Source organism: Devosia sp. 919, from assembly GCF_013185965.1.
Taxonomy (GTDB): domain Bacteria; phylum Pseudomonadota; class Alphaproteobacteria; order Rhizobiales; family Devosiaceae; genus Devosia.
In genome coordinates, this window is sequence record NZ_JABAOL010000005.1 from 1 (window position 1) to 56,313 (window position 56,313).

The window sequence follows — 56,313 nt, forward strand, 5'->3', positions numbered from 1 at the left end:
CTAAGTCTTAAGGCTTGGGAGAGTAGGTCGCTGCCAGGTCTGCCAAAAACGGATGTCTCAATACAATCTCGAAAACAAAAGCCCCGCACTCAGAAATGAGGCGGGGCTTTTTCGCGTTCATGGCAATGAAGCAGGGGGGAGGGAAGAGGCCATATCCTTGCCGTGGTGTGGGCCCAGTATGCTACCACCATTCTCCCGCTCCCAAACTTCCGGGCCCCATCCTTCATGATCCTTGCGCGTATTCTTTTGATCTTGTGCATGCTCGCACCGGCGCTAACGGGCGGTGCGCTCGCTCAGGTGCCTCTTCTTCCATCCGCAGACCAGCCGGCTACGGCTAGCGATAGCGAGGTCCAGGACGATCAAAGCGTCAGGCAGTTGATTGAGATCCTCGAGAACGATGCCGCCCGGCAGGCGCTCATTGAGCGCCTGGAAGGGGCTGCAGGCCAGGATGCCAGCGCAACAATAGAGGAGCCGGCCCCGACGCTGAGCGTCGCCCGTCAACTGGCAGAACATACAAGGGCTCTGTCCAAAACCGCCGGGCGCGCCGCCGATGCGTTTGTTCACGTCGTGCAGGACTTCCGCGGTAGCATCAACGCGGCCCTCAGTACCGACTTTGCCCAGGTGCGTACCGCAGCCTGGAACCTCGCGCTCGTTGCTGCGGGCCTCTTCGGCAGCCTGATGGCCCTGCGCATCGTCGTCATTTGGCTGCAGCAGCGTTTAGCCGGCCGGGTGGCGGCGCGCGGATGGCGCGTACGGACAGGGGCCGTCGTTGCGGCGGCGCTGATCGACGGCGCCTCGGTGTTGATGTCCTGGGGGATTGGTTTTGCTACCGCGCTGACTTTGGCCAGAGACAGTGGCGGGCAGGTGGGAGTCAACGAGTCGCTGTTGCTCAACGCGTTCCTATTGGTGGAACTCAGCAAGCTCCTGGTCCATACGGTTTTTTCCCCGCGTTCGGCGGCATTACGCTGGATTCCTCTCTCGAACAGCGACGCGGCTTATTGGTCGTTCTGCACCGGCCGGCTGATATCGCTGCTCGGTTATACGTTTTTTTTCGTCGCTCCCGTGCTTTCAAGTAGTGTTTCGCGTGACGCGGCCGCCGCCGTCCAAGTTATCGCCATGACCGCATCGGTGGCATTGGCCATCATCGTGGTGCTGCAGTGCAAGGAAGGGGCACGAGCCCGGCTCACCGAGGTTGCCGCGGAGCGCGGCAATGACGGGGTCGGTCAGGCGCTGCTTCTTGTGGGCCGCTATTGGCACGTTGTGGCCATCGCCTACCTCCTCACACTGCTGGTCGCCTGGTTTGCCAATCCGGACGGGGCGCTCCCGTTCATGTTGGGCGCAACCTTCCAGACTGCCATCGCGGTCTTGGCCGGAATGGCTATTTCGGGCGCCATCTCTCGGGTGATCCGCTTCGGTTTGAGTTTGCCTGAGGATGTGCGCCAGAACTTGCCTCTCCTCGAAACGCGGCTGCAAGCCTTTGTGCCCCGGGTCATGCAGATCATCCGTCTTGTGGTCGTTGCGGGTGTTGTCCTCGCCGTCGTGCAGGCCTGGGGGATGTTCGATGCACTCGGCTGGTTGGGTTCGGAACGGGGCCAGGAGATCGTGGGCTCCCTCATCGCCGCAGCGTTTATCGTTCTGGCCTGCGTGGTGCTTTATATTGTCGTGGCGTCGTGGATCGAGTTTCGGCTCAGCGCCAGAGCCGGCAAGATGCCGACAGCGCGCGAGAAAACTCTGCTGAGCCTGTTCAAGAATGCTTTCACGATCGCACTGGTGGTGTTTGGCGTGATGCTGGCCTTGGCACAGATCGGCGTCAATATCGCGCCGCTGCTGGCAGGGGCTGGTGTGCTGGGTCTGGCTATCGGTTTTGGATCCCAGAAGCTCGTGCAAGACATCATCACCGGCATTTTTATCCAGTTCGAAAACGTCATGAACGAGGGGGATGTGGTGGAGGCCGGTGGGAAGTCCGGGGTGGTGGAGAAACTCACCATCCGGTCGGTCAGCATTCGCGATCAGACCGGAACCCTGCACCTGATCCCGTTCTCGTCGGTGGATCTGGTTTCCAATATGGTGAAGGGTTTCTCCTTCCATGTGGCTGAAATCAGTGTCGCCTACGAGTCCGATATCAGCGTCGTCAAGCAGGCGCTGCGGGACGCCTTTGAGCGTTTGCTGGAAACCGAGCACAAGAACGAGATTATTGACGAGCTCGACATGCAGGGGATCATTGCGTTCGGCGATTCCGCCGTGGTGGTGCGGGTGCGCATCAAGACCCTGCCCGGCAAGCACTGGGGCACGGGTCGGACCTATAGCGAGATCGTCAAGACGGTGTTCGAAGAGCGCGGAATCGAGATTCCCTATCCGCACATCACCTATGTACGGGCCAAGGGCGCAGCTGACGCAAGCGTGCCCTTTGGTGGCGATGACAACCAACGCGCCCTCGCGTGAGCGGCAATGACGTCGACGTGATCTGCTTGAACCGGAGCCTTAAGGCGATCTTAATCCGGATAGTTAAGTTTGTGGTAGCGGTGGCGAGACAACCGCCATCGCGCAGACCGGCTTTAGCCGCCTCGCTTAAGCCTTTTCGCACTCTCCGGAGGCTCACTTGATGTTGCACCCGTCACTCACAAGGTCGCGCTACTCGATTGTAGCGCTTTGTTTTGCCGCTTTGCTGAACTTCGGAAGCGCGCCTGCGCTTGCCAGTAGCGCCGATTTCGTTCGTGGGCTCTGGCCACAAGCGGAAGCAAGGGGAGTGAGCCGGAAGGCCTTCGAAGCTTCGTTTGCTGGGTATAGTCCTATCCCTCAAGTCATGGAGCTCACGCGCAAGCAGCCGGAGTTTGCCTCATTGGCGTCAGACTATGTCACCAAGCGAGTGACGGACGCGCAAGCGGCAAAGGGCCGAGCAATGCGCGCCGAGTGGAACCAGACGCTTTCCGCGGCGGCGCAGCGCTATGGTGTGCAGCCCGAGGTCGTGCTGGCGATTTGGGGCATGGAGACCAATTTCGGTGGCTTCATGGGTGGGAACAACACCATCCATGCCTTGGCGACGCTGACGGAAGGTGGCTATCGAGCGGATTTCTTCCGCGATGAACTGCTCAACGCCCTGCGCATCGTTTCGGATGGCCATGTAAGCCCCCGTAACATGGTGGGATCCTGGGCGGGCGCCATGGGGCACACCCAGTTCATGCCCTCCAGCTTCATGCGCTACGCTGTTGATTTCAACGGTGATGGTCGCAAGGACATCTGGAATTCAGTGCCTGATGCCTTGGGCTCTACCGCCAACTATCTCAAGTCATTCAACTGGCGCCCGGGCGAGACCTGGGGCTATGAAGTTCGCCTCCCACAAGGGTTCAATTTCGCTGCCGCGCGGCAGATGGAGCGCGCCTCAGTCAGCCAGTGGCAGGCCATGGGTATCAGCCGAGCTTCCGGCAAGCCATTCCCTCGCTCCAGCGATACAGCCCGGCTCTACTTGCCAACAGGTGCCTCGGGGCCCGCCTTTCTTTTGCTGCCAAATTTCGAAGTGATCAAACGCTACAACAACTCAGACAGTTACGCTCTGGCCGTTGGACATCTGGCCGACCGGATCATCGGCGGCGGTCCCTTTGTTGTCCCCTGGCCCCGGGACTATGCACTGAACAAGAGCCAACGCGCAGAGCTCCAAAGCCTGTTAGCCCGCGCCGGATTTGATATTGGCTCTCCAGACGGTGTGCTCGGCCCCAAGACCCGGGCTGCTGTCCTAGCCTACCAGGCCAAGGCCGGATTGCCGGCTGACGGCTATATCTCCGGGCGCCTGCTGGACTCCCTGAAGCGCTAGTCTCGAGAGTTCATCCGCCGTCACAATATGCCCGGCTTGGCCGGGCATCTTCGTTATCCCGCACTTCGATTGCTTTGCCCCATGATGAAACTTGTCTCGGTTAGATCGCTGCGCGGAGCCATTATGGCCGTTCTGCTGGCTTCCTCACTCCAAGCCAGCCCGGCCCTGGCCGTGTCAGTGATGGACCCGTTCAACCTTCCTGCGTCAATGGACAGCGGTACCGCCAAGGTGGCCGATGGGCTAGCCTATGCCGACGGACCCCGGCACAAGCTGGACATCTACGCCCCCGAGCAGCGTGGCGCCGCTGCACCGGTCGTCTTCTTTATCTATGGGGGCGGCTGGAATCGCGGCGAGCGGAGCGACTACCAGTTCGCGGGCCGCGCGCTCGCCGCCCGCGGATTTGTCACGGTGATCGCTGATTACCGCCATGTACCCGAAGTGCGATTCCCTGGGTTTCTTGAGGACAGTGCCAATGCACTCCGGTGGGTGCAGGACAACATCGCCGACTATGGCGGCGATCCTAATCGCTTGTTCCTGGCCGGGCATTCGGCCGGCGCCTACAACGCCGTAATGCTGGCGCTGGAGCCGTCATTCTTGCGCGAATATGGGGTGACGCTGTCGATCCGGGGCGTCGCGGCGCTCTCGGGGCCTTACGATTTCTACCCGTTCGAATATGGTGAGGTACGCGAAGCCTTTGGCTCGGCGCCGAACCCCGAAGGCACGCAGCCAATCAATCTTGTTGGCCCGGATGCGCCACCCATGTATCTGGCCACCGGCACCACCGACCCTATTGTGCGTATGCAGAACACCCAGCACTTCGCTGAGGTGCTGAAGGCCAATGGCGTTTGGGTCACCACCAAATATTATGAAGGCTTTGGTCACATGGAGCCGGTGATTGCCATGGGCTCGCTCTGGCGTTGGCGCATGCCGGTGCTCGACGACATGGTGTCGTTCTTCCAGATGTTTGGTGCGTTCCCGAGCGGGGTGCCTTACGCGGCAGTGGCGCCCGAAGCGCCCGAGCAGCTGCCAGAGGCGATTGCCCCGATGGACCAGATCGCAGAGCAGCTCAATTCAATGTTTCAGCCCATCGCGCAGTGACGATCAACTGCGCCTTCAGCTTTGGTCAGTTTCAGTGATCGGCCGAAGCTCCACCGATTCAGCCGAGCGTGCTGCGGGGCCGTGGAACACCGCTTCGATGTTGTTGTTGTCGGGGTCGAGCACAAAGCAGGCGTAATAGCCCGGGTGGTAGGAACGCTCCCCCGGCGCGCCATTATCCTTGCCGCCAGCGGCAAGAGCTGCCTGGTAGAACTTGTCCACCGTTTCGCGATCGCGAGCCTGGAAGGCCAGATGGATGTGCGTTGGCGCAGAGGCGGCGTCGGCAGCGTCGACGAACAACTCGTCCACCTGAAACCAGCCTTGGCCGCCTTGCTCAATGGGGCGGCCAAGGGTTGAGAGTGCGGCTCCGTAGAAGCGCCGGGTGGCCTCGAAGTCACGGGCACGAAGATGAACATGGTCGATCAGTCGTCCAACATGCCAGATCATCTTGCGCCTCTTAAGCCGTTATTCAGCCTCGTCCGCTGGAGCGGCGTTGAGCTGACCGTAGCGCTCCTCGCCAATCTTGGCCAACAAGTCCAGCTGGGTTTCAAGGAAGTCGATGTGACCTTCCTCATCGGCGAGCAGTTCATCGAAGAGCTGCTTGGAAACATGATCGTGCAGCTGTGAGCAGAGCTCGCGGCTGGTGCGATAGGCTTCACGCGCCTCGTATTCGCCGGCCAGATCGGCCTCGAGCACTTCCTTGATGGTCTGCCCAATACGCAGTGGCGCAACGCGCTGCAGATTCGGATGGCCTTCAAGGAAAATGATGCGTTCGATCAAGCGATCGGCATGGTGCATTTCTTCGATCGACTCGGCGCGCTCCTTGGCGGCGAGCTTGCGATAGCCCCAGTCGTCGAGCAGCCTGTAGTGCACCCAGTATTGGTTGACTGCACCGAGTTCAAGAAAGAGGGCCTCGTTAAGCCGCTCTATGACCTGTGGTTCGCCCTTCACGCGGTACTCCGTTCCGTTTCTGCTTAAGCTTTTCCAAGCGGGCCTGTACATCGACAAGTTCGCCCGGGCTTCGTGCCTGCTGCAGGTGGAAGCTCTCCGTCACGCGGACGATGATGTCCACCACATTAGGTACACAGCCGCCGCATTTAGCACGGCGTTCCAGTTCGCGGTAGACCTTTGCGGGCACGACCAACTGCCACGGATCTTGTTCGAGCAGTTCAAGGACGATGTCCTCGATCTGCTTGGAGGTAATCATGTTGCATTGGCAGACGAGCATAGCGTGCCAGAACTTCTCGTGGGTGGATGGGAGTGCAGTAGCGTTCGTCATTGCTGATTGTCAATGTCACAAAATGGTGTCGGTTAATCAGCAGCAGGCGCAGCGTCTGCAGGACGGAGCTATTGCCGTTGTCCCTTCTGGCGCCTGGCGGCAATGAGGGCAGCCGACGCCGCGGTGCGGTGCGCCGTCGAGAAGAATTCCCGATAAGCCAGTACCAGGACGGTGCAAAGGCAGACCGCCACGGCCAACCATTCGGACACGAACCAGGCAACCGTGGCGACAGAGAAGTAGTAGGCGCGGATGCCACTGTTGAAGTTGCGCGCTCCCAGGGCGTTCATATGAGCAATCGCGTCGATTTCCTCGGGCGTGGCTCGGGTTTCGTGATCGAGTGCACCCAGCATGATGCAGAAATGATTGAACTGGCGCAGCGAGAGCGTGAAGGCAAAAAAGGCCAGCACGAACATGGCAAGCATGACAACGAGATGCATCTGCACTTCAACGATGGAATAGGTGCGATCCAGTGACAGGGACTCCAGAGCGTCCATCAGCGCGGGCAATTGGCCAAAAACCGCGAACACTGCCAAGACCAGCAGTACGGCGGTGGAGGCAAGAAAGCTGACGGACTGCATGATGTTGCCCGAAAGGATGGCGTCAAACGGGCTTTCGCGCCGTGCCGCATTCGCCACCCAGCGCCGCCGCTGCATGTTCATGATCACCGACAATGAAGGACGGCGCCGCTCCACCATCGGCACGATGATGTTGTAGGCGAAGTAGCAGAGCAGCGGAAAGACAGTGGTAAGCAGGGTCATCGCAGCCCGTTGGAATGGTTGTGGTGACCGAGCTTACTGCGCCAATGCGGCAAATGGGAATGCGCCCGATCAGATCGGGCGCGGATAGCGGCGGTGAATGGCCTCGATGCCGGCCAGAACGTCGGGCGACAGCACGCAATCGGCAGCACCCAGCGCAGTGGCCAGCTGTTCGGTGCTGGTTGCTCCAACAATGACCGAGGTCAAGAACGGACGGGTGAGGCAGAACGCGAGTGCCATTTGCACCGGATCCAATCCATGCTCGCGCGCCAGGGCAATATAGGCTTGGGTGGCGGCCTCGGAATGCTCGTTCAGTCGCCACATGCCGCCTTGATAGTCAGCTCGGCTGCCTGGGGGAACGGTGCCATCCGCATACTTGCCCGTCAAAATACCGGCGGCGAGCGGGGAATAGGCAAGGAGCCCGACATCCTCGTGGTGGCTCAGCTCAGCAAGATCGAGATCGAAGTGGCGACGCAGCAGACTATATTCGTTCTGCACGGACACAAGGCGGGGCAGCCCCTTGGCCTCGGCGATGCGCAGCCATTGTGTTATCCCCCAAGTGGTCTCGTTGGAGACGCCGATATGCCGTATCTTGCCCTGCCGGACCAGCGCGCCCAGGGTTTCGAGCATGTCCTCGATATTGCCCAGCACGTCCGCTGTCTGCTGCTTGTGGGGCGCGTAGGTCCACGAGTTATCGAAATTGTAGTGGCCGCGCGAGGGCCAATGAATTTGGTAAAGGTCGAGGTAGTCGGTCCGCAGCCGGCTCAGGCTTTGCTCCACCGCCAGTCGGATCGATTCGCCATCTGGTCGTCGCCCGTCGCGGATATGTTTGGAGCCGCCACCGGCAATCTTGGAAGCCAGAATCCACTTGTCGCGCTTGCCGGAACTGGCAAACCAGCTGCCGATGATTTCTTCGGTACGCCCGGAGGTCTGCTGGCTGCCGGGCACGGCATAAAGCTCGGCGGTATCCATGAAATTGAGACCGGCTTCCAGCGCCATGTCGATTTGCCGATGACCTTCGGCTTCGGTGTTCTGGCTGCCCCAGGTCATGGTGCCAAGGCACAGTTCGGTTACGTGGATGTCGGTACGGCCAAGACGTCTGGTGTTCATGAATCGATTCCGGTTTGCGGCGGCACACTAAGCAGGGCTGGCGTGTGCGGTAAAGCGAGCTTGGCCGCGCCGAGCAGACGCGTTCTCCCCAAGAAAGCGTTTTTGTCGTCGTTTAGGGGTTGAGCTATCCCGAACCAGCTCGTATATACCCGTCACGTTCGGCGCTAGCCAAACGGTTGACGCGGGATGGAGCAGCCCGGTAGCTCGTCAGGCTCATAACCTGAAGGTCGCAGGTTCAAATCCTGCTCCCGCAACCAAAATAAAAAAGCGCCCGCAAGGGCGCTTTTTTATTAGCCGCAGGGAGGAGGGCCGATTTCAGGTTGCCGGCGCGCCCGCAGCGCGCGTTGCGTGAACCGGCCCACTATCCCCCCACACCAGATCGACATGGATGGCCCTCACTCGGCGCCTTTCGCCCCGGCATGAAGTTGCCCGTCATGTTGGCGATAAGTGGCTGGATAACCGGCAGGCAGCCTCATCACCAGTCATTGCAATCTGCACGACACGTGCGTTGCCTGGCGCCTCGCCATGAGGAGCCGCTACACTATCCCCGCCGGCACCCGCACAGCCGACGCAAAAAAGCCGATTAACCTACTTGAGTTAACTTAAAGTGCGCCGCAGTCTTCCCTTACCGTCACCAGCCTGCAGGAGGCAGGCGTGACAGCTAAGGAGAGGCTGTTCCATGACCCGACTCACCCGCAGAACCTTTATCGCGTCCGTTCCCCCCTTGCTGGCGACTACGCAAATTCCAGCTTGGGCGGCCCCGGCATCAGATCTCGACCTGATCGCAGCGCAAAAAGGCGAGCCGGCCCTCGTCAAACTTTATCGCCAGCTCGAACGGCTAACCTCGACCGTGACACTGATGACCACGGGGGCGCATCCCGACGATGAGCCCAGCGGCATGCTGGCGGCACTTCGGCATGCCTACGGCATTCGCCCGGTGCTTTACTGCATCACGCGCGGCGAGGGCGGCCAGAACGCCATTGGTCCGGAACTCGGATCCGTGCTGGGCGTGTTGCGGACGCGCGAAATGACGGAGGCGTCGCGGGCGCTGGACGCCTCGCTGGCCTTCGGTAGCCAGGGGCACCACGACCACATGCACGATTTCGGGTTCTCCAAGGATCCCAATGCAACAATCGACCGCTGGGGTCGTGATCGCGTGATCGAGCGGATGACTTGGGCCGTACGCCAATACAAGCCCGATGTGATCATGAATTGCTTCCTGGATGTTGGCGGACAGCATGGTCACCATCGCGCTGCCAATGTCGCGACCTTTATCGTGGCCGATCTTTCCGGCAATGAGGCGGAATTCCCCGAACAGATCGCGGCCGGCCTAAAGCCCTGGACCGTGCCCAAGATCTATCAACCCGCCTGGGGTGGGGGCGGGGGCGTTTATGACGACGAAACCCCGCCGCCGCCAACGACGCTGGTGATCAAGGCGCCTGAACGAGACCCGATCTCTGGGGCCACCTTCCCGCAAATGGGCGAATGGTCGCGCTCCTGCCATTTGACGCAAGGGATGGGCCGCTGGCGCCCAGACCCGCAGACCGAATGGCCGCTCAACCTCAGCTGGGCCTCGGTCACCGAAACGGGCAAGGAAGAAGCGGATATCCGCGAGGGTCTTATCGCCACTGTTGGACACATCGCCGAGCTCGATGGAATGCCCACTGGAGCCGCCGAGGCCTTGCGCAATGCCCAGGGGCTGATCGAAGAAGCGGTGGATGATTACGGCGACCCGGTCGTTGTCACCGCCAAGCTGGTGGAAATCGGCAAGGCTCTCAAGGAAGCGCAAAGCGCAGTTCCGCCGGAATTGCAGGACCAGGTCGCCCATCGCCTTGAGCGCAAAACCCGGGAAACCGATCTGGCGCTGGCCACTGCCGCCGGCATGCAGATCCGGGCCTATACCGATGGTGCCGATCTTCGTCCCGGTGAAGAAATCATCCTCAAGACCGTTGTCGATGCACCCGGTCAGGTGGCGGTCACATCGATCACGGTCAAGTCGCGCGATGGTATCGGCGCGGGGGAAAATGACGTGGAAGGCGTAGGCGTCAACATCGCGCCTGACGCGGCCTTGACCAATCCACTGACCGAACAGTTCGATCCGCTTGGTGGCAATGGTGATGCCTTTGTGCAGCTGACGGCCGAGATCTCGGGCTATGAGGCAGTGCTCGACATCGATCTGGAGGACGCCTTGCGCGTCCTGCCCGAGGCGTCGCTCGAACTCAAGCCCGATGCCGTGCTGTTCAACACCGAAGCCCAGATTTCCCCGGTTGAGATGACTGCGGTGGTTTCGGGCGCCACCACCGCCGATCTGGACTTCGATCTGCCCGAAGGCTGGGCTGCAACAGCAAAGGGAAAAACCGGCACCGAGGCTGGCACTTTCGAGCTGGTTCCCCCCGCAGAACTGGGCACAGAGCGCATCACCATCGCACCCAAACTGCTCAACAAGCCTGCCTATGCCATCAACGTCTTCAGCTATCCCCATATCGGGCGCTCGGTGGTGCCGACGGAAATAGCGATCCCTGTGCAGGCGGTAGGTGCGGCGCTACCGGAAGGCCGGATCGGCTATATCGGTGGGGGTAATGACAATGTCGGCACCTGGCTGTCCCGGATGGGGGTTGATCTGAAAGAGCTGACGGCTGCCGATATGGAAGCAGGGGCCTATCGCGATCTCGATACCCTGGTGGTCGGCATCTTCTCCTTCGGGCGCCGCGACGATCTGGTGGCAGCGCTCGCGGGCATTCATGAATGGGTGCGCAATGGCGGGCACCTAGTGACGCTTTATCACCGGCCGTCCGATGGCTGGGATCCAGAAATGGTGCCACTGGCTTACCTCCAGATCGGATCACCCTCGATCCGCTACCGGGTCACCGACGCCGAAGCTGCCGTTGAGGTGCTCGAGCCCGATCATCCCCTGCTCAATTATCCCAACAAGATCGGGGAAGCCGATTGGGCCAATTGGGACAAGGAACGGGGGCTGTATTTCGCGTCGGAGTGGGACGAAGCCTATCGCCCGCTCCTGGCAATGAACGATCCCGGCGAGGAGCCGCTGACCGGCTCGCTGCTAACCGCTGAGATCGGGGAGGGGCGGCACACCCATACCAGTCTCATCCTGCACCACCAAATGGACAAGCTAACTCCTGGGGCCTTCCGCCTGATGGCCAATCTGATTCAGCCAGCCAAGCGCGCTAGCTAGATCCTATTCGGTCCGCTCGGCCTCCCACGAGCGAGCCGTCTCGCGGCCGCAGTTGCGGCGGCCGCCCCCGGTCCTTCAGGGCCGGGGGTGTTTGCATATGAAGTACAGGAAGCCTAGCGCACGCGCGATGGCCTGGGACGGTCCAGGCGCGACGTAAGCAGCAGGGCGCCCATAATGATGGCGATGCCGGCGATGGTGGTCCAGGCCGGAACTTCGTTAAAGGCCAGAAAACCGGCAAGGCTCGCCAGCACAATCGACAGGTAGCCGAATGGCGCTAGGAGATTGGCTGGCGTGCTTTGATAAGCGCGCAAATAGCAGTACTGCCCGATCTGGGCGAGCACGCCGATCCCAAGTAGCAAGGGCCAGTCGGCCACGGCGACCGGCTGCCAGGCGATAAGGGCCGGAAGTGCCGTGAACACCGAAAGACCAACCGTATAGAAGACCATAAGTACCGTGGTGTTCTCGGCAGCCAGCGCGCGGGTCTGCACCGTAGCAAGCGAGCCAAAGAGCACTGTGGCAAGGGCGGCGATCAAACCAAGGTTCCAGTGCATCTCGCTGGGGCCAACCATGACGAGGACGCCCGCAAATCCAATCACGGCGCCAACCCAGCGCCAAGGTCCGGAGCGCTCCCCCAACAGCCAGGTGGCCAAAGCCAGGACCACGAGCGGGCGCATGAAGCCGATAGCATTGACGAGGGCGAGAGGAAGGGCGGTCAGCGCAGCAAAATTGGCATTCAGCGCCAGTGTGTTGCAGAGCACGCGGAAGCTGTGGCGTCCCCATTGGCGAGTTTGGCTGAGGGCCTGGCGGTGCCGCCAGGCGAGTGGAAGAACGCCAACCAGGCCGATCAACGAGCGAATGAACACCATCTGAACGGCTGGATAGGTGGCGCCGCCGAGCTTGACCAGCACTGTCATCATAGTGACCAGCAGCATGTCACTCATGAGCCAGGCGATGCCCGCCCCTGAGGGCCTTGTTGACTCCATCTCAGGCCGCTTGGAGCAGGTTCGCCATCACCCGAAAGGCGCCGGGCACCAGACGATCAAGCTGATGATGGAGTACCAGGCTGGTATGGGTGTGGCGCCCCGCGCCGATCGAGGCGGACAGCAGTGAGCCGGTGAGTGGCGCTTCGCCGGCATCGCTCATGGCCAGCAGCGGCTGGTAGGCCTCGTCCCAGCTTGAAGCGAAATAAAGCCCGCGCTCCTTGTCCCACCCCGCGAAGTCGGCGGTGGTGATCTGGTTGGGTCCACTAAAGAGCGGGTGGTTTGGCGCCAGCAAGGTGACTTCCGCCGCAGGATTGGTGACCCGCCAGCGCAGCGACGGGCTGCCGATGGTGAGCGGCAGTGGTGGGGTGGCTTGCGGGTTCCAGCCATCGCTGGGCCGGTGGTAGAGGGTGACAAGGTGCCCGCCACTCTTTACCCAGTCGTGCAGCTTATTCGTTGCGGCCGCAAGATCCGGGCGGGTTCCAAAGGCAAAGATGCCGACGACGATCGTATCAAGGCCCGAGAGATCGCCGGCGAGGGCATCGGCATCCAGATCGTTGACCTGCGCACCCATGCGCTCAAGCCAGAGGCCGACCCGGTCAGCGCCACCGCCGATATAGCCCACGCGGGTGCTTGGCAGCGCCAGATCGAGCGCCAGGATGTCAAGGTTGAGCGGCCGCACGAAGCGGGCGCGGCCAATATGCGGATAGGCGAATGCGGCAACGCTGTGGGCCTGGAGACCATCGACCAGGACGGGCAGGGTATGACGGCCGCGCGGAAGGTCTGCTGCAGGGGTGACAGTCAAACTGTTCCCGTGGGTGGCGACGGTCAGGCCCGGCACCGGCGCGATGGTGATCTCCGCTATTTTTTCCGCTTTTGCATTGATCGTGCGGGGAGCCTGGTCGCCTTGGGGCAGGATCAATGCGTCGGGCACAATGGCGAGGCTATGCGCCGGGGCGATCTGCACGGGCTCTTCAGTGTCGATGGCAAAGGTGATCTCCTCTCCCCCGACCTTTGCCTGGGCCTTGAGCCAAATCCTGCCGTTTCCGCCCAGGCTGCTCCACTGCGGCAGGAAGGCGTTGGCTATATCGGCACCTTGTCGTGCCCGTAACGTCAGCACGGCTTTGTCGTCGGACAGATGCAGCCTTTCAGAGGGTTCGAAGGCGGAGGACGCGACCGGCGTTATCGCGATCGCTTCGGCAGTGCCGGGCTCGGCCTCAATAAAGAGATCGACGCAGCCACCAGGCGTTACGCTGTCTGAAGCAAGCGCGGCAGAAATCTCTAAGCCCGCAGCCAGCGCCATGGCCGTGTCCACCTCGCGCAGCTTGCGTTGCAGCCGATGGGTGTGTTCTGGCGCAACATGGGCGGTGGCACCACCGAGAGCCTGCCGCGCCTGCGCTAGTGCTGCGACGACGGCGGTGCCGTCGGGAAATTGCGCCAGCGCCTCCTCGATAGCAGCATCCGCTTGGGCAAGCTGAGACGAGGGACCGAGATCGGCGAGATGGGAAGGCAGACCAGCGAGAATGCTGTCCTCCGCGGTGCCGCCAACGCGATGCAGCCCCCATTGCGTCTGGGCGGGGTGCTGCCAGTGGCCCATGTTCTGGCTGGCGTGAAAGGCACGTGATGCCTCCCCCAGCCGGTCAAAGCTCATGCCGCTGGCTTCATCCACGCCCTGCGCCTCGATCCAGGTCGTCGCTGCAGGCGGGGGCACTTCGTCGTCATAGGTGCCGCCGCCGCCCGACCAGGCCGGCAGGTAGAACTTGGCCACCCGCCAGGGGGCAAGCTCGTCCGTGCGATAGGTGGGGTCAGCCGCAAGAGCCAGCGCTCTTTTGGCCGCCTGGGTCATCGCCCGATGATGGCCGTGCTGGCCTCCGACATCGAGGAAGGTGGGGATGACGATATCAGGGCGATATTGCCGGTAGGCGCGCACCAGGCGCTCAATGATCAAGTCCTCGCCCCAGCGAGCCAGCGTGTCCGGACCAGATTTGGAGAAACCGAAGTCATGAACCGCATCATCCGGGCCATGGCCGAGCCAGGCGATATCCGCATCGATGACGCGGGCGGCTTCTTCCATTTCACGCGAGCGCAGAACGCCCAGCGCACCCGATCGCTCCGGTCCAAGCGTGTTCTGCCCCCCTTCGCCGCGGGTGGAACAGGCGACCACGATGCGCATGCCATATTGGTGCCGTAGCAAGGCCAGCATGCCATTGTGCTCGTCGTCTGGATGGGCTCCGGTATTCATCACCGTTACCGTTGAACGCAAGCGAGAAAGCGCGCGATACAGGCGCACGAGACGGGGCGATGCGGCACGACGGTGCAAGCGCTGGCGATCATCGAGCATGAAAGTGGTCCAGAGTTTAAGAGTTAGCCGGTGGGGTCGGCGATGCTCAGATGGGGAGAAACCGTGTCGAGCAGCGGCAGGGCGGCTGCGCCGAGCGCGGCGGTGAGCTGACCGGTTTGTCCCCGCATGACGCGGGGCAGCGGCCGCTGGTGGCGCGTCGCAACCGAGACAGGAAGTGGATCGAGGGCGGCGATAACAGCTTCGAGCACTGAGTCCGGAAGGCCGCCGCCGAAGATGACCGTTTCTGGGTCAAAGATGTTTTCGAGCATGGCAACTGTGGGTGCGAGATAGTCAGCGGCCATGTCGATCCACTCCACGAGGGTATGGTTTTGATCATCGTGGAGCTTTTGGATATCTTGGACGGTGGCGACATATATTCCCGCCATCGCCAAGCGTTCGCGTAAGGCAAAGACCGACACAAAGCGTTCCAATGCGCCAGCAGGGCCATAGCGGGCGGTTCCTTTGCGCGGGACAAGGCTGAGATGACCAATTTCACCGGCGTTACCGAAAGCACCGCGCAGCGGACGGCCATCCTGGATCACCCCAAGTCCGAGACCGACCCCGAAATACAAAAAGCAGAAGCTGCCGAGCTGGCGCCCCGCACCGTAAAGCCGCTCGGCGACCACTGCCGCGGTGGCATCGTTTTCCACCACGACATGTTGCCCGGTTGCCCTAGAGAAGAGCGCGGCCGGATCAACACCTGTCCAGCCAGGCAGGGTCGCCGGGCCAACCGAGCTCATCCCCTCCACTTCAAATGGGCCGGGCATAACGACACCGATGCCCAGCAGCTTGTTCTGGTCGGCATTGAGGGAGGTTTGCAGTCGCTCAACCTCTTGAGCGACTTGACCAGGAACAGTGTCGGGCCCGGTTGCGGAGAGGGAAATGATCGATTGTGCCCGCACGCCTCCCGACAGGTCGACAAGGGCGGTGACCATGTGGTCGGCCGCAATTTCGACCCCTGCCGTAAGGGGCCCGTCGGGATTAACAGCAAACTGGATGGGTGGTTGGCCACGCCCCGAGCGCAGGCGGCCCAGTTCGATCAGCAGGCCTTCCTCGAGCAGTTCATAAACGATGTTGGCCACGGCTTGAGGCGTGAGGTGGGCGCGGCGGGCGATTTCGGTGCGGCCGAGGTGATCGTGCATGCGAATCACCTCCAGTACGACACGGCGGTTGTGCGCCCGGTTCCGCTCCGGGTTAGACCCGATCGCCACCCGCTGGCGCAATTCGCTCTTGCTGCGGCCGTTCACGTTCTCGCCCCCTCACCAAGCCCATCTCCTCTGACGAGAGCTTAGAACGGAAGGGTAATAACTCAAGTAGATTATTTTATTGACAAGGGAGCGTCACATATCTGACGCTAGTGGCGCTTGGCGGCTGGTCCGCCTCACACTGGTGGAGGGGCCGGAGGACGAGCGGCGGCCCTATTGGAGGACTGAGAAATGCTTACCAAAACAACTTTGGCCGGCCTGGCGGCTGGTGTCAGCCTGCTGGCAGTGGGTTCGGCCCAAGCCGTGGAAATTGAGTACTGGCAGTATGTGTTCGACAGCCGTGTCCAGGCAATGGACCAGCTGATCGAGAAGTTCGAGGCTGCCAATCCTGACATCACCGTCAAGCACACGACCTTCCCTTACGCCGACTACCAGACCCGTGTCGTGGCCGCCAAGGTTGCGGGCCAGGGGCCGGACGTGGTGCAATTGTTCTATGGCTGGACCGACCAGTTCGTGAATGGTGGCTTGATCAAGCCGCTCGATCCGGCGGTATTCCCGCACGAAGAGATTGAATCGCAGTTCTTCCCGATCGTTTCGGCGATGAAGCGCGGCGAAGACTATTACGGGTTACCAACCGCAGTGCGCTCACTGGCGCTGTTCTACAACAAGGCTTTGCTGGACGAGGCTGGCGTTCAGCCGCCACAGAACCTTGAAGAACTGCTTGCCGTCTCCAAGGCGACGACCAAGGTTGACGGCGGAGGAAACATGACCTCGGCCGGTATCACGCTCGACATGGCCGGGCAGGATCACCAGTGGTGGCGTGAAGTTCTGGTGCGCCAGAATGGTGGTGTGCCCTACGACGAAGAAGGCAATGTCGCTTATAACGACGAAGCCGGCGCTGCGGCGCTGAAGTTCTACACGGACCTGCAGACGGAACACAAAGTGGGGCAGACCGGCTTCATGGATGAAGGCCAGGCCGCGTTCCGTGCCGGGTTGGCTGCGATGACCATCGACGGCACCTTCCGCCTCGGCGCCTTTGAAGCCAATCCCTTCGAATGGGGCGTAGTGGAGCTGCCGGCCGATGCCAATGGCATGCGCTCCAACTATTCGAGCTATTTCGCCAATGCGATCGGGGCAACTGCAGAGGGTGAAGAGCTCGCTGCTGCACAGAAGTTCCTTCAGTACATCTCCTCGCCTGAAGCGATGGAAATCTGGCTTGATGCAGTGGGTGAGCTTCCCGCTCGCCGGGACGTTGCCTTGACCGAGAAGAACCTCGCCGACCCGATTTTGGGGCCCTTCCTCAAGGGTCTGGAATATGCCCAGACTACCCGCTTCTATGACGAAGCGGCGCAACGCCAGACCACGATCGACATGGTCAACCGCGTTCTGCTGGAAAACCAGTCCATCGAGGACTCGCTGAACCAGGCGGCGCAGGCTGAGCAGGCAATCATCGACCAGGGCCGTCAGTAACCACCAAGCCATGCAATGCGGCCGACGGCAGTTTACCTGCCGCCGGCCGCGCTAGTTCTTGCAGGAGCGAAAATGTCGTCGGCGAGCGCCATCCCCCAAGCAGGCCCAGTTCGCTTCTGGGATCGTCTGAATATCGGCACCAAGCGGGTGATCTGGGCCTGGGGCTTTCTCGCCCTGCCGATCATCTTTTATTCGGTTATTCGCTTTTATCCCACATTTCAGGCCTTCTGGCTGTCGATGACCAACTGGGACCTGTTGCGCCCGGCCCAGTTCATTGGCCTGGCGAACTACCAGAAGATGTTCGCCGACCCCTTGTTCTGGAAAGTGTTCCAGAACACCTTTCTTTACCTGATCATCGGCACGCCGCTGAGCCTCGCGATCTCCTTTGTGATCGCGTTCTATCTCGATCGCGTCCGGTTCATGCATGGCTTTATCCGCGCGCTCTACTTCCTGCCCTTCCTCACTACGGCGGCGGCAATGGGTTGGGTTTGGCGCTGGTTCTACCAGCCGGTGCCGATCGGGGTGATCAACGGTTTTCTCAGCACGATTGGCATTCCGCAGCAGCCCTTTTTGCGCTCGGTCGACCAGGCGCTCCTTTCCATCCTCATCCCGGCGATCTGGGCCGGACTTGGTTTTCAGATCATCATCTTCATGGCCGGGCTGCGTGCCATTCCGAACACTTTTTACGAGGCGGCTCGCATTGACGGGCTAGGGGAGTGGGCGATCCTGCGCAAGATCACCGTGCCGCTGCTCAAGCCCACTACGGTGTTTCTGGTGGTGTTCTCCTCGATCGGCTTCTTGCGCATCTTCGACCAGGTCTACAACATGACCACCAATGATCCGGGCGGGCCGCTCAACTCGACCAAGCCCCTGGTGCTCATGATCTATCAGACCGCCTTTTCATCCTACCAGATGGGCTACGCCGCCGCGCAGACCGTGGTGCTGTTCACCATCCTGCTCGTCGTGTCCTTGCTGCAGCTTTATGTGCTGAGGGAAAAGCAATGAGCGTCACCACAGTGTCGACGGAACTCTCCGCCAATCGGCGCGATATTCGCCCCGGTCGCATCATCGCCTGGACCTTGCTGTTCATCGGCGGGCTCATCGTAATCACGCCGCTGCTGTTCATGTTCTCGACCTCGCTCAAGACCTCGGGCCAGGTGTACGATCTTCGCCTGATCCCGCTGGCGCCGACGCTCGACAACTATGTCAAGGTGCTCGGTGACGGCCGCTTCATGCAGTGGTTTTTCAACTCCACCCTGATTGCGGTGACGGTCACGCTGTCGAACGTGTTTTTCGACAGCATGGTTGGTTATACGCTGGCCAAGTTCCAGTTCCGGGGCCGCTATTTCATCTTCCTAGCGATCCTGTCGACACTGATGATCCCCACCGAAATGCTGGTGATCCCCTGGTATCTGATGGCCAGTCAGCTGGGTTGGCTCGATTCCTATTGGGGGATCATGTTCCCTGGAATGATGACGGCCTTTGGCACCTTCCTCATGAAGCAATTCTTCGAGGGCGTTCCCGACGACTTCCTGGAAGCTGCGCGCATTGATGGGCTTAACGAATTCACCATCTGGTGGAAAGTCGCGATGCCGATGGTCGTGCCCGCCATTTCGGCGCTCGCGATCTTCACCTTCCTTGGCAATTGGACCGCGTTCTTCTGGCCGCTGATCGTGACCACGTCCAAGGAGCTTTATACGCTTCCCGTCGGGATCTCGAGCTTTTCGGCCGAGTCCTCCATCCAATGGGAGCTGATCATGACTGGTGCCGCGATCGGCACCATCCCCACGCTTCTCGTCTTCCTCGTGCTGCAGCGCTACATTGTCCGTGGCGTCATGCTGGCCGGCCTCAAGGGTTAACGCCGTGACCGATCCCCGTCTTGCCGATCAGTCGGTCTTTCCCGATCCCGTCTACAAGGAAACGGTGCTGCGGCCGCTATTTGATGGCGCCAAGGACCATCATGTGGAGGGCTTTCGCGCCATAGATCGCGCTCACCTGGTGATGCTGGCCCAAACCGGCATTCTTGATGCCGATCAAGCGCGCGAGATTGCCGGAGCCCTCGAGAGCATCGATACTGAAATCGATCCTGCCGCGCTGGTTTACAAAGGCGAGGTCGAGGATTTCTTTTTCCTGATCGAAAAGGAACTGAAGAAGCGCATCGGTCCAGATCTTGGCGGGCGGCTGCATACCGCGCGCTCGCGCAACGACATCGACCATACCCTGTTCAAGCTGGGGTTGCGCGAGCGCCTCAACCTGCTGATCAACAAGGCGCTCAAGCTGCACTCGACGCTGATCGAAGCGGCAGAACGGGAGCAGGCGACACTGATCGTTGCCTATACCCATGGCCAGCCGGCACAGCCGACCACGTTCGGGCATTACCTCTCGGCGATTGTGGAGTTCGTCGGACGCGACATCGAGCGGTTGCTGCAGGCTTATCGTTTGGTGGACCTTTCGCCCATGGGCGCTGCGGCCATCACGACCACGGGCTTTCCCACGGATCGGGCTCTGGTCGCCGAGTTGCTTGGCTTTGCCGCGCCTCTGCAAAATTCCTATTCCTGCATAGCGGGCGTTGACTACATCACGGCCACCTACAGCGCCATGGAGCTGATGTTCCTGCATCTCGGCCGGCCTATTCAGGATTTCCAGGTCTGGTCCAGCTTTGAAGTCGGGCAGCTTTATGTGCCCAACAGCCTCGTGCAGATTTCCTCGATCATGCCGCAAAAGCGCAATCCGGTGCCGGTCGAGCATCTGCGGCACCTGGCGAGCCAGACCTGCGGGCGCGCGCACGCCATGCTGACGGTGATGCACAACACCCCCTTCACCGACATGAACGACAGCGAGGGTGAAACCCAGTCCATGGGCTATGGCGCCTTTGAGAGTGCCTACCGCGTGCTTGATCTGCTGGCAGCATTGGTCGCCCAGGTCCGCATCAACCCTGAACGCGTGCGCGCCAATATCAACCGCTCCTGTATCACCATTACCGAACTGGCCGACAGCTTGGTGCGGCGCGAGGGTTTGTCGTTCCGGGAGGGACACGAAATCGCGGCGTCGGTCGCCAAGGCGGTGGTCGCTGCGGGCGGCGATCTGGCTGGGGATGGCTACGCACCGTTCCTTGCGGCGTTCGAGCACGCAACCGGACGCAAGAGCGCGCTTGATGCTGCAGCCTTCGCCGAGATCGTGTCGCCCGAATATTTCGTTGCAGTGCGCACCCGTTTCGGCGGCCCCGCGCCCGAGCCGCTGCAAGCGGCCATCACTGATTACAAGAAGGATGCGGCCGCATTGGCCGCTCAACATCAAACCATTCTGCGCCGCCAGGACGAAGCCGCGCGCATGCTCAATGAGCGCTTCGACGCATTGAAGGGAACAGCCTGATGGCCAAGATTGAACTGCAGAGCCTGGTCAAGAACTACGGCAAGACCCAGGCGGTGCATGGCATCGACCTCACCGTTGAAGATGGTGAGTTCGTCGTGTTCGTGGGCCCGTCCGGCTGTGGCAAGTCAACGACGCTGCGCATGATTGCCGGGCTTGAGGATATCTCTGCCGGCAATCTTCTCATCGGCGGCGAGGTTGTGAACCAGCGCGAGCCGAAGCAGCGCAACATCGCCATGGTGTTCCAGAACTACGCCATTTATCCTCACAAAACGGTGGGGCAGAATATCGGTTTTGGGCTCTACACCTCCAAGCTGTCTAAGGAAGAAAAACAGCAGCGCATCCTGCAAACGGCCAAGACCCTGGGCCTAGAGCCGCTGTTGGATCGGCGCCCTGCAGCACTGTCGGGCGGTCAGCGCCAGCGCGTTGCCATCGGCCGAGCGATGGTCCGTGATCCAGTGGCGTTTCTGTTCGACGAGCCACTGTCGAATCTCGATGCGCAGTTGCGGGCGCAGATGCGTATGGAGATCAAGAGCCTCCATCGCCGGCTTGGTACCACCATCGTTTATGTTACCCATGACCAGGTCGAAGCCATGACCATGGCCGACAAGATCGTGGTGATGCGTGACGGGCATATCCTGCAGGTCGGCACGCCCACCGATCTCTACGAAAACCCCAACGATGTCTTCACCGCGCGCTTTATCGGCAGCCCGTCGATGAACATGCTCGATGGCAAGCTGAGTGGTGGCACGCTCAGCATCGAAGGCACGACGATCTCGGGCCTGACGCTGCCTGCGCAAGAGGGCGATGTGCTTGTCGGCCTGCGCCCGCATGATCTGGTTGTAGGCGAGGCGAGCGAGCCAGGCCTTGGTGCAACTGGCATTGTCGAGGCGGTGGAGCCGCTGGGCTCGGAGACACTGGTGCATGTTCAGGTCGGCAAGAGCCAGATCATCGCCACCGCACCTGGTCGTGTGGTGCCCAAGGTCGGCAGCACGGTATCGATCAATGCCGGATCGGGGTCGCTCTATCTCTTCGATAAAGCCAGTGAGAAGGCCCTGGGCCGCGCATGACGTCTTCCCCCGTTGCAGCTGGGGCGGTGCTCAGCCTTGGGCGCATTTATTGCGACCTGGTGTTTCGCGGCCTCGATACCATGCCCCAGCTTGGCCGCGAGGTTTTTGCCGGAGAGTTCGAGTTAACCCCTGGCGGCGGCGCCCTGATTACCGCGGCACATCTGGCGGGCCTGGGGCGTCCCTCGGCCTTGTTGGCGCGGTTCGGCACTGACGATTTATCCCTATCGCTCGAAGCCACGATCAAGGCTCTCGGGCTTGACCTGCAGTTTCTCGACCGAAATGCAGCGGCCGGTCCGCAGTTAACGGTGGTAATGGTGCAGGACGGGGATCGTGCATTCTTGTCCAAGCGGGCGGGGCAGGCTCGTCCCCAGACCCTGGAGGCGGCCTTGGCGTGGCGCAAAGCGGCGCATTTGCATATCGCCGAATACGCGACCCTGCACGAGGCAAGCGATGCCATCATCATTGCCAAGCAGCATAACCTCACGGTCTCGCTCGATCCGAGTTGGGACGACCAGCTGATCCGGGATCCCGATTTTTTCGCGCTCAGCTCAGGAGCCGATATCTTCCTGCCCAATATGGAAGAAGCCGAAGCGCTGACCGGCCAATCCGATCCTCAAGTGGCGCTGGTAGAGTTGGCCCGGTATTTTCCTTGCGTCGCGTTGAAATGCGGCGCGGAGGGCGCCTTGCTTGCCGTTGATGGCCAGGTTTTCCGTCTGCCGAGCCCCAAGGTGGAGGTGGTCGACACCACCGGCGCTGGTGATGCCTTCAACGCCGGGTTCCTGCACGCCTGGCTCAGCGGCGCCGATCCGCAAGCATGCCTGGCCGCAGCAATCGATGCCGGTAGCCGTTCCGTTCAGGCTTCGGGCGGCATCGGGAGCTTGCGGGCTGAAGCTTGATTGATTGCGGCCGTGCCCGGTGCCAAGGCGGCGGGAGTCAGCCTTTCGCCTTGCCTGTCTTGGTCACCAGCAACTGGTTGAGCCGCATCTTGTCGGCGTCCACCACCTCAAAGACATAGCCGGCTGCTTCCACCTTGTCGCCCTTGCGGGCCGCTCGGCGCAGCCGATGGACGATGAAGCCGCCAATGGTCTCATAGGCCGCTTCGGCTTCAAGGTGCTTGATCCCCAAGGTGCGCGTGACATCCACGAACGGCGCTACGCCGTCGACAAGCCAGCTCTGCTCATCGCGCTTGAGAATTGCCTGCTCTTCGAAGGGGTTGGCCAGGCCCTGCATCAGCGCGCCCATTAGGTCCTTGAAGGTGACCACGCCAACCACATGGGCGTATTCGCTGACCACGAGGGCAAAGCCTGTGCTCTGGGCTTGGAATTCGGCAAGGACCTCCCAAACATTGAGCGTGTCGGGCACTGATAGCACGTCGCGGCGGGCCTTGGCGAAATCCACCTCGCCATGCTTGTCCATGGCGGTGACCAGCACGTCCTCGGCGCGAACACAGCCAATCACCGCGTCGATGCCCCCGTCGCAGATGGGGTAATGCGAAAACGGCCGGCGGCGCACCTTGTCCTGCTGCACCTCATGGGGGTCGCTGATGTCGAGATAAACGATGTCGTCCCGAATGGTCATCACCGAGGTGACGCTGCGCAACTCGAGCGCCAGGACATTTTCGATCAGCCGATGTTCGTTTTTCATCAGCATGCCTGACGCGGCACCCCCAGCCAGGATAAGCCGGAAGTCCTCGGCCGTGACTTCGTCGGCAGCCACTTTGGACTCGATGTTGAACCAGCCGATGATCACGTCGGACAGTCTGCCGAAGAACCAGACCAGGGGCTTGAGCACCTTGACCGAGGTTTCGGGAAACCACACCAGCGACAGGGCGACCTGTTCGGGCACCAGCATGGCAATGCGCTTGGGCGTCAGGTCGGCCAGCAGCACAAACAGCATGGTGACCAGCAAGAAGGCCAGCACGGAGCCGATCGGCAGGGCCAGGTCGGGGGCAACGCCCACCAGCCGCAAGGCGTCGGCGAAAACCGGCCCAAACGCATCATGCCCGAGCGTACCCGCCAAGATCGACACGGCATTGGTCACGATCTGCAATGCGGTGATAACGCTGCCCGCCTCGCCCCGCAGCGCCACGAACCGCAGGGCCCTGTTGTCGCCCCCTTCAGCCAGCGCGCGGATGCGCACTTCGCGCGCTGCCGCGAAGGCGATTTCCGACAGCGACACGATCACGCTGACGCCGATCAGGCCGATGATCAGCAAGACGCCGAGGATGGGAGTCATATTGCTTTCCAGTTAATGCCGGGTCTTCATAGCGACACGCCCACTGAACGTCCAATCGGCAGGGGGCATGTCTTCCAAGCGGGGCCGCACGGCTCAAGCTCTTAGCCGAGGCGCAGGATCTCCGGGGCGAGCGCAACATGCAGTTCATGCCGCACCGCTGGTAGTCCAGGGATGTAGCCGAAGTCGAGTTTGAACTCTGTGGCGGTTAGGCCGCGTGCGGCGGCGTACGCATAAAGCTGGGCAAACCCATCGGCTATGCCACTCACGGGTCCCTCATATCCGATCCGCAGATAGCGTTGTGCCGGGATCTCATAGAGGATCATCCCGGGAGGCACATCGGTTTTGCGGGCGGCCAGAAAGCCCACGAGTTCACGATGGATAGCGCCCTCAACGCCGATCGAGGCGGCAAGAAAGCTCGACGCTCCGGTCTCGGTTTCAAACAGCCAGGTCCATGCCCTCGAGATTGCTTGTGCCAGTTCTGGCTCGGGCGCCTCGACCATGATGCCGATGGCAGTGAGTTCGGGCAGTTCGATGAGTTCGATCATTGGTCACCAGTCCAGGCGGTTTGAGCGAGCGCGGCTGCAGCGCGCCTCGTCAGCGCGAAATTGCGTTCTTTGCTGCTGAGCGCTTGTTGGTCAAAGCCCTCACATAGCACAGCCCGTCGGCTTGGCGGCAAGGCGATGAGCTCATATCCTCGCCGCAGTGAGTGCTCGCTGGCTTTAGGATGAGGGACTAAGCACCAAGACCTCCACACGCCGAGACACCGATAGGCATCCGCAGTGTTGCTGTCGACAGCTTGCGCACAAAAGACGTCTTAGGGGTATTGACGCTTCGAAGCGTTGGTATACGCTTTCTTTACTTAGGATCGACACGTCGAGTGCCATGCTCGGCTGTACGAGAAGGGGACACCATGAGACTCTTGCTTACCGCCGCCTTGGCGCTTGCCTCCTTGGCGACCGGGCTTCCTGCTTATGCCGACAAGCTCGATGACATTATTGCATCGGGCACCCTGCGTTGCGCCGTGGTGCTGGATTTTCCGCCGATGGGATCGCGCGACGAAAACAACAACCCGGTCGGATTTGACGTCGATACTTGCAACGACCTTGCCGCGGTGCTCGGCGTGCAGGCAGAAATCGTCGAAACCCCGTTTCCCGACCGCATCCCCGCGCTGGTTTCAGGGCGCGTTGATATCGGCGTTGCCTCGACCTCCGATACGCTCGAGCGCGCCAAGACCGTTGGTTTTTCCATCCCCTATTTTGCTTTCGAAATGGTGGTCTTGACCAAGGAAGGCCTGGGTATCGCCGATTACGACAGTCTCAAAGGCAAGAAGGTGGGCTCCACCTCTGGCACCTATGAGGCTCTGGCCCTGGAAGAAAGCGTCAACGAATGGGCTGACCCGGCCGGTTCGTTCCGTTCCTACCAGACCCAGGCGGACGTGATGCTGGCGCTTTCGCAGGGCCAGATCGATGCGACCGTCGTAACCTCCACCGTCGCTGCTTCCACCATCGCCACCGGCAATTTCCCCGGTTTCGTCATGGGCGGCAAGGCGCCCTACGAAATCGATTATGTTGGTCTCATCACTCTGCGCAACGAGCAGGGCTTGCTCAACTACCTCAACCTCTTTGTTAATCAGCAGGTCCGCACCGGCCGCTATGCCGAGCTTTACGCCAAGTGGGTTGGTGAAGGCGAGCCGCCGAACCTGACGGTTCCGGGCGTTTATTACTAAGGATCTGGCAAGGAGCGCCCGGGCAGGCGCTCCTTTTTTTCTGCGCCACTACGGTGAGCTCTAGCGCCGCGAGAATTGTAGCCCTGATGGTTAGAACGCGCCCTTGATGTTTAATTATACCTTCCACTGGCGTCCGGCGCTTCAAGCGTTGCCGCAGATGCTGGGCGGAGCCGTGGTGACGCTGCAGCTCGCAATCCTTTCCATGATCATCGGCATCATCATTGGCGTGTTGCTGGCACTGATGAGTGGCTCGGGCAGCAAGTTTCTCCGTGGCCTTGCCAGCACCTGGATCGAGATTGCCCGCAATACGCCGGCATTGTTCCAGATCTACATGGCCTATTTCGGCCTCGGGCAGTTCGGCATCCATCTCGACAGTTTCGTGGCGCTGCTGGCCGGCATTGCCTTCAACAATGCCGGGTATCTTGCCGAGACCTTCCGGGGTGGGCTGCGGGCCGTTCCCGCCACTCAGGTGCGCGCCGCGCGCTCCCTGGGCTTTGGCCCGATCAGTGCTTTCCGGCTCATCGTGTTGCCGCAGATGTTTCGTGCCGTGTTCTACCCGGTGACCAACCAGATGGTGTGGGCGATCCTGATGACCTCGCTGGGCGTCGTGGTGGGGCTCAATACCGATCTCACTGGCATCACCCAGCAACTCAACGTCAAGACGTTCCGCACCTTTGAGTATTTCGCCTTGGCCGCGGTGATGTATTACCTGCTTGCCAAGGCGGTCACGCTGGGTGCCCGCCTTCTTGCCTATCGACTGTTCCGATATTGAGGGGGCAGTCATGTTCCAAACTGGCTTGAGCCTCAACGATATCGGTTTTTTGCTGCAGGGGGCTGGTGTCACCCTCTTGATCACCTTCTGGGCCATGCTCGGCGGCACGCTCCTCGGCATCGTCTTCGGCGTATTCCGGGCGACTACGCCTTGGTGGGCGAGCGCTCCGCTGGCCTTTCTGCTCGATATCTTTCGCTCGGTGCCGCTGCTGATCCAGCTCGTCCTGGTCAACGCGTTCCAGGCGATCGCCGGGCTCAACATCAGCGCCTTTATCGTGTCTTGCGTGGTGCTGGCGCTCTACACCTCCGCATATTGTTCCGAACTGGTCCGGGGCGGCATTGCCGCCGTGCCGGTGACGACGCGTCGCGCCGCGCGCTCGTTGGGCATGAACTGGTGGCAGGACATGACCAATATTGTTTACCCCATCGCGCTGCGTATCATGCTGCCCAGCTGGATCGGCCTGACGCTTGGGGTGATGAAGGATACAGCGCTGGTGTCCTGGCTCGGCATCATCGAGTTGCTGCGCTCATCGCAGATCATCGTCACCCGCATTCAGGAGCCGCTATTTGTGCTCAGCATAGCCGGGCTGATCTACTTCATTATCAGCTTCCCGATTTCGCGCCTGGGCGCCAAACTGGAAAAGAAATGGCGCGAGAATGATTGAGATCGAGAACGTCCAGAAATACTACAATGAGCTGCGGGTCCTGGATGACGTGAGCCTGAGCGTGTCCAAGGGCGAGGTGGTGTCGATCATCGGTGGCTCCGGATCGGGCAAGTCGACACTGCTGATGTGCATCAATGGCCTTGAGGCGATCCAGGGTGGCAAGATCAGCGTCGATGGCGTGGACGTGCATGCCAAGGGGACCGACCTCAACAAGCTGCGCACGAAAATCGGCATTGTTTTTCAGCAGTGGAACGCCTTTCCCCACCTCACCGTACTGGAAAACGTCACACTGGCCCCGCGTAAAGTGCTGGGCAAGAGCCGCGCCGAGGCCGAGGCGATCGGTCGTCAGCAACTTGAGCATGTGGGGCTTGGGGACAAGCTCGACGCCTATCCCGGCAAGCTTTCCGGCGGGCAGCAGCAGCGCATGGCCATCGCGCGCGCCCTGGCGATGAGCCCGCAATATATGTTGTTCGACGAGGTCACATCCGCCCTTGATCCGCAGCTGGTGGGTGAGGTGCTCGACACCATGCGTCTGCTCGCCAAGGAAGGCATGACGATGATCCTCGTCACCCATGAAATGGCCTTTGCTCGCGAAGTCTCCGACCGTGTCGCCTTCTTCAAGTCCGGCAAGGTGCATGAGATCGGGACGCCCGAGCAGATTTTCGGCGATCCCCAGCGTCCGGAAACCAGAGAATTCCTAGCTTCGGTGCTTTAGCCGAACTCACCAGCAGGGCGATCCAGATGAAAATTACCGCTATCAAAGCGTGGCAGGTTGATCTGCCACTCAAGGAAGGTCGCTATAGCTGGTCGGGCGGCAATTTCATGGAGGTGTTCGACTCCACAGTCGTGGCGGTGGAGACCGATGCCGGCATCACCGGCTATGCTGAATGCTGCCCCCTGGGCTCAGCCTATTTGCCGAGTTATGCTGCGGGCGTGCGCGCCGGCATCAGCGAAATCGGGCCCAAGCTCATTGGCATGGACCCGACCGATCTGGGACCACTTAATCGCCAGATGGATGCGGTGCTGCGCGGACACCCCTATGCCAAGGCGCCCATCGACATTGCCTGCTGGGATATTCTGGGCAAGGTCGCGGGGCTTCCCGTTTATAAATTGCTCGGCGGTCTTGAGCAGGAGGAAGTCGCCCTTTACCGCGCCATCTCGCAGGAAGATCCCGAGGCCATGGCCCGCAAGATCGATGGCTACCGCGCCGAGGGCTATACCAAGTTCCAGCTCAAGGTCGGCGGCAATGCCAATGACGATATCGAGCGCATTCGCGCCTGCCGCGACATCCTCAAGCCCACCGACATTCTGGTATGCGATGCCAATACCGGCTGGACCATGGCCGATGCCGCTCGCGTGGTAAATGCTGTCCGAGACCTCGATGTTTACATCGAGCAGCCCTGCATGAGCTATGAGGAAAGCGTCTCCATCCGTCGGCGCACCAGCCTACCTTTCGTGCTCGACGAAGTGATCGGTGGGGCCGATACCCTGCTCAAGGGCATTGCCGAAGACGCGATGGACGCGATCAACCTCAAGATTTCCAAGGTCGGCGGGCTGACCAAGGCCAAGCTGATGCGCGACCTGTGCGTCGCCTCGGGCATTCCGATGACCATCGAGGATACTTGGGGCGGCGATATTGTCACCGCCGCCATCGCGCATCTGGCCTGCTCCACGCCCGAAAAGTTCTACCTGTCGGCCACCGACTTCAATTCCTACGGCACCGTGTTTATCGCCGATGGCGCGCCGCAGCGCGTCAACGGCAATATGTCGGCGTCCAACGAACCCGGTCTCGGCGTTACACCCAAGTTCGACGTGCTGGGCGAGCCGGTGCTGGTGATCGGAAAGGCTGCCTGATGCGCACCAGCAAGATCATCCAGACGGTCTCCTGTCATGCCGAGGGGGAAGTGGGCGATGTGATAACCGGCGGCGTGTTGCCACCGCCGGGGGACACGATCTGGGAGCAGCGCACATTCCTTGCGACCGACGAAACGCTGCGTAATTTCATGCTGCAGGAACCACGGGGCGGGGTGTTCCGGCACGTCAATGTGCTGGTGCCCCCCAAGAACCCAAAAGCGCAGATGGGCTGGATCATCATGGAGCCGCAGGATACCCCGCCAATGTCGGGGTCCAATTCCATGTGCGTTTCCACTGTCTTGCTCGATGCAGGCATTATCCCGATGACGGAGCCGGAAACGCGCATGGTGCTCGAAGCACCGGGCGGGTTGATCGAGGTCGTCGCCGAGTGCCGCAACGGCAAGGCGGAACGGGTCGCCATCAAGAACCACCCCTCCTTTGCCGACAAACTCGACGCCACCCTGGAAGTGGAAGGCGTGGGAACGCTCACCGTCGACACCGCCTATGGCGGGGACAGTTTCGTGATCGTCGACAGCAAAGCCCTGGGCTTTGCCATTGCGCCTGATGAGGCGCGCGACATTGCGTTGATGGGCATGAAGATCACCAGGGCCGCTAATGAACAATTGGGGTTCCAGCACCCGCTGCATGCCGAATGGAGCCACTTTTCTTTTTGCCAGATCGCCGCGCCCGTAACCCGGGACGAGAACGGCGTGCTGACTGCCGCCAACGCCGTGGCCATCCGCCCGGGCAAGATTGACCGTTCGCCCTGTGGCACTGGCTGTTCGGCGCGCATGGCGGTGTTGCACGCCAAGGGGCAGATCAAGGTGGGCGAGGCGTTTATCGGCCGGTCCATTATCGGCTCGCGCTTTGATTGCCGTATTGACAGCGAAACCATGCTGGGCGATCGCAAGGCCATCGTGCCCATCATCGCCGGCAGCGCCTGGATCACCGGCACGCACCAGCACATGCTGGATCCCGCCGATCCCTATCCAACCGGCTATCGCCTGTCGGATACCTGGCCAGTGGAGGGCCGTTTCTGAGCATGCCTTACATCAAGATCGAAATGAACGAAGGGCGCACGCCCGAGCAGAAGGCCGCTTTGGCGCGGGCCATCACCGATGCCGTCGTGGAGCATGCGGGGGCCAAGCGGGAGAGTGTCTGGATCGTCTTTGATGATGTGGCGCGACACAACTGGGCAGTCGCCGGCGAATTGCTGGACAAGCCCGCCTCCTAGATCTGCAAGGCGCCGCCCACGGGACGTCGTATCGGGCCAGAAACAAGAAGGCTCCCCAATTGGAGAGCCTTCTTGTTATGGTGAGCGCCTCAGCGCGTGTAGTTCTGCACGGCGCCGGGCAGGGTGCTCCACTGAGCATACCAGGCCTTGAACTGGTTGAATTGCCGTTCGGCCCAGGCGCGCTGGCTGGGTGACAGCTCGTCGGTGGGGTTGAAGTGGAGCTTGTAGGCGTCCTCCCCCTGCAGCTCGAGCATGAACTTGTAGTAGAGCACCAGATCGGTGCCTTCATCCCAGGAGGAGAGGATTTCCAGCGCCTCGCCCAATTCCCGGGCACGGATGCGGGCATCGGGATCGCCGGCGGCAGCGGCCTTCGACAGGGCCACTAGATGCAGGATCTCCCGGGGCAGGGCATTGCCGATGCCGGTGATGGTGCCGGTCGCGCCCGCTTTGACATAGCCGTGGTAAACGCCGGTATCGACGCCGGCCATCAGCACCACATTGGCATCGCCACTGGTGATGTGCTCGGCGGCATAGGTCATGGCTGCGGGGCCACCAAATTCCTTGAAGCCGACAAGGTTGGGATGCTTGGCGCGCAGGGCGTTGAACAGGTCGGCCTTGGTTTCGAAGCCGTAATGGGGGCTGTTATAGATCACCGCGGGCAGAGTTGGTGCGGCGGCGAGGATAGCCTCGAAATGGTGGCGCTGGGCGATGGGGGAATTGCCGCGCGACAACACCCGGGGAATGACCATCAAGCCAGCCGCGCCGACCTGTTGCGCGTGTGTAGCCAAAGCGACGGCTGAGGCCGTGTTGATTGCACCGGTGCCAACAATCACGGGCAGGCCCGCCGCGACCAGGCGCGCCACGCCTTCCATGCGCTGGGCATCGGTGAGCAGGGGCCAATCGCCCATGGAGCCGCAATACACCACGGCGGACATGCCGGCAGCGACGAGCTCGGTGGCCTTGCGGACCAGTTCGTCGAAATCGGGGCTACGGTCCGCATTGCACGGCGTCATCAGTGCGGGAATTACGCCCGTGAAAATTTCGGTTTGCATCGTGTCCTCGTCCAGCAAACGAGCAGGCGTCAACGCACCTGCCCGGTTCACTTACCATTCATGCCACGTTGTATCCTTTTTGTCGACAGCGCAAGCCTGCCTACAACAGGGCGCGGATATCGGCCAGCAAGGCACTGGGAACTTCAACCTCGCCGCTGGCAAGCGAACGCGCCCGCGCAGCATAGCGCCGCTGCGACGGCAAGCGCGCGCCTTGATCGATAATGGCATCAAAGATGATCTCGGCCCGGTCGGCATGGCGTGACGCCTCCACTCCGGTGAAGACCTGGGGGTCGAAGGCAAGCAGAAGTTCGCCGTGATAGGGTGCTGCGCCAGCGCCGTTATCGAATTGCTTGGACTCGATACTGCTGAGATCGCCGATCAACGGCCCCGCTATCAACTCGATCATCGTAGATAGCGCCGAGCCCTTATGGCCGCCAAACGTCGTCATGGCGCCGCTAAGCGCCTTTTCTGCGCTGTCGGTCGGAGCCCCGCTCTCATCCACGGCCCAATCGAGCGGGATTGGCTTGCCGGCGCGGCGATGCAGCTCGATTTCCCCCCGCGCCACGCTGGAGGTGGCGAAGTCGAATACATAGGGATCTTTGCCCGGACGCGGCCAGGCGAAAGCCAGCGGATTGGTGCCAAACACGGGCTTGGTGCCACCAAATGGCGCAACCCAGTTGTGGCTAGGGGTCATGGCGATGGCGACAACACCCTGCGCCGCCAAGGCCTCGACTTCGGGCCACAATGCCGAAAAGTGGTAGCAGTGGTTGATCACCAGCGCCGCGATGCCATTCTGCCGCGCCTTGTTGACCAGCATGGTGCGGCCGGCCTCAAAGGCCAGCAGCGAATAGCCGCCTTTGGCATCGACGCGCACAATACCGGGCGCATGGTCGAACAGTTCAGGCTGCACCACGCCATCCACCTTGCCCGCCCGGATGGACCGGACGCAGCCCAACAGACGATAAAGGCCATGCGAATGACACTCGTCGCGCTGGCCCGCACAAACCACGGTGGCGACTGCCGTCGCGTGATCGATGGCAAAGCCGTTGCGGACCAGCACCGCAACGCTGAGGTCAAAGGCTTCGTCAAGCCGCAGGGTGGACGTTTCTGTCACAACAATGCCCTTAGTTCATCAGGTCGAAGGCATCACCCCAGGTGTCGGCAACCGAGTAACCCTGTGGATAGGGGTCGCTAGGATCAACGCCGATCTGGTGGATGCCATGGATCCAGCCGCGGCCCGAGATAATGGGCTGCACGGCCGGGCGGCCGGCCACCGTGGTGTCGCCCGCATAAGTAACCTCGAAGGTGGAATCGATGATGGATCGGGCGGTAAAACTGTCGCCAGGCTTGGCCAGGCCCCGCGCTGCCGCGACGGCAAGACGGGCGGAATTGCCAGTACCGCAGGGTGACCGGTCGATCCGGCCAGGTGGCATGATGGTGGCGCCTTTGAGTTCGCCCGCCTCGTTGAAGCTGGTGAACATAGTGTAGGATATGCCCTTGATGGCCTCGATCTCGGGATGGGCAATCTCGAGCTGAGCATTGACGGCGCGGTGGATGGCGCTGCCCGCCTCCACCAGTTTCTTGGCCTGGTCCGGCCTGATCTCGAGGCCGAGTTGCGCCGGGTCGATCAGCGCATAGAAAATCCCGCCATAGCCAATGTCGAGCTTGACCTTGCCGAACCCCGCCACGTCGACCACGGCGTCGAGCTGGTGGGCATAGGACGGGTTCATGGTGAGCGTAACCCGTTCGCATTTGCCGTTACGGCAACTGGCCCGCGCCGTCACGAGGCCCGACGCCGTCTCGATCCGCACGATGGTTTCCGGCTCGACCATGGGCAGCATGCCGGTCTCGAGCAAAACGGTGGTGAGGCAAATACTATTGGATCCCGACATCGCATGAGCCTTGTCGCCCTGCAAAATCATGAAGGCGATATCAGCGTCCGGACGTGTTGGCGGAAAAATGAGACAAGTGCTCATCTGGGCCGAAGCGCGCGGCTCGAAAACCAGGAAGCGCCGGAGGCTATCGTCGACTTCGTTGATATGGCGCAGCTTGTCGGCAATGGTGGCGCCGGGAACATCGATGACCCCGCCCGTGACGATGCGGCCAACTTCCCCTTCGGCATGGGCTTCAACAAGGGTTACGGTCTTGGACCAGCGCATGGGAGGATTTCCTTTGCAGATTGAGCCACCCGGCCGGGCATCTGCAGTTCCGGCCACCTGACATCATACCGGCGCTATATCCAATCTGTCGACAAACAAAGCTGCTCAGGGGTGCGTTCTCCGGCGTTGAACCGGAACCGCAATCTCCGCTAAGCTCGCCTATCGCTGATCATCCGTCGACGTGCTGGCCGGCCCCCTTGTTGGGCAATACGCCGGCACAAACGGTTCGTGATTGTTGCCGGCCCTTGTGCGCCGCGAATGCCGGGAGCCGCGCCGTGAAAACCAAAGCCAGCGAAACGGCCAAGATTGCCGGCGAACCGGGTCGTATCCGGGGGTCGGGCGCGCAAAAAGTCTATCAAACGCTGCGGCAGTCCATTCTGGACCTTACCCTCGATCCCGGCAGTCCGCTCGATGAGGTGACGCTTTCCGAGCAGTTCCAGATGTCGCGCACGCCGATCCGCGAGGCCTTGGTGCGCCTGGTGGCGGAAGGGCTGGCCAAGACACTGCCCAATCGCAACACCGTGGTTGCCACCATCGATTTCGCCCAGCTTCCGGTTTACTTCGAGGCGCTGACGTTGATGTATCGAGTAACGACGCGGGCAGCGGCAGTGCATCACGCGCCCGAGCAGATCGAGACGATACGCAAGTTCGAGGCCCAATATGCGCAAGCCGTGGCGCGTCGCGACGCGCTGGCCATGATCCAGTCCAATCGGGATTTCCATGTCGCCATCGCCGAAGCGGGCGGCAATAGCTATTTCACCAATCTCTTTGCGCGCCTCCTCGATGAAGGCCGACGCATCCTGCGCATCTATTACCGCTCGTTTGATGACAAGCTGCCCCAGCAATATGTGGAAGCCCATAGCCTGATGGTGGAGGCGATTGAAGCGGGCGACGCCGATCGGGCGGATGCCTTGGCCGCCGAGCACGCGGCACAGATCGTCAAACAGATCCAAAGCTACATCAACCGTGAAACGGTATCCAAAATCACATTGTAGCGTTCAAAAGCAGGGGCAAGATGAAAAAGATCGGCGTCGTAGGCGCAGGTATTGTTGGCGCGGCGATTGCGACCCGACTGATTGGCGATGGCCATGCTGTAACGGTGTTTGATGCCGAACCGGGGGGCTTGCCAGCCTCGTCGGGAAACGCGGCGCTGATTGCCCTGCCCGAAATTGCGCCGATAGCCAGCCCAGGCATGCTGACCGCAGTACCCAAATGGCTGATGGATCCACTTGGGCCACTGACCTTGCGCTGGCAGGATGTTCCCGCATTGATGCCCTGGTTGGTGGCCTTTCTAGCGGCCTCGACGCCACAACGCGGTGCGCTCGCCCGCGAGGCTCTGACGGGCCTGATGCAAACGGCCTTGGCGGATCACCAGCAGCTGGCCGCCGGCGCGGGTTTGGCAGGCCATTTGCGGCAAACCGGCTTTATCTCGCTGCACGACAGCCAGGCCAGTTTGGACGGCGCGGTGCGCGAGGCCGGGCAGGTGCGGGCTGCGCTCGGCTATGACTTCGAGGCAATAACTCCTCAAAAGACCCGAGCCATGGTGCCCCAGCTCGAGGGGAGGTTCTTTGGTGCAGTGTACCAGCCTGGCTATTGGATGGTCTCCAACCCGCTGAGCGTCCTGCGGCACTTCCAGGACTTTATTCGCGGGCGCGGCCAACTGCAGCAGGGCCGGGTGCTTTCCCTGACCAAGCGAGAGGCCGGCATTGCCGTCATGCTGCAGGGTGGCGAGGAGCAGGTGTTCGACAGGGTGGTTGTTGCTGCCGGAGTGTGGTCGCGCGATCTTGTGCGCGGCTTGGGCCTCAAAGTGCTGCTCGAGAACGAGCGCGGCTATAACACGACGTTCACGGACCTGAATTGGAACCTGGCATTGCCAGTGGGCTTTGCCGATCATGGTTTTGTGGCGGTGCCCCTCGTAGATGGGCTGCGCGTGGGCGGTGCGGTGGAACTGGCCAAGCCCGAGACTTCGCCCAATTTTGCCCGCGCCAAGGCGATGCGCGAGAAGATGCGGCGCTACGTGCCTTCGCTGCCCGAAGGGGGCAAGGAATGGATGGGCCGGCGGCCCTCCACACCCGATTCACTGCCGGTAATCGACATCCATCCAGGGGATCCGCGCATACTTTATGCTTTTGGCCACGGTCATCTGGGCTTGACGTTGAGCGCCGTCACGGCCAATTTGATTGCCGGGATGGTGGAGGGCACCAGTTCGGCACCGCAGCCGTTCTCGATCACCCGCTTCCAGTAGCTTGGCGGAAAAAGGCTCGTTACCGCCTAGTCTGCTTCGTCATCCACTACCGCGTAAGGGACCCGGGCCAGAACGACCCGGCCTTCGTCTTCAATCTGGAACTCGCCCCGCGTTGGCTCATCGGCCAAGGCAACGGCCCCCTTGACCGCAAAGGATGCCTCCTCGATCGCTGCATTGAGGGACTCCAGCTTGATGCCGTCGATATCCACGTCGAGCGGTCCGCGGTCGGACTGGTGATTGAAAAAGAACCTCGGCATTTGGGCCACCTCGTTATCGTTCCTCCCCAACGAGTTGCGCGGAACGTCTGTTCCCCGCTTGGATTCACAAGCGGGAGAGAAGCAGCTGTCGGTGATGCCGATCAAGCTTGGCGGAAGGCTGGCACTTCGCGGGTGCGTGACAGGAGAAAGCGAGCGCGCTACCATTCAGCACGCGCATAGTGGCTCCGGGCTTTGCGGGAGTCGTAATATTCTCGAGCCTTCCACCAGGACAGGACACCATCTTGCTTGATCATCGCCTCACCTTGGCGCGCGACGGCGTCGCAGCCCGATCCCTCGAGGGCATTGTTCCTGCTGATCGCTATCTTGATACGACCATCCACCAGACCGCGGTGGCTTGTGCCCCGTTGCGCCGGGAGCCGTCGCCGTCCGCCGAACAGCTCGATCAGGTGCTGTTCGGGGAATTGTTCGAGGTGCTCGATGTGGCGGATGGCTGGGCGTTCGGGCGCGCCATGCGCGATGGCTATGTGGGTTTTGTGGCGGCGAGCGCCCTGAGCGGCGCTCCCCGAACCCCTACCCACAAAGTGAGGGCGCTCCGCACCTATGCGTTTAGCGGCCCCAGCATCAAGACCGCGCCAACCGGGCTTTATTCCATGAATGCGCTGCTGGTCGCCGAGGGCCGCGAGGGTCGCTTCGTACAAACCGCAGGCGGCTGGTTTGTTGAGGAGCATCTCGCCCCTGTGCAGGAAGCTGAAACAGATCCCGTCGCGGTGGCGCAGCGATTTGTGGGGACGCCTTATCTCTGGGGCGGGCGCGAGAGCTTGGGGCTTGATTGTTCGGGGCTGGTGCAACAGGCGCTCTATGCCTGCGGGCGCGATTGTCCGCGCGATACCGACCAGCAGGTCGCGCTCGGCCACCCGGTTGACGCCCTGCGCCGGGGTGACCTGGTGTTCTGGCGTGGCCATGTTGCCATGATGACCAGCGATAGGGACATGATCCACGCCAACGCCTTCCACATGGCGGTGGTAATCGAGCCATTGGCCGAGGCCGTGGCGCGGATCAGCAGTCGCGGTGGTGGCGAGCCGACCGCTTTTCGGCGCCTCGACTAGGCCCTGCCGCTTAGGGCAGTGGCCGAATAAAATGGTTGGGCGCCACCTGCCGTACCTCCGGCTGCGGCAGGGCCGATCGTCGCCGGATCTCCTCGACATGCGTGAGTTCGGCTGCGCCAGAGGTGTCGGCAAATCGCTGGTCCGGATCGGGAACAGCCGAGAGCAGCAGGCGCGTATAAGGATGCTGGGGATTGCTCAACACCTTATCCGTTTCGCCCCATTCCACAATCTGTCCGGCATACATCACCATGATGTCCTCAGCGACATAGCGCGCCGTGGCGATGTCATGGGTGATGTACAGGAGCGCCAGCCCTAGTTGGCGCTTCATGTCGTTGAGCAGGTTCAAAATGCCCAGGCGAACGGACACGTCGAGCATGGAGGTAGGTTCGTCGGCAACGATCACCGCTGGGTCAACCGCCAATGCCCGGGCGATGCTGATGCGCTGGCGCTGGCCTCCTGACAATTCGTGCGGATATTTCGGCGCGACCAGTTTTGGATCAAGCTTGACGCGCGAGAGGAGTTCATCAATCGCAACCTGGCGTTCGGCGCCCTTCATCTTGGGCCGGTGAAGGCGGAGTGGTCGCTCCAGATGGTGGCGCACCGTGTGCGCTGGGTTAAGCGAGGCAAAAGGATCCTGGAACACCATCTGCACCGCGGCGCGGTAAGACTTGAGACCGCTGCTGGTGACTGGCATGCCGCGGAACAGGAGTTGCCCCGCATCAGGCCGGTATTCTCGCATGATCAGGCGCGCCGCGGTGGTCTTTCCCGACCCCGATTCGCCCACCAGGGCGAGGGTGCGGCCGGGATGGAGCGCAAACGACACAGAACGCGCGGCATAAACCGGCTGGTCGGCGCGACCAAAGGTCTTGGAAACATTGTCGAGGGCGAGAACCGGTTCGGTCTGGGTCATAGGGCTGCGCTCGCGCCAATCTGTTGGCCGGAGAGCTTGGGCATGGAGCCCCAAAGCCGGCGCGTATAGGCATGCTGGGGCGAGTGGTAGATGGTCTGCGCCGCATTCACCTCCACCAACTCGCCTTCAAGCATGATGCCGATGCGATCACAGGCCTGCACCATCAGGGCTAGGTCGTGGGTGATAAAGAGGACGGAAAAGCCCAGCTGCTGGCGCAGAACATCGATACGGCCCAGTATCTCACGCTGCACCACCACATCGAGCGCGGTGGTTGGCTCATCCATGATCAGCAGCTTGGGATTGAGCGCAAGGCAAATGGCGATGACGATGCGTTGGCGCATTCCGCCCGAGCACTGGTGCGGATAGGAGAATAGCCGATCAGGCGAGATATCGACCATGGCCAGCAGCTCGGCTGCCCGGTCGCGGGCCTGGGCGCGCGACATGCCGGTATGGGTGCGCAGCACATCGAAGAACTGCCGCTCGATGGTGAGGACGGGATTGAGCGAGTTCATGGCGCTTTGGAACACCATGGCAACCTCGCGCCAGCGGAAGCTGCGCAACTCCTCCTCGTTCAGAGCCAGGACGTCACGGCCAGCAAGCCGGATCTGGCTGCCGCTCAGGATCAGCGCGGGTGGGCGATGCAGGCGGCTAATGGCAAAGGCGATGGTGCTTTTCCCGCAACCCGATTCCCCGGCAAGCCCGAAGAACTCACCGGGCATGATGTCGAAGCTGACATCCTTGACGGCGCGGAAATCCTCCTCGGCGCCAACATAGTCGATGGAAAGGTTGCGAATGGACAGGACGGGATCGGTCATAGCTTGCCCTCTCCGGCCCGCACGCGCGCTGTCCAGCGGCTCAACATGCCGCCGGTGCGCAGGCGGGGATTGGCGATTTCGTCGATGGCAAAGTTCAGCAGCGCCAGGCCAAGTCCGAGCAGGGCCAGCGCGAGGCAGGGGGACAGCAGGTCCCACCAGGCGCCCACCGAAAGAGCCGAGGCGTTCTGCGCATTGTAGAGCATGATGCCCCAGGAAACGGTGTTGGGATCACCGAGGCCGAGGAATTCGAGCGTCGCCTCGGTGACCACGGCGAAGATCACGCTGCCGATGAAATTGATGCCGACGATCGAGACGAGATTGGGAAAAATCTCGAAGGCCATGATGCGCCAGCTTGGCTCGCCCAGCATCTCGGCCGACTTGACGAAGTCGCGTTGGCGCAGCGACAGGGTTTCCGAACGGGTGACGCGCACACCCCAGGCCCAGGAGGTGAAGCCCAGGATCAGTGCGATCACGAGCGGATTGGCCTGGCCGATAAAGGCTGCGATCACCAGCAAGAGCGGCAGGTTTGGTACCACCAGCACCATATTGGTGAAGAAGTTGATGACTTCATCCACCACGCCGCCCTTGTAGCCGGCGAGAATTCCCAAAACAGTGCCGATCAGGGTGATGAGCAATCCCGCGCCAAAGCCAACAGCAAGCGAAATGCGGGCGCCGTAGACCAGGCGCGTGAAGACATCATGGCCGAGCCGCGTCGTGCCCAGCCAATGTTCAGGTGAGGGGGGCTGGTGTGGGCGGCCCACGCGCTGGGTCGGGGAATATTCGGTCAGGAGCGGCGCAAAGATCGCTACCAGAATGATGATGGTGAGAATGGTCAGGCCGACAACGGCCTTCTTGTTATGGGCAAGCTGAGCGAGGAGCGGCACGGTCAGGCCTTTTTGAGGCGCGGATCGAGCAGCAAATAGCTCAGATCGACGGCAAAGTTGGAGATGAGCATGGCGGCCGTCATGATCAGCAGTTGCCCCTGGATCACTGGATAGTCGCGGGCAAGGATCGCCTGGTACAGCATGTTGCCAACGCCAGGATAGTTGAAGACGACTTCGATCACCAATGAGCCGCCGAGAACGCTGCCGAGCGAAATGGCCAGGCTCGACACCGTAGGCAGCAGCGCATTGCGTGCCGCGTACCAGATCATGACCCGTTGATCTGAAAGGCCCTTGGCGCGGCCCATTACGATGTAGTCCTCGCCCAGCAGGTTGATCATGTTGTTGCGCATGGTCACCGCAAAGCCGCCGGTCAGCGCAACCACCAGCGTGATCATCGGCAAGAAGCCGTGATACAGCACGGACGAAATATACTGCCAGCTAAACGCCGGATCGAGCATGGGGTCGGCCGCATAGCCGCTGGGGAACCAGCCCAGCGTATAGCCGAACACGAACAACATGATGAGCGAAAGCACGACGGCCGGCACGGAGCTCGAAAAGATGGCGAGCAGCGAAACCACGGTGTCAAATATCGTGCCCCGGCGCCAGGCCGCCATGATGCCGAGCAGGGTGCCAAGCGTAAAACCGAGCAGGGTGGCCGAGCCAACCAGGCCCACGGTCCAGATCAGGGCGCGCCCCAGGAGTTCGGTCACGGGCAGGGGGAAGTACTTGATCGAGACCCCCAGATCACCGGTGAAGACGCTTTTGAGATAGGTCAGGTACTGCTCGCCAACCGGCGCATCGATAAACCCGAAGGTCAGCTTGAGCGCGTTAAGGTTCTCCATGGACAGGTTCGATCCGGCGCTGGCGAACATGATCTGGATCGGGTCCCCCGGCATCAGGCGGGGCAGGAAGAAGTTGACCGTCGCGGCGGCAAGAAAGGCTGCGAGATAAAAGCCAACGCGCCGGAGCAGAAATGCCATCGATGTTCGTCCGTGTTGGAAAAAGAACCCGCTGCCAGGGGCGAGGGCGAGGATGCGTCAGGTGACGCACCCTCGGCCAGCTTATTGTTGCACTGGGCGCAAGGCCAGCAGCTGGATCAGTCGTCCCGGATTGGCATTGGATACCACCGGGGAGACGATCGGGTTTTCGGCACTCGCCCAGCCGGTGAACCGCCTGGTGCTGTACTGATAGAAAGCGGGGCTGTTGTAGACGGGGATCACGGGCATGGCTTCGGCAACGATCATCTGGAGCTTGTTCATGATCTCTTGTTGCTGCGCCGGATCCTTGATCTGGGTGTATTGGCCAAGCAGATCCATCACCTCCGCGTTCTCCCAATGGGGGGCCGTGAAGCGTGACTTGCCGAAATCCTCGGGGTTGAAGGAGCGTATATAGGGGAAGTAGGGATTGGCGGCCGAAGCCAGGGCGTTGAGCGTCATCGAGTACTTGCCCGCGATCAGGTCGGCACTCCACACCGATTCCTCGGGCGTGCTCATCTTGACGTTGAGGCCAGCACCCTGAAGGGACTCCATGGCAATCTGGACAGCGTCGATCCAGTCGGTCCAGCCATTGGGGATTTCGATATCGATGGCGATCGGCGTGCCATCGGGGTTGTCGCGCATCCCGTCGCCGTTCTTGTCGACGTACCCGCTTTGATCGAGCAGGGCCGTTGCCGCTTCGGGGTCGAACTTGCCGAACTGGCCAAACTGCACCTGGACTTCAGGATTGGCGAAGGCCTTGTAGAGCTCGCCAAGCATGGAAGGATCTTCGTTGATCAGCGGATAGCCATAGCCGGCGATGTCGACAATGGTCTGCCGGTCGATCAGCATGCTGAGCGCACGCCGGAAATTGACATCGGTGAACGCCTTCCTGTTGTTCTCGTCGGGCGTAATCATGCTGAGCTGGAAGGACACGAGGCTCGAAGGATTGAACCAGTACTTGTTGTGCTCGGGGTCCTTGGCCACAAAAGTGTTGTCGATGTCCGGGATGAAGCTCGTTGCCCAATCCAGCGTCCCGTCAGCCAGTGCGGCCAGCACCTGTGGGTTGTCGGCCAGCTGGGGCAGGCGGATGCAATCAACCTTGAGGCTTTCCGCATCCCAATAATTGGGGTTGCGGCACTGCTCGTAGACCTGGGGCGTAAAGCGGCTGATCTCGGTGAGCGGTCCCGAACCGACAGGGGTTTCATTGGTGAAGGTCACCGGATCGGTGATCTCGGCCCAAACATGCTCGGGAACGATCGGCATGCCGACAATGGTATTGGCGATCAGGGAATTGGGCTGCAGCAGGTTAAAGCGCACCGTGCGCTCGTCAATCTTCTCGACGGAGTCGAGGAGGGCTGACACCGAGTTGAAATCGAGCGCCGGAAACTGCTTGAGATAGCCATAGGTGAACACCACGTCGTCGGCAGTAAGCGGCTCGCCATCCGACCATTTGAGGCCATCGCGCAGCACAAAGGTGATGGACTTCAGATCATCGGCCAGCTCGAAGCTTTCCGCGAGACGAAACTCGGTCTGGTTCTTGAGGCGATTGAAGATCGCGAGCGGCTCGTAGATGAAGTCCTTGGTGGTGGCACGCGCCGAAGTCTGGTTGAACGGATTGAAGTTGCGCACCCAGGTGGTGGTTTGTTCCGAACTGACCGTCACCACCACTTGCGCACTTGCGGGTGCTGCCATGGCCAGAATTGCGGCTGACGTCGCCGCGAGCAGTGTTTTGTTCAGCACGTCTCAACTCCCTTGTTTGCTCCAGGCAGCGCCTCAGGCGATGCCATTTTCCCTGAAAATCTGTTCAACTTCGGCGTGGAGCGCCAAAGCGTCCACCCGCAATGTGCCCCGCATCGCTTCTCCTCGCGCGATTCGCCGCAGCGAAGCCTCGCTCAGCGGGCGCGCTGCCTTGGCGGCCGCCTCGCTCGCTTTGAGGTCGCCCTGACTATGCAGCGCGATATCACAACCCGCCGCCAGGGCTGCCGTCACGCGCTCCGCCCAGCTGCCCGTCAGCGCTTCCATGGTCAGGCAATCGGTGATCAGCACCCCGTCATAATCGAGCTCGTCCCGAATCAGCTCATAGACGGCCGGAGACACTGAGGCGGGATGGTCGGGATCGATCTGCGTGAACACGAGATGGGCAACCATGGCCCAGGGCGTGTTGCGAAGCGCCATGAAGGGGCGGAAATCGCTTTGGCGCAGATCTTCAGTCGATGCATCCACCACCGGACACTGGAAGTGCGGATCGACCGTCACCCGTCCATAGCCTGGAATATGCTTCATGATCGGCAGTTCGCCGACCTCCAGCATGGCATCGATAACCTCGCGGGCCATGGCGATGACAAGTTCGGGGTCATCGCCAAAGGCGCGCTGGCCAATGACGTCATGGGTGCCGGGGCGGGCGAGATCGACCACTGGCGTGGTGCCGCTATCGATGGTGAGCTCAGCCATGATCGTTCCCATGGCTAGCGTCGACAGGCGCAGGGCCCGTTTGGCCAGCTCCAAGTCCTGGCCTGCCAGGGCGCCAAAGCTGCCCATGCTGCGGAAATTGGGCCAGTTGCCATTGTTGAGCCGTTGTACGCGGCCCCCTTCCTGATCAATGAAAACCGGCGCATCCGCCCTTCTCACCGCATCCCGAAACTGGGCGCACAGCCGGCGCACCTGCTCAGGATTATCGAGATTGCGCCGGAACAGGAACAACCCATAGGGATCGGCTTCCCGGAAGAAGGCGATTTCGTCAGCGGAAAGCTCAAGGCCGGGCATGCCGACAAACAGGGCAAGTGGTGGGGTGGATGACATGCTCAGTTCTGCAACTCCGCGATTGGCGTGAGACGCAGCAGGCCCTGGTAGATGTCTTCTCCCTCATTGAAGATGGGTATCGCTCCTGCGGCCTTGCTGTAGAATTCGACCGGGCCCACACCGCCGATGATCGCATAGGCATAGCCCTGCGCCTTCATGGCCTGCAGCGTTGCAGAGAGGAGCGCCAGCCCAATGCCCTTGCCGCGCTGCTGTTCGGCGACCCCGGTCGGGCCAAAAAAGCCGCGAGCGGTGGCGTCATAACAGGCAAAGCCCACCAGTTCCCCGTCAGACACGGCAATCAGGCATCCCGGCGGCTGGTGAGCCATGGCGGCGCTGACCTCGCTGACCCAATATTCGCTGAAGTGCCGGCGCACCCAGTCCTTGATGATGTGCTGCTCGGGCGGCAGCGCCACGCGAATGGTGGCCTCGACATCCTCGACCCGCTTCGCCAGCTCTGCCATCGGTCGAGCATAAAGATTTACGAGACAATCCATGGAAATGCAGCGAACCAAAGCGTTGAATCGTAACTACCAATACGCGGGCCCAAGGCAAAGGACCACCCACCTTCAGCTGTGCCGGGCACGGTGCTGGGGAAATAGCGGTTCATTACCCACTTGCATCTGGCAGCAGGGAAACGAAGTTGCTCCACAACGGGAGTTGCAGCCTCGTTCAGGCTATGGCATAAGCCGCCCCGTCGACCGGGTGCGCCTTGCGTGCCGAATGACCTCGCGGAGAGGTGGCAGAGTGGTTGAATGCACCGCACTCGAAATGCGGCATGGGGGCAACTCCATCGGGGGTTCGAATCCCTCCCTCTCCGCCACTTACCTGCGAAACACCTTTATTTTCAGGGACTTATGGCTGAGCAATTCAGCCGCCCTATCCTTTGCCCTATCATATGTGGTTCGTGTCAGAAGCGAAAGCATTTCAGCATTTTGGCAGCGCTGCGGGGCTTTTTCGCGAGATCAACTCACAGGCTGACAGCGCTCCTGATGTGGCGGCTGGTCAAACATCGCGCCGCAAATCAACCGTGTATGGAATGGGGGCAGCAGCGTGTCTGTCCGCTTTCAGGATCCAGAGGCGAGATAGGTGCCCTTCAGCAGCAGATCTGCCGAAGGCAGCTCTCGACCCCATTTCGGTCATATCGCGCCAAAACCTTGGCACCTAAGAGTGGACAGAGATCCGGTTTGGCGACAGCGAGCATCCCTATGGGGCCCATCAATCCGGTCGATTCCAGCTTTGGCTCGGCGATGTACACGAGATTATGCCTTGCGGTTTCTGCCCTTTGCTATCAGTTGTGCTCGCTTGGTCCCATGATGGTAGTGCCCTCCAAGCGTTCGATGTGGCGCACGAAGATGTATTTGTCCTCGCGGCCGTCGGAATGCTTGCGCTTAATGCCGGGCTGCGGCTGTGTTGTTACCTTGGCGACGATGATGAAGGGCACGGTCGCTGTCAGCCCCTTGGCACACAAGGCGTCGAACTCCTCGAGCGTCCTAGCTGTATGCGCCTCGAGCACGCCCGCGCCGCGGGCTATGGCGGCGAGATCGACGCGACCGCCTGCGGTATGGGTAGGGGGGCCGCCGATAGACTGGTAGCATTCATTGTCCCAGACCACGACGAACAGGTTCTCCGGCTGCTCGTTGCCCAATGTGGCCAGGATGCCCAGGTTGAACAGCAGCCCGCCGTCCGTATCGAGCGAGACAATGCGCCGATGAGGCAGGCCGGCGGCAAGCCCCAACGCCTGTGGCGTCACGCAGCCGAGCTGCTGCTGGAACAGGCTCGCCTCACGCTTGTGCGGCGCGGCATTGTACCATTCGTCGACACTGCCTCCAAGGGAGAGGATGACCAGCTCGTCGGTGAGCCGAGCGGCAAGCTTTTGCATGCAGTCATAGCGGTTCATCGCACTATCTCTCCACCCAGCACGACGGCCGAATGATAATAGGCCGCATAGGACCAGTCATAGGATTCCCGGATTGCCCTGGAAATGGCCGCCTCGTCCTCGACCACCCGATAGGGAATACGCAGGGCGTCGAGCATAGGCTCCATGGTGATGCCGTGCGGGACCGCCCACCAGTTGTTTTCACCTAGTTCGCCGCGGTAGCTCATGATCATGACCACAGGAATGCCGGCGCCCAGGCCCATGCGCGCCAGCGGTTCCGCCGATGCCCGCAAGCCGGAATTCTCCATGACCAGCGCGGCGCGCTTGCCCGAGAGGAAGACGCCGCCGCAGATGGCCGCCCCTTCCCCCTCGTTGGTCACGCGGATGACCCGGATGTCGGGGTCCGCGTCGAGCGCGGGATAGAGCTCCTTGAGCAGTGAGTCGGGCAGGTAACAGACGATGCTGACGCCTGCCGATTTGAGACCTGCGATCACGGCCGCCACGGCTTGCTGGTGCATGCACAATTCCTTTGATTGAGAGAGGTTTGCGGCTCAGCGGGTCAGCTCGACCCTGGCGTCGCGGTAAAGGTCGACACATTGTTCGTGCATCACGTCAGTCACGAGTTTGAGCTCCCAGCCAACCATCTCGGCAAATGTCTCAACCGAATAGTCATTGAAGTTGAAAGCCAGGGCGGCGAGCTTGCGAATGTCCTCGTTGCGCGCGCCCAGCACCAGCATGCCCATGCCGGCATTGAGGATGGCGCCGAGGCACATGGGGCAGGGCTCGCAGGTGGAATAGAACACCGCTTCGGGAATGCGGCGCATGCCTAGCTTCTGGGTCGCCATCCCGACCGCCCGGGTTTCCGAATGGGCAGTGGCGTCCGAGGTCGACACCTTGAGCGAGCGGCTGCGAACGATGACTTCGCCCTGATAGACGACCACGGCCCCAAAGGGCTGTTCGCCCATCGCCGCGCCGGCCTTTGCCTCTTCGATCGCCATGGCCATGTAGTGTTCATGCGTGTGGGTCATTGCTGCGCCTCAACGAGTGGGCGGAGGCGCGCTGCGCCTCCGCAAGGGGAAAGTCAGGGAAGTTGGCGCTCTTCGAGCGGCGGCAGGAAGGATGGATCGAAAATGGCGGCGGCATCGGGCTTGGTCGTCAGCTCATAGGCCTTGACGACCGTGTCGATCGATACTGCCAGGCGGTCCATGCTGAGGTCGCCCAGGCCAAGTTTAGCGGTTTCCGCCGTGCGCAGCTGGTTGTCGATCATGTATTGCAGGCGCTGCGTTTCGATAGCACTGTCGGTCAGCGGCTCGATCGCGGTGAGTACCGCGATGCCGGCCTGGGGATCGGCGACGACATCCATGACGGCCCGATTAATAGCCCGCACCAGACCGGTGACGGCCTCCGGGTGATCCTCGATCAGCGCTCTGGAGACAATGACGCCGTTGGAATAGAGGTCGACACCATTGTCGCTGTAGAAGAACCAGTTGTAGTCCTCCTCCGGCTTTTCGCCCATAGCCATGAAGTTCATGTAACTGGTTGCGCCGAACTGGGCGATAGCTTCGGCATCACCGCGCACCAGCAACTGCTCGATCAGGTTCTGGTCGGCATTGAGCGTCTCGACGGTACTGCTATCGAACCCGTTGGCTTCGGCGAGGGCCGGGAACAGTCTAAAAGTGGCCGAGCCTGCCGGCGAGGCGACGATCTTGCCCTCAAGGTCGGCCAGCTGCTGCACCGGGCCGTCCTTCTTGGAAATGATGGCGAAGGGCGCGCGGTTGTAGATCAGATAAACCATGACCGGGGCGTCGTCCGGCGCGGTGGCCGCGGCCTGGATCAGGGCGTTGATATCACCGAAACCGGCGTCATAGGCGCCCGTGGTGACACGGCTAACAGCCGCCGCGGAGCCTTCGCCCTGATCGATGGTGACGTCCAGCCCTTCTTCATCGAAATAGCCGCGTTCCTCGGCTAGGTAGAACCAAGAGTGCGGTCCCTGGGCCGCCCAATCGAGCGTGAACTTGATCGGGATGGACTGGGCAAAGGACGGCGCGGCAAAGACCAGGGTCGCGGTAGCAAGCAGGCTAGACAGGACGTATTTCATGATCAGGATGTTCCTTTCGGGCGGGTTAGGCACAGGGCTCAGGCGAAAGGCTCTCGTCCACGCGTTGCCCAGCGTGTGAAGCGGTTTTCGAGGTAGGAGAACAACAGGTAGAACAGCACGCCTGTCAGCGAGACGAGGAACAGGGCGGCAAAGACCAATGGCATGTTGAAGCTCGATGATGCGATGAGCATGGCATTGCCAATACCGCGATTGGCAGCGATGGTCTCGGCGGTAATCGAGCCGATGAAAGCCACCGTGATGGCGACCTTCATCGCCGCGAAGAGATAGGGCAGAGTGCGTGGCAGGCCCACGTTCCAAAGGATGTCGAACTTACTAGCGCCAAGCGCCTTAAGCACGTCCTCGAGTTCGGGCTCGGTCGTGGCGAGGCCCGTGGCAACGTTAACCACGACCGGAAAGACTGAAATTACGAAGGCGGTCAGGATAGCCGGGCCGGTGCCTGCGCCCATCCAGACGACGAAGACGGGAATGAGCGCAACCTTGGGAATCGAGGATATGCCCACAAGCAGCGGGTAGATCGCCTCATAGGCGAGCCGCGACGTGCCCACCAGCCCGCCGAGCACGACGCCGAACACAAGACTCAACCAAAAGCCCACGAGGGTGGTGAAGACCGTCTGGGCCAAATGAGGCCAGAGCGCGCCGAAACGCTGATAGAGCGTGACGGCGATGGCGCTGGGCGCCGGCAGCACCAGCTGACTAACCGAAAAGGCATGGCACGCCAGTTCCCACAGTAGGAAGAGGGCCAGGATGATGGCAAGGGAGCGCAGGCGGGTGACGATGGCGCCAGTAATGATCCGCATCACGAGGTCCCTGCTTCGGTGACATCGATCAGCATACGCATGCGCTGGCAGAGGGCGACGGCTTCGGGCTCATAAGTGCCGGCGATCGTGCGCGGCCGTACCAGCGGTACGACGATGTCATCGACGATGCGGCCCGGACGTGGGCTCATCACAATTATGCGCGAGGACAGAAAAGCCGCTTCGCGCAGGTCGTGCGTCACCAGCAGCACAGTGGGGCGTCGTTCGATCCAGATATCCTGCAGGCTCCGCCACAGTCCCTCGCGGGTGAACTGGTCGAGCGCGCCAAAGGGTTCGTCGAGCAGCAGGATCTGCGGATCGTGAATCAATGCCCGGCATAGGCTCGCGCGCTGCAACATGCCGCCGGACAGCTGCCAAGGATATTTTAGGGCAAAATCTTTGAGGCCAACGCGTTCGAGCAGGGCATGCACGCGGTCACGAAACGCCTGGCGCTTTTCCTGCCGGAAGTGCTGGCGGTAGGGCGGCACGATTTTTAGCGGCAGCATTACATTGGCTTCGACCGTGAGCCAGGGCAGCATTGTCGGGTTCTGAAATGCAAGGCCTATGCTGGCCGCCTTGGCGCCCGCTTCCCGTCCCGCTACGGTTACCGCTCCATGGTCAGGATGGTCGAGCGCCGCCACCATACGCAACAACGTGGACTTGCCGCAGCCCGAAGGGCCGACCAGGGCCACGAACTCACCGGGGGCAATATCGAGATCGATGATGTCTAACGCGCGAACAGCGGCGGTATCTGCCCCGAAGGTACGGGAAACGCCATCGAATTCAACGGCATTGCTGCCCAAGACATGGGGAACGGCTGACGACAGTGACAGGGTGTTGGTCCTTGCTATGGCGGAATTGCCGCATCTCGACTGTCAGGCTGACATGGTGATGTAGTGCGCGATAGGGGCTAATTCTGGCAATCGATGTTGCTCTCTAGGCAACAACAATCTCGTTTTCGTTGAGGGCGGTGACGGCCTCGCCCAACATCACGGACAGCGTCGAGGCGGCCCGTGGCAGTGGACTATTGGCCCGTGAGACGAGCACAAGCTCACGCCGCCTGAGATGGGCATCGCGCAGCGGCACGAAGACAAGCTTGCCGCTCTCAAGTTCCGGCTCCGCGCCGAGACGGGTCTGGAAGGTTACGCCCTGACCGGACATTGCCAGCTCGATAAGCGCCCCGATCGAATTGGTGACGACGCGTGAGTGGAACGTGACACCGCTCCGCGCGGCGGCGGCTTCCACGGTACGACCCAGCGTCAGGCTGGATTCGGCCAGAAGCAGCGGTTCGGCAACGAAATCACGTAGAAGTACCGATGGCGCATTGGCCATGGGATGGTCTGCACGCAAAAGAGCACCGAGGCGCATGCGGCAACTGGCTAAGCGTCGCGCATTGCTGGGCACGGCGTGGTCGAAGGCCACAGCCATGTCGTAGATGCCATTGGCCACGGCCTCGAAGGCTTGGGCCGAACCGGCAATATGCAGCTTGATATCGACATGCTGGTAGCTGTCCCAGAAGCGCTGCAGCACTTTGGGCACGGCATGCCGCGCCATGCTCTCGATCGCCACGATGCTGACCGTACCACCTCGCAGCCCCTTGAGGTCCTGGATGAAATTGACGGCATTGGCGATTTCCAGTGCGCTGGCACGGGCGTGGTAGACAAGAGTCTCGCCCGCACTGGTGAGCTTGAGCCGTTTGCCGACCCGGTCGAACAGTTGCACATCGAGTTCCGCCTCGATCTGTCGCACGCTCCGGCTGATCACCGATGGCGCGACATTGAGGTCCTGGGCGGCCCTGCGGATCGAGCCCAGTTCCGCGACTATCTGAAAATAGTGGAGTTTGGTTGCGACAAGTCCGAGACGCCTAGGATCCATTGATGTCCTTCGTGAAAAAACCGTCGGCGGTATCACGCTACCTAAATTGGGCCGTTGGCCAGGACCTGTCCACAAGTAAGGTCAAGGTCTGCCGTACCATACCGTTACAGTCGACGACCGAGTGTTCCGCCATTCTTTTGAAAACAGTCTTGGGTTTCTTTGTCGCCGGTCAGTATCAACCGTCAGAAACCACCGTTTCTGTTCCACAGGTGATGAGACGCGAACTTGCACGTGGTTTGCCAGCCCAGAACGTCCGCATAGGAGTGTCGGCGTCCCAAAGCCGCCCGTCCGCAAACCCATCTGTGGACGCCCCGTAAGACGCAAGCGGCATTTTGAAGATCGAACACGTTGTCGGATGCTGCCATCTGTCCGGCCTCTGATGCAGCACCAGCTGCGCGCCCGTATGGGAGTTCGCGGATCGGATCCATATCACCCACGGCGTGCTCAAGGCACAGTGGTTTGCGCTGGCTTACCGAGCCCATCTCGCCGACTGTTGTGCCATACCTTCCTTCGACCGACTCCGTCTCCGACGACCTCTGGTCCGCCTTGTCTTACGCCGCAGCTGCAGCCGGAGCTTTGTATTCCTCTTGCTTCATCGGGACCGCCCAGATGATGCGCGCCGTCTTGTTGGGCAAGGGCAACGGTGACCAGCATACGCGGCTTCCGTGCCATCATCTGTTCAAGCCAGGAACCTGCCGGCGCACCTCGCTTGCTCGCGTGCAGCACGACTGCGCTATAGCCAATGATGATGAGACGCCGCAGCGTTCGTTCGCCCATCTTCGTGATCGATCCGAGTTTCTGTTTGCCTCCACTCGAGAGCTGACGAGGCGCCAGACCCAACCATGCGGCAAAGTCTCGACCTTTGGTGAACGTCTCAACCGGCGGCGCGAGGGCAGCAATCGCTGTGGCGGTGATCGGACCGACGCCTGGTATGGTCATGAGCCGCTTGGCGATCACATCCTCACGGGCTCGTCGTGTGATCTCTTTGTCCAGTTCGCTGATCCTCCCGTTGAGTATCTCCAGCAGGTCGAGCATCGTGCGGAACATCGGGGTGGCCGCATTCGGAAGTGACGAGCCAATCTCGCCATCGAGCTGGTTACTCAGTACAGCTATGTGCGACGGTCCCTTGGGTGCGACCCAGCCGTATCCGGTCAGGTGACCGCGGATCGCATTGATCAATTGAGTCCGCTGCCGCACCATCAGATCGCGTGTGCGGAACACCAGGGCCGAGGCCTGTTGCTCCTCACGCTTGATCGCCACGAACCGCATGTTAGGTCGCTGAGCTGCCTCGCAGATGGCCTCCGCATCGACGCATCGTTCTTGTTCCGCTTCACGAAGGGCTTCACATAGGCCGGAGGGATCAGTTTCACCTCGTGACCCACACTGTGAGTTCGCGAGCCCAGTGGTGTGCTCCTCCGCATGCCTCCAACGCCACCAGGCAACGCGGCTGTTGGCGAAGAATTCCAGCAACTTCGCGCGGCTGATCTTGCGGCTGAACACCGGACTGCCGCTCGCATCTGCACCGTGTGCGTGGAAAACGTTCTTCGCGATATCCAGACCGATTGTGGTAACTTCCGACATGGGCGCCTCCTCAAGTGGTGTGTTCAACACCTCCACTTTGGCACATCGATGCCGCCGGGGGGGCGTCCACCCCATCACCCCAAAGGTGCCGGTCTGGAGCCGACCTCATTACCGCCGTTTGAGGCCTGTTGAAGAGTTCCTGAAAGCGGACCTGGTTATCGGTGGGCTCCGTCACGTAGGTGATGACCAACTTCGCAATCGAGCATAGGCCTCGGTGGTTTTCAGTTGGCCTTGCCCAAGCCGGAGTATCTCAGTGATCGCGGTCAGACCCTGCCGTCTATGCCGTAATGATCTGGCGCTCCGATGTCCTCGCCGCGTTCTGGTCAGGCCTCCCTCGCCCGTCAGTGTCGTACCCACTCGGATGGGCATCAGAGTGCCAGGTGGCATAGCTACGCCCAAGCCACCCGGCATTCTCCGACTTAGGTCCCGCCGCTGCGGGCCGACTGCCTTGCTTATCGACCGAGGCGGGCGCCCTCAGGCCCCGCGCGGTTCCTGCTTGAGCTGATCAGCAAGGACCTTGCTCTGGAAGTCGAAGACCCAGCCCGGATATTCCGCAGGCAGCTTACTGACTTCGTGGAGTGTTTTCAGTTCGGCGTCGGTCAGCACCACCCTGGTCGCGGCGATGTTGTCAGTGAGTTGCTCAAGCTTCTTGGCACCGACGATCACACTAGTGACGGCCTTTTGGTGCAGTAGCCAAGCGAGTGCGATCTGGGCGATCGAAACGCCCTTGGCTTCCGCGATGGGCTTCATCGCATCGATGACGTTGTAACCGCGTTCCTTGTTGACCGGCGGGAAATCGAAAGTATCGCGGCGGTTACCGCCTTGCTTGCCGCCGTCGCGGGCATATTTTCCCGACAGGAAGCCGCCCGCCAGCGGACTCCACACCAGTAGTCCGATGCCTTCGGATTCCATCATAGGCATCAGTTCGCGCTCCAGGTCGCGACCGGCGATCGTATAATATGCCTGAAGCGAGGCGAAACGGGTTAGGTTGAACTGGTTGGAGATGCCGACCGCCTTGGCGATCTGCCAGGCAGCCCAATTGGAGACGCCGATATAGCGGACCTTGCCTTGTTGGACGGCCGTATCGAGCGCGCGCAGCGTCTCTTCCATCGGTGTGATACCATCAAAGCCGTGGATTTGGTAAAGATCGATATGTTCGACTTGCAGGCGCTCGAGGCTGGCCTCCAGGCTGTAGAGCATATGCGAGCGGGACGCGCCGCGTGCGTTCAGGCCTTCACCCGTGGGCCCGAAGAATTTGGTGGCGATGATCACATCTTGCCGCGCGATACCTAGGTTGCGCAATGCCTGGCCGACGATCTGTTCGGAAAGCCCCTGCGAATATACGTTGGCGGTATCGATGAAGTTGATGCCCCCGTCGATCGCAGTCTTGACCAGGCCGTCAGCCTCTTGCTGCTGCAGACCGCCCATGCTGCTATAAACGCCGCCTCCCCCGCCAAAGGTCATGGTGCCGAGGCAGAGTTCGGAAACGAACAGGCCGGTGCGGCCGAGCGTGTTGTAGCGCATGGGGCTCTCCTGATTAGGTTAAATTGGCAGGCGGATGCCCCGTTTCATAACGGCTGCCCCGCAACTTCTTCGCGCCGGATCGTCGCAAATTTTTGCCTGATCCGATCAATGGCTGTTTCGATCCAGCGCAACCTTGCCCTCATGCTCAGTGAAACCTAAATGGATGCAGTGCACGAAACTCTCGTCGATCTAGCCTACCGCCACGCTACTCAACCGGGAGGTGCGTCGATTCCGCGCGTGAGCCTGCATGTCGCGCAGGAGGAGGGCTGGGCCATTGGGGTCCTCTATCAGCCCATGCTCGGCATCGTGTTGCGTGGGACGAAGCGGGTGGTGATCGGAAACCGCACCCTGCGCTACGATAGCAATCATTTTCTGATCGCGTCGATCGACGTGCCCGCATCGCGCGTCACGATCGAGGATCTGCCCGAGGCGCCCTATGTCGCAGTACGGCTCGCGATCGACCAAGATATCCTTTCGGATCTGGTTGTTGACATACCTCATGAAGCCGAAGGGAATACTATCGCTTTTGCTGTGGGTGCGATGACGCCCGAACTGGTTGACGCCTGGTCACGAATGTTGCGGCTGCTCGATGCTCCGGACGAGATCGACATGCTGGCCCCTTTGATCGAGCGCGAAATCCTGTTTCGCCTTTTGCAAGGGCCGCAGGGGGCGCTGCTTCGCCAGGCAGCCCGGGCTGGTAGCCGGATTGCACAGGTTCGAGATACGATCGCCCATTTGCGCACGAACCTGGACCGCGCTGTTAGAATTGAAGAGCTGGTGGAAATTGCCGGGATGAGCGCAGCCACGTTTCATCGCCATTTTCGAGCTGCCACTGCCATGAGCCCATTGCAATATCAGAAAGCTCTCCGGTTGCAGGAAGCGAGGCGGCTGCTGATCGCCGACGCCGATGTGACAAGCGCAGCATTTGCAGTCGGGTATGAAAGTGCGTCCCAGTTCAGTCGAGAATACACGCGGATGTTCGGCGCGCCGCCCGCGCGCGATGCTGCAAGGCTACGGGCTAGCAAGGACTAATGTGCATGCACATCAGGGGTTGAGCCGGCCGATTCTATCGCTGAGGATCTAGCCGAAATCCGAGCCATCATCGTTTTTGCCAAGGTCGACGAGGTCTCGGCGGTAGCAGTTTCGGGAGCGGCCAAAGCCCTGTTGGGTGATGATCCCGCAACAATCACTGCCCAGCTCCCAAGCCGTCGACGATGTCGTCCAGTTGCTCTCACCCCGCGGATTGCTCGAGGGCTGGTCTTGTCCTCAACAGCTATGAGCGGCACCCCACTGCCAGCTACGCGTCTGTTTTGCTGCCAAGCACGAGAAGCTCCCGCATCGCCTGTTCAACAGCGGGAAGAAGAATTGCGCTCGAGATCACACTGTCCAGGAAGCCAGGAAACCTCCCATCCAAATCCTCGCGGCGCAGGGTAACGCGCCGCTTGGTGCCTTCCGGCCTCACGTGAACCACTCCCGCTTCGCGTAGCTTTGCCACGTGGTAGGTAAGATTGGTTTTGGACGTCAGCCCGCCCAACTGACCACAAACCAATCCCATTGACTGATCCGATCTGGCCAAACACCCGACGATTGCCAGGCGAGTTTCATCGCCCAATGCGGCCAGAACGCCATGAAGCTCGATCTGTTCAGGGTCGGGATGGGGCAAGCTCATGCCCTGCACATAATCTCTTAAGGCGAGTATTTCAACATTTATTGGACAAGCATTGACACGAGAGTGCGACTGGCGGTGGCACCACAATGGCTGTGGCCTTTGGAGCCCCGCTCGGTGCTCTGGTAGCAGGACTAGTAGGCTGGCGGGGCACCTATGCCATGGTTGCGGCGTTCGCGCTGGTAGCTGCTTTGTCCATCTGGCTCATGCTGCCGAGCGGACTGCGCGGCCAGCCGCTGAGCTTGCGGCAGCGGATCGTTGCTGCAGCTCTGCCCGGCGTTCCGGGAGTTTTGCTGACAACTTGTCTGAACCTTGCCGGCGCTTTCACCGTGATCGTCTACCTTGCGGTCGTCACTACGCAGTCAATTGGTCTGTCACGTGACCTCGTGCCGGCAGTGCTTCTTATATTTGGCGTAGGTGCCGCCTTGGGCAATGTAGCGGGAGGGCAAATGGCCGATCGCATTGGTGCGCGCCAGACGGTAATCGCGGCGGCCGTACTTAACGCGGTGATGCTTCTGGCTATCTCCAGCGTCGGGCATGTTCCTGCCGCCGCTGCCGGACCAGCTTTCTTTGTGTTAGTGCTTGTGTGGGGTGCCACAAGTTGGGCCTTTCCGCCTGCGCAGTCTAGCTACCTTCTCAGTCTTGCGCCGACCAGCGCACCACTGGTGCTTTCGCTGAATGCATCGGCACTTTATCTGGGCATTGCTGGCGGGTCGCTGCTGGGGGGAGTGGTTCTAGAATACGGTTCTGCGAGCGATCTCGGCTGGATCGGTGCGGTCCTGCCCTTGATGGCTGTGGTCGGGATTGCGGTAAATGGCGCGCGGCTCGCCCGTACTAGGCAGCAGGTAGCGCCAGTGCGTCTAGGTTAACCTGGCCCAGGTATCAAGTCGGTCTTGACGTTTGCCTATCGGATGATACTTATCGCCTAATAAGTATCAGCCGATAGGGGGCGGCGTGGTTAAGGAACATATCGACACTCTTTACGAGCTGGCTGATCTCGTCCATGCCGTAGCTAGGCAACTCGTGGTTCCAGCCGATCTCCGCCCGGGCCCCTGTACACCGGTTGAGATCAGCGTGGTGCGCTTCATATGCCGGAACCCCGGCACATCGGCACGGACCGCGGCAGCGGCAACCATGCTCCCCTCCAGCAACTTCAGCCGGGTGATCAAAGGACTGATCGCCAAAGGTCTGTTGGTGCGGCAAGCCGACGACCAAGATGCCCGTGTTGTTCGCCTGTATCCCACAGCGCTGGCAGAGACGAATATGCTGCGTATGCGCCAGCTGTGGAGCCAGTCTCTGGTCGACGCCAGCCTCACGCCGGAAACCATCGCAGTTGTGAACGCAGCTCTAAGGCGCATCGAGTTCGGCCTGGTCGCGCAATCGCAAGGGCCCGCCGCAAGAGGCGGGTCAGCGCAAGTGCCGGACCTTGATGGTACCGAAATAAAAAGGATCAAGCAGGATGCCCTCTGATCTTTTTTCTTCAACGAGTGATACTGGCCTTCAAGCTTCCATCCAAGGCCTCTACGCCACTCCCGCGGCTCCGCTGCCTTTCC

54 protein-coding genes, 2 tRNA genes and 1 pseudogene (1 of these 57 only partly in view) are annotated in these 56,313 nt (G+C 61.1%); 26 read left to right on the forward strand and 31 right to left on the reverse strand.

Annotated features, from left to right (window positions below; genetic code table 11):
• The first annotated feature begins 225 nt into the window (after positions 1-225).
• The 3 genes from HRQ64_RS19570 to HRQ64_RS19580 all read left to right on the forward strand — a co-directional run bounded on the left by HRQ64_RS19570 (position 226) and on the right by HRQ64_RS19580 (position 4,906).
• On the forward strand, positions 226-2,442 hold the full coding sequence (locus HRQ64_RS19570) for a mechanosensitive ion channel domain-containing protein (protein WP_172125850.1): 2,217 nt from the start codon (positions 226-228) through the stop codon (positions 2,440-2,442).
• A gap of 160 nt (positions 2,443-2,602) precedes the next feature.
• A complete protein-coding gene (locus tag HRQ64_RS19575; RefSeq protein WP_172125945.1) occupies positions 2,603-3,808 on the forward strand; it encodes a lytic murein transglycosylase in 1,206 nt (401 codons plus the stop codon).
• Between the two features lie 123 nt (positions 3,809-3,931).
• The gene (locus tag HRQ64_RS19580) at positions 3,932-4,906 is read left to right on the forward strand and encodes an alpha/beta hydrolase (RefSeq protein WP_248307262.1); all 975 of its coding nucleotides are present in this window, start codon (positions 3,932-3,934) and stop codon (positions 4,904-4,906) included.
• Positions 4,907-4,921: 15 nt separating this feature from the next.
• Here HRQ64_RS19580 and HRQ64_RS19585 read toward each other — a convergent pair whose 3' ends face one another.
• The 5 genes from HRQ64_RS19585 to HRQ64_RS19605 form a co-directional block, all read right to left on the reverse strand.
• Positions 4,922-5,350, reverse strand: coding sequence for a VOC family protein (locus tag HRQ64_RS19585; RefSeq protein ID WP_172125852.1), 429 nt, complete (start codon positions 5,348-5,350; stop codon positions 4,922-4,924).
• A gap of 18 nt (positions 5,351-5,368) precedes the next feature.
• The gene (bfr, locus tag HRQ64_RS19590; RefSeq protein WP_127754558.1) at positions 5,369-5,854 is read right to left on the reverse strand and encodes a bacterioferritin; all 486 of its coding nucleotides are present in this window, start codon (positions 5,852-5,854) and stop codon (positions 5,369-5,371) included.
• The gene (locus tag HRQ64_RS19595) at positions 5,820-6,182 is read right to left on the reverse strand and encodes a (2Fe-2S)-binding protein (RefSeq protein WP_248307261.1); all 363 of its coding nucleotides are present in this window, start codon (positions 6,180-6,182) and stop codon (positions 5,820-5,822) included. Before HRQ64_RS19595 ends, bfr begins: the two co-directional genes overlap by 35 nt.
• Before the next feature lie 68 nt (positions 6,183-6,250).
• Complete coding sequence (locus HRQ64_RS19600) at positions 6,251-6,940, reverse strand: DUF599 domain-containing protein (RefSeq protein ID WP_172125854.1); 690 nt, start codon at positions 6,938-6,940, stop codon at positions 6,251-6,253.
• Positions 6,941-7,009: 69 nt separating this feature from the next.
• Positions 7,010-8,047 carry an aldo/keto reductase gene (locus HRQ64_RS19605; protein ID WP_172125856.1) on the reverse strand — a complete coding sequence of 346 codons (1,038 nt, stop codon included), beginning with the start codon at positions 8,045-8,047 and terminating at the stop codon, positions 7,010-7,012.
• 180 nt (positions 8,048-8,227) lie between these two features.
• Between HRQ64_RS19605 and HRQ64_RS19610 the strand changes: the two genes are divergently transcribed.
• Both HRQ64_RS19610 and HRQ64_RS19615 read left to right on the forward strand, forming a co-directional pair.
• Positions 8,228-8,304: transfer RNA gene (locus tag HRQ64_RS19610), tRNA-Met, on the forward strand.
• Between the two features lie 422 nt (positions 8,305-8,726).
• On the forward strand, positions 8,727-11,240 hold the full coding sequence (locus HRQ64_RS19615) for a PIG-L family deacetylase (protein ID WP_172125858.1): 2,514 nt from the start codon (positions 8,727-8,729) through the stop codon (positions 11,238-11,240).
• A gap of 113 nt (positions 11,241-11,353) precedes the next feature.
• On the opposite strand, the gene HRQ64_RS19620 is transcribed toward HRQ64_RS19615, so the two are convergent.
• Genes HRQ64_RS19620 through HRQ64_RS19630 form a run of 3 tightly spaced genes read right to left on the reverse strand, consistent with a single transcriptional unit; the run spans position 11,354 to position 15,703 of the window.
• Entirely contained in the window at positions 11,354-12,172 is an 819-nt protein-coding gene (locus tag HRQ64_RS19620) for a DMT family transporter (RefSeq protein WP_248307260.1), read from the reverse strand.
• 52 nt (positions 12,173-12,224) lie between these two features.
• A complete protein-coding gene (locus HRQ64_RS19625; RefSeq protein ID WP_172125862.1) occupies positions 12,225-14,561 on the reverse strand; it encodes a PIG-L family deacetylase in 2,337 nt (778 codons plus the stop codon).
• A gap of 23 nt (positions 14,562-14,584) precedes the next feature.
• On the reverse strand, positions 14,585-15,703 hold the full coding sequence (locus HRQ64_RS19630) for an ROK family protein (RefSeq protein ID WP_172125864.1): 1,119 nt from the start codon (positions 15,701-15,703) through the stop codon (positions 14,585-14,587).
• A gap of 294 nt (positions 15,704-15,997) precedes the next feature.
• Between HRQ64_RS19630 and HRQ64_RS19635 the strand changes: the two genes are divergently transcribed.
• The 6 genes from HRQ64_RS19635 (at position 15,998) to HRQ64_RS19660 (ending at position 22,571) form a co-directional block, all read left to right on the forward strand.
• A complete protein-coding gene (locus tag HRQ64_RS19635) occupies positions 15,998-17,236 on the forward strand; it encodes an extracellular solute-binding protein (RefSeq protein ID WP_172125866.1) in 1,239 nt (412 codons plus the stop codon).
• Positions 17,237-17,308: 72 nt separating this feature from the next.
• Positions 17,309-18,241, forward strand: coding sequence for a sugar ABC transporter permease (locus HRQ64_RS19640; RefSeq protein ID WP_172125869.1), 933 nt, complete (start codon positions 17,309-17,311; stop codon positions 18,239-18,241).
• Positions 18,238-19,095 carry a carbohydrate ABC transporter permease gene (locus HRQ64_RS19645; protein WP_172125871.1) on the forward strand — a complete coding sequence of 286 codons (858 nt, stop codon included), beginning with the start codon at positions 18,238-18,240 and terminating at the stop codon, positions 19,093-19,095. Before HRQ64_RS19640 ends, HRQ64_RS19645 begins: the two co-directional genes overlap by 4 nt.
• Positions 19,096-19,099: 4 nt before the next feature.
• Complete coding sequence (gene argH, locus HRQ64_RS19650; protein WP_172125873.1) at positions 19,100-20,608, forward strand: argininosuccinate lyase; 1,509 nt, start codon at positions 19,100-19,102, stop codon at positions 20,606-20,608.
• The gene (gene ugpC / locus HRQ64_RS19655) at positions 20,608-21,675 is read left to right on the forward strand and encodes a sn-glycerol-3-phosphate ABC transporter ATP-binding protein UgpC (protein ID WP_172125875.1); all 1,068 of its coding nucleotides are present in this window, start codon (positions 20,608-20,610) and stop codon (positions 21,673-21,675) included. The genes argH and ugpC overlap by 1 nt, the downstream gene beginning before the upstream one ends.
• Complete coding sequence (locus tag HRQ64_RS19660) at positions 21,672-22,571, forward strand: sugar kinase (RefSeq protein WP_172125877.1); 900 nt, start codon at positions 21,672-21,674, stop codon at positions 22,569-22,571. The genes ugpC and HRQ64_RS19660 overlap by 4 nt, the downstream gene beginning before the upstream one ends.
• A 37-nt stretch (positions 22,572-22,608) precedes the next feature.
• On the opposite strand, the gene HRQ64_RS19665 is transcribed toward HRQ64_RS19660, so the two are convergent.
• Positions 22,609-23,910, reverse strand: coding sequence for a hemolysin family protein (locus tag HRQ64_RS19665; protein WP_172125879.1), 1,302 nt, complete (start codon positions 23,908-23,910; stop codon positions 22,609-22,611).
• A gap of 101 nt (positions 23,911-24,011) precedes the next feature.
• Complete coding sequence (locus HRQ64_RS19670) at positions 24,012-24,455, reverse strand: GyrI-like domain-containing protein (protein WP_172125881.1); 444 nt, start codon at positions 24,453-24,455, stop codon at positions 24,012-24,014.
• Between the two features lie 365 nt (positions 24,456-24,820).
• On the opposite strand from HRQ64_RS19670, the gene HRQ64_RS19675 reads away from it, so the two are divergent.
• The 7 genes from HRQ64_RS19675 (at position 24,821) to HRQ64_RS19705 (ending at position 30,160) form a co-directional block, all read left to right on the forward strand.
• The gene (locus tag HRQ64_RS19675; protein WP_172125883.1) at positions 24,821-25,636 is read left to right on the forward strand and encodes a transporter substrate-binding domain-containing protein; all 816 of its coding nucleotides are present in this window, start codon (positions 24,821-24,823) and stop codon (positions 25,634-25,636) included.
• A 106-nt stretch (positions 25,637-25,742) separates the two neighbouring features.
• The gene (locus HRQ64_RS19680) at positions 25,743-26,408 is read left to right on the forward strand and encodes an amino acid ABC transporter permease (RefSeq protein WP_172125885.1); all 666 of its coding nucleotides are present in this window, start codon (positions 25,743-25,745) and stop codon (positions 26,406-26,408) included.
• 10 nt (positions 26,409-26,418) lie between these two features.
• Entirely contained in the window at positions 26,419-27,072 is a 654-nt protein-coding gene (locus tag HRQ64_RS19685; protein ID WP_172125887.1) for an amino acid ABC transporter permease, read from the forward strand.
• On the forward strand, positions 27,065-27,787 hold the full coding sequence (locus HRQ64_RS19690; RefSeq protein WP_172125889.1) for an amino acid ABC transporter ATP-binding protein: 723 nt from the start codon (positions 27,065-27,067) through the stop codon (positions 27,785-27,787). The genes HRQ64_RS19685 and HRQ64_RS19690 overlap by 8 nt, the downstream gene beginning before the upstream one ends.
• 26 nt (positions 27,788-27,813) lie before the next feature.
• Complete coding sequence (locus HRQ64_RS19695) at positions 27,814-28,926, forward strand: cis-3-hydroxy-L-proline dehydratase (protein WP_172125891.1); 1,113 nt, start codon at positions 27,814-27,816, stop codon at positions 28,924-28,926.
• Positions 28,926-29,966, forward strand: a complete 1,041-nt coding sequence (locus tag HRQ64_RS19700; RefSeq protein WP_172125893.1) for a proline racemase family protein — start codon at positions 28,926-28,928, stop codon at positions 29,964-29,966. Before HRQ64_RS19695 ends, HRQ64_RS19700 begins: the two co-directional genes overlap by 1 nt.
• Positions 29,967-29,968: 2 nt before the next feature.
• Entirely contained in the window at positions 29,969-30,160 is a 192-nt protein-coding gene (locus HRQ64_RS19705; protein ID WP_172125895.1) for a 2-hydroxymuconate tautomerase, read from the forward strand.
• An 89-nt stretch (positions 30,161-30,249) separates the two neighbouring features.
• Here HRQ64_RS19705 and HRQ64_RS19710 read toward each other — a convergent pair whose 3' ends face one another.
• The 3 genes from HRQ64_RS19710 to HRQ64_RS19720 all read right to left on the reverse strand — a co-directional run bounded on the left by HRQ64_RS19710 (position 30,250) and on the right by HRQ64_RS19720 (position 33,371).
• Positions 30,250-31,212 (reverse strand): dihydrodipicolinate synthase family protein, encoded by a 963-nt coding sequence (locus tag HRQ64_RS19710; RefSeq protein ID WP_172125897.1) that lies wholly within the window; start codon positions 31,210-31,212, stop codon positions 30,250-30,252.
• A 100-nt stretch (positions 31,213-31,312) separates the two neighbouring features.
• On the reverse strand, positions 31,313-32,326 hold the full coding sequence (locus HRQ64_RS19715; protein WP_172125899.1) for an Ldh family oxidoreductase: 1,014 nt from the start codon (positions 32,324-32,326) through the stop codon (positions 31,313-31,315).
• Between the two features lie 10 nt (positions 32,327-32,336).
• The gene (locus HRQ64_RS19720) at positions 32,337-33,371 is read right to left on the reverse strand and encodes a proline racemase family protein (protein WP_172125901.1); all 1,035 of its coding nucleotides are present in this window, start codon (positions 33,369-33,371) and stop codon (positions 32,337-32,339) included.
• A 275-nt stretch (positions 33,372-33,646) separates the two neighbouring features.
• On the opposite strand from HRQ64_RS19720, the gene HRQ64_RS19725 reads away from it, so the two are divergent.
• Together HRQ64_RS19725 and HRQ64_RS19730 are read left to right on the forward strand one after the other, a co-directional pair.
• The gene (locus HRQ64_RS19725) at positions 33,647-34,366 is read left to right on the forward strand and encodes a GntR family transcriptional regulator (RefSeq protein ID WP_349236757.1); all 720 of its coding nucleotides are present in this window, start codon (positions 33,647-33,649) and stop codon (positions 34,364-34,366) included.
• A 20-nt stretch (positions 34,367-34,386) separates the two neighbouring features.
• A complete protein-coding gene (locus HRQ64_RS19730) occupies positions 34,387-35,616 on the forward strand; it encodes an FAD-dependent oxidoreductase (protein ID WP_172125903.1) in 1,230 nt (409 codons plus the stop codon).
• Positions 35,617-35,642: 26 nt separating this feature from the next.
• On the opposite strand, the gene HRQ64_RS19735 is transcribed toward HRQ64_RS19730, so the two are convergent.
• Entirely contained in the window at positions 35,643-35,873 is a 231-nt protein-coding gene (locus tag HRQ64_RS19735) for a hypothetical protein (RefSeq protein ID WP_127754531.1), read from the reverse strand.
• Positions 35,874-36,115: 242 nt separating this feature from the next.
• On the opposite strand from HRQ64_RS19735, the gene HRQ64_RS19740 reads away from it, so the two are divergent.
• Positions 36,116-36,940, forward strand: a complete 825-nt coding sequence (locus tag HRQ64_RS19740; protein WP_172125905.1) for an NlpC/P60 family protein — start codon at positions 36,116-36,118, stop codon at positions 36,938-36,940.
• Between the two features lie 10 nt (positions 36,941-36,950).
• Here HRQ64_RS19740 and HRQ64_RS19745 read toward each other — a convergent pair whose 3' ends face one another.
• The 7 genes from HRQ64_RS19745 to HRQ64_RS19775 all read right to left on the reverse strand — a co-directional run bounded on the left by HRQ64_RS19745 (position 36,951) and on the right by HRQ64_RS19775 (position 43,786).
• Complete coding sequence (locus HRQ64_RS19745) at positions 36,951-37,850, reverse strand: ATP-binding cassette domain-containing protein (RefSeq protein WP_172125907.1); 900 nt, start codon at positions 37,848-37,850, stop codon at positions 36,951-36,953.
• Positions 37,847-38,665, reverse strand: coding sequence for an ABC transporter ATP-binding protein (locus HRQ64_RS19750; protein ID WP_172125909.1), 819 nt, complete (start codon positions 38,663-38,665; stop codon positions 37,847-37,849). Before HRQ64_RS19750 ends, HRQ64_RS19745 begins: the two co-directional genes overlap by 4 nt.
• Entirely contained in the window at positions 38,662-39,549 is an 888-nt protein-coding gene (locus HRQ64_RS19755; RefSeq protein WP_172125911.1) for an ABC transporter permease, read from the reverse strand. The genes HRQ64_RS19750 and HRQ64_RS19755 overlap by 4 nt, the downstream gene beginning before the upstream one ends.
• A 2-nt stretch (positions 39,550-39,551) precedes the next feature.
• Positions 39,552-40,529, reverse strand: coding sequence for an ABC transporter permease (locus HRQ64_RS19760; protein WP_172125913.1), 978 nt, complete (start codon positions 40,527-40,529; stop codon positions 39,552-39,554).
• 81 nt (positions 40,530-40,610) lie between these two features.
• Positions 40,611-42,263 (reverse strand): ABC transporter substrate-binding protein, encoded by a 1,653-nt coding sequence (locus HRQ64_RS19765; protein ID WP_172125953.1) that lies wholly within the window; start codon positions 42,261-42,263, stop codon positions 40,611-40,613.
• Between the two features lie 36 nt (positions 42,264-42,299).
• Positions 42,300-43,325 carry a beta-N-acetylhexosaminidase gene (gene nagZ / locus HRQ64_RS19770; RefSeq protein ID WP_172125915.1) on the reverse strand — a complete coding sequence of 342 codons (1,026 nt, stop codon included), beginning with the start codon at positions 43,323-43,325 and terminating at the stop codon, positions 42,300-42,302.
• 2 nt (positions 43,326-43,327) lie between these two features.
• On the reverse strand, positions 43,328-43,786 hold the full coding sequence (locus HRQ64_RS19775) for a GNAT family N-acetyltransferase (protein WP_248307259.1): 459 nt from the start codon (positions 43,784-43,786) through the stop codon (positions 43,328-43,330).
• Between the two features lie 269 nt (positions 43,787-44,055).
• Here HRQ64_RS19775 and HRQ64_RS19780 point away from each other — a divergent pair.
• Positions 44,056-44,145: transfer RNA gene (locus HRQ64_RS19780), tRNA-Ser, on the forward strand.
• A gap of 468 nt (positions 44,146-44,613) precedes the next feature.
• Here HRQ64_RS19780 and HRQ64_RS19785 read toward each other — a convergent pair.
• From HRQ64_RS19785 to HRQ64_RS19825, 9 genes and pseudogenes are all read right to left on the reverse strand, one after another.
• Positions 44,614-45,222, reverse strand: a complete 609-nt coding sequence (locus HRQ64_RS19785) for a thiamine pyrophosphate-dependent enzyme (protein ID WP_172125919.1) — start codon at positions 45,220-45,222, stop codon at positions 44,614-44,616.
• Complete coding sequence (locus HRQ64_RS19790) at positions 45,219-45,719, reverse strand: thiamine pyrophosphate-binding protein (protein ID WP_172125921.1); 501 nt, start codon at positions 45,717-45,719, stop codon at positions 45,219-45,221. The genes HRQ64_RS19785 and HRQ64_RS19790 overlap by 4 nt, the downstream gene beginning before the upstream one ends.
• 33 nt (positions 45,720-45,752) lie before the next feature.
• Positions 45,753-46,229, reverse strand: a complete 477-nt coding sequence (locus HRQ64_RS19795) for a nucleoside deaminase (protein ID WP_172125923.1) — start codon at positions 46,227-46,229, stop codon at positions 45,753-45,755.
• A 53-nt stretch (positions 46,230-46,282) separates the two neighbouring features.
• The gene (locus HRQ64_RS19800; protein ID WP_172125925.1) at positions 46,283-47,299 is read right to left on the reverse strand and encodes an ABC transporter substrate-binding protein; all 1,017 of its coding nucleotides are present in this window, start codon (positions 47,297-47,299) and stop codon (positions 46,283-46,285) included.
• A gap of 38 nt (positions 47,300-47,337) precedes the next feature.
• Positions 47,338-48,117, reverse strand: a complete 780-nt coding sequence (locus HRQ64_RS19805; RefSeq protein ID WP_172125927.1) for an ABC transporter permease — start codon at positions 48,115-48,117, stop codon at positions 47,338-47,340.
• Positions 48,117-48,917, reverse strand: a complete 801-nt coding sequence (locus tag HRQ64_RS19810) for an ABC transporter ATP-binding protein (protein WP_248308288.1) — start codon at positions 48,915-48,917, stop codon at positions 48,117-48,119. Before HRQ64_RS19810 ends, HRQ64_RS19805 begins: the two co-directional genes overlap by 1 nt.
• 133 nt (positions 48,918-49,050) lie before the next feature.
• Positions 49,051-49,989, reverse strand: coding sequence for a LysR family transcriptional regulator (locus tag HRQ64_RS19815; RefSeq protein WP_172125929.1), 939 nt, complete (start codon positions 49,987-49,989; stop codon positions 49,051-49,053).
• Positions 49,990-50,540: 551 nt separating this feature from the next.
• Positions 50,541-51,570: pseudogene (locus HRQ64_RS19820) on the reverse strand (IS110 family transposase).
• 474 nt (positions 51,571-52,044) lie between these two features.
• Positions 52,045-53,094, reverse strand: a complete 1,050-nt coding sequence (locus HRQ64_RS19825; RefSeq protein ID WP_172125931.1) for an aldo/keto reductase — start codon at positions 53,092-53,094, stop codon at positions 52,045-52,047.
• Between the two features lie 159 nt (positions 53,095-53,253).
• Between HRQ64_RS19825 and HRQ64_RS19830 the strand changes: the two genes are divergently transcribed.
• Positions 53,254-54,126 (forward strand): AraC family transcriptional regulator, encoded by an 873-nt coding sequence (locus HRQ64_RS19830; RefSeq protein WP_172125933.1) that lies wholly within the window; start codon positions 53,254-53,256, stop codon positions 54,124-54,126.
• Positions 54,127-54,391: 265 nt separating this feature from the next.
• On the opposite strand, the gene HRQ64_RS19835 is transcribed toward HRQ64_RS19830, so the two are convergent.
• The gene (locus HRQ64_RS19835) at positions 54,392-54,763 is read right to left on the reverse strand and encodes a helix-turn-helix domain-containing protein (RefSeq protein ID WP_172125935.1); all 372 of its coding nucleotides are present in this window, start codon (positions 54,761-54,763) and stop codon (positions 54,392-54,394) included.
• 86 nt (positions 54,764-54,849) lie between these two features.
• On the opposite strand from HRQ64_RS19835, the gene HRQ64_RS19840 reads away from it, so the two are divergent.
• The 3 genes from HRQ64_RS19840 to HRQ64_RS19850 all read left to right on the forward strand — a co-directional run.
• Positions 54,850-55,629, forward strand: coding sequence for an MFS transporter (locus HRQ64_RS19840; protein ID WP_172125937.1), 780 nt, complete (start codon positions 54,850-54,852; stop codon positions 55,627-55,629).
• 85 nt (positions 55,630-55,714) lie between these two features.
• On the forward strand, positions 55,715-56,230 hold the full coding sequence (locus HRQ64_RS19845; protein WP_210258734.1) for a MarR family winged helix-turn-helix transcriptional regulator: 516 nt from the start codon (positions 55,715-55,717) through the stop codon (positions 56,228-56,230).
• Positions 56,220-56,313 carry the start of an MBL fold metallo-hydrolase gene (locus tag HRQ64_RS19850; protein ID WP_172125939.1) on the forward strand. The gene runs 578 nt beyond the window's last position, so the window shows 94 of its 672 coding nt (coding positions 1-94); the start codon lies at positions 56,220-56,222; the stop codon falls past the right edge of the window. The genes HRQ64_RS19845 and HRQ64_RS19850 overlap by 11 nt, the downstream gene beginning before the upstream one ends.

Bases quoted from the DNA above. Each gene is read 5' to 3' on its own strand.
- HRQ64_RS19675 (WP_172125883.1), top strand. From the start codon at position 24,821: ATGAGACTCTTGCTTACCGCCGCCTTGGCGCTTGCCTCCTTGGCGACC.
- HRQ64_RS19760 (WP_172125913.1), bottom strand. From the start codon at position 40,529: ATGGCATTTCTGCTCCGGCGCGTTGGCTTTTATCTCGCAGCCTTTCTT.
- HRQ64_RS19785 (WP_172125919.1), bottom strand. From the start codon at position 45,222: ATGAACCGCTATGACTGCATGCAAAAGCTTGCCGCTCGGCTCACCGAC.
- HRQ64_RS19825 (WP_172125931.1), bottom strand. From the start codon at position 53,094: ATGCGCTACAACACGCTCGGCCGCACCGGCCTGTTCGTTTCCGAACTC.
- HRQ64_RS19625 (WP_172125862.1), bottom strand. From the start codon at position 14,561: ATGCTCGATGATCGCCAGCGCTTGCACCGTCGTGCCGCATCGCCCCGT.
- HRQ64_RS19680 (WP_172125885.1), top strand. From the start codon at position 25,743: ATGTTTAATTATACCTTCCACTGGCGTCCGGCGCTTCAAGCGTTGCCG.
- HRQ64_RS19580 (WP_248307262.1), top strand. From the start codon at position 3,932: ATGGCCGTTCTGCTGGCTTCCTCACTCCAAGCCAGCCCGGCCCTGGCC.
- HRQ64_RS19775 (WP_248307259.1), bottom strand. From the start codon at position 43,786: ATGGCAGAGCTGGCGAAGCGGGTCGAGGATGTCGAGGCCACCATTCGC.
- ugpC (WP_172125875.1), top strand. From the start codon at position 20,608: ATGGCCAAGATTGAACTGCAGAGCCTGGTCAAGAACTACGGCAAGACC.
- HRQ64_RS19805 (WP_172125927.1), bottom strand. From the start codon at position 48,117: ATGCGGATCATTACTGGCGCCATCGTCACCCGCCTGCGCTCCCTTGCC.
- HRQ64_RS19830 (WP_172125933.1), top strand. From the start codon at position 53,254: ATGGATGCAGTGCACGAAACTCTCGTCGATCTAGCCTACCGCCACGCT.
- HRQ64_RS19585 (WP_172125852.1), bottom strand. From the start codon at position 5,350: ATGATCTGGCATGTTGGACGACTGATCGACCATGTTCATCTTCGTGCC.
- HRQ64_RS19615 (WP_172125858.1), top strand. From the start codon at position 8,727: ATGACCCGACTCACCCGCAGAACCTTTATCGCGTCCGTTCCCCCCTTG.
- HRQ64_RS19620 (WP_248307260.1), bottom strand. From the start codon at position 12,172: ATGCTGCTGGTCACTATGATGACAGTGCTGGTCAAGCTCGGCGGCGCC.
- HRQ64_RS19745 (WP_172125907.1), bottom strand. From the start codon at position 37,850: ATGACCCAGACCGAACCGGTTCTCGCCCTCGACAATGTTTCCAAGACC.
- HRQ64_RS19605 (WP_172125856.1), bottom strand. From the start codon at position 8,047: ATGAACACCAGACGTCTTGGCCGTACCGACATCCACGTAACCGAACTG.
- HRQ64_RS19840 (WP_172125937.1), top strand. From the start codon at position 54,850: ATGGCTGTGGCCTTTGGAGCCCCGCTCGGTGCTCTGGTAGCAGGACTA.
- HRQ64_RS19630 (WP_172125864.1), bottom strand. From the start codon at position 15,703: ATGCACGATCACCTCGGCCGCACCGAAATCGCCCGCCGCGCCCACCTC.
- HRQ64_RS19570 (WP_172125850.1), top strand. From the start codon at position 226: ATGATCCTTGCGCGTATTCTTTTGATCTTGTGCATGCTCGCACCGGCG.
- HRQ64_RS19750 (WP_172125909.1), bottom strand. From the start codon at position 38,665: ATGACCGATCCCGTCCTGTCCATTCGCAACCTTTCCATCGACTATGTT.
- HRQ64_RS19645 (WP_172125871.1), top strand. From the start codon at position 18,238: ATGAGCGTCACCACAGTGTCGACGGAACTCTCCGCCAATCGGCGCGAT.
- HRQ64_RS19685 (WP_172125887.1), top strand. From the start codon at position 26,419: ATGTTCCAAACTGGCTTGAGCCTCAACGATATCGGTTTTTTGCTGCAG.
- HRQ64_RS19710 (WP_172125897.1), bottom strand. From the start codon at position 31,212: ATGCAAACCGAAATTTTCACGGGCGTAATTCCCGCACTGATGACGCCG.
- HRQ64_RS19800 (WP_172125925.1), bottom strand. From the start codon at position 47,299: ATGAAATACGTCCTGTCTAGCCTGCTTGCTACCGCGACCCTGGTCTTT.
- HRQ64_RS19660 (WP_172125877.1), top strand. From the start codon at position 21,672: ATGACGTCTTCCCCCGTTGCAGCTGGGGCGGTGCTCAGCCTTGGGCGC.
- HRQ64_RS19730 (WP_172125903.1), top strand. From the start codon at position 34,387: ATGAAAAAGATCGGCGTCGTAGGCGCAGGTATTGTTGGCGCGGCGATT.
- HRQ64_RS19815 (WP_172125929.1), bottom strand. From the start codon at position 49,989: ATGGATCCTAGGCGTCTCGGACTTGTCGCAACCAAACTCCACTATTTT.
- HRQ64_RS19735 (WP_127754531.1), bottom strand. From the start codon at position 35,873: ATGCCGAGGTTCTTTTTCAATCACCAGTCCGACCGCGGACCGCTCGAC.
- HRQ64_RS19695 (WP_172125891.1), top strand. From the start codon at position 27,814: ATGAAAATTACCGCTATCAAAGCGTGGCAGGTTGATCTGCCACTCAAG.
- HRQ64_RS19795 (WP_172125923.1), bottom strand. From the start codon at position 46,229: ATGACCCACACGCATGAACACTACATGGCCATGGCGATCGAAGAGGCA.
- HRQ64_RS19640 (WP_172125869.1), top strand. From the start codon at position 17,309: ATGTCGTCGGCGAGCGCCATCCCCCAAGCAGGCCCAGTTCGCTTCTGG.
- HRQ64_RS19705 (WP_172125895.1), top strand. From the start codon at position 29,969: ATGCCTTACATCAAGATCGAAATGAACGAAGGGCGCACGCCCGAGCAG.
- HRQ64_RS19575 (WP_172125945.1), top strand. From the start codon at position 2,603: ATGTTGCACCCGTCACTCACAAGGTCGCGCTACTCGATTGTAGCGCTT.
- HRQ64_RS19790 (WP_172125921.1), bottom strand. From the start codon at position 45,719: ATGCACCAGCAAGCCGTGGCGGCCGTGATCGCAGGTCTCAAATCGGCA.
- HRQ64_RS19635 (WP_172125866.1), top strand. From the start codon at position 15,998: ATGCTTACCAAAACAACTTTGGCCGGCCTGGCGGCTGGTGTCAGCCTG.
- HRQ64_RS19700 (WP_172125893.1), top strand. From the start codon at position 28,926: ATGCGCACCAGCAAGATCATCCAGACGGTCTCCTGTCATGCCGAGGGG.
- HRQ64_RS19600 (WP_172125854.1), bottom strand. From the start codon at position 6,940: ATGACCCTGCTTACCACTGTCTTTCCGCTGCTCTGCTACTTCGCCTAC.
- HRQ64_RS19595 (WP_248307261.1), bottom strand. From the start codon at position 6,182: ATGACGAACGCTACTGCACTCCCATCCACCCACGAGAAGTTCTGGCAC.
- HRQ64_RS19665 (WP_172125879.1), bottom strand. From the start codon at position 23,910: ATGACTCCCATCCTCGGCGTCTTGCTGATCATCGGCCTGATCGGCGTC.
- HRQ64_RS19835 (WP_172125935.1), bottom strand. From the start codon at position 54,763: ATGAGCTTGCCCCATCCCGACCCTGAACAGATCGAGCTTCATGGCGTT.
- HRQ64_RS19670 (WP_172125881.1), bottom strand. From the start codon at position 24,455: ATGATCGAACTCATCGAACTGCCCGAACTCACTGCCATCGGCATCATG.
- HRQ64_RS19720 (WP_172125901.1), bottom strand. From the start codon at position 33,371: ATGCGCTGGTCCAAGACCGTAACCCTTGTTGAAGCCCATGCCGAAGGG.
- HRQ64_RS19690 (WP_172125889.1), top strand. From the start codon at position 27,065: ATGATTGAGATCGAGAACGTCCAGAAATACTACAATGAGCTGCGGGTC.
- nagZ (WP_172125915.1), bottom strand. From the start codon at position 43,325: ATGTCATCCACCCCACCACTTGCCCTGTTTGTCGGCATGCCCGGCCTT.